This window comes from Cernens ardua (genome assembly GCF_051251085.1).
GTDB lineage: Bacteria > Pseudomonadota > Gammaproteobacteria > Pseudomonadales > Halomonadaceae > Cernens > Cernens ardua.
Genome location: NZ_JBPCZH010000006.1, coordinates 173014 through 228967, shown reverse-complemented (window position 1 = coordinate 228967; position 55954 = coordinate 173014). Strand labels below are relative to the sequence as shown.

The following is a 55954-nucleotide window of genomic DNA, read 5'->3' as shown; positions in this document are numbered from 1 at the left end:
TGTTAGTGGTTATTCCCGTCATCATCATGACCTTTGTTTTTGCCTGGAAATACCGGGAATCGAATACAAAGGCCAGGTACGAACCCAATTGGGCGCACTCCAATAAATTGGAGGCGGTTATATGGGGTATTCCCATCATCATTATTATCGCTTTGGCGGTGATCACCTGGCAGAGTTCACACTCTCTCAGTCCGCAAAAACCGATTGCTTCCAAACAGAAACCTATCGATGTCGAAGTAGTGGCGCTCGATTGGAAGTGGCTGTTTATCTATCCTCAGTACGGTATTGCGACCATCAACGAGCTGGCAGTGCCTGTTGATACACCCATTCGCTTTTCCATTACGTCCGACACGGTCATGAACTCCTTCTTTATTCCTCAGCTGGGGAGTCAGATCTATGCCATGGCCGGTATGACAAGCCACTTGAACTTGATTGCTAATGAACCGGGCACGTATACAGGTATTTCGGCCAACTTCAGTGGGAATGGCTTCTACGGTATGCATTTCCAAACGGTTGCTCAATCCGATCAGGATTTCCAATCCTGGGTGAACCGAGTGCGTCAGTCTGGCCGCTCGCTGGATCAGAATGCCTATCAGGGGTTGACCTATCCTTCGATGAAGAATCCTCCGGAATTCTTCTCTTCGGTTGAGCCAAATCTATTTCAGTCAATTGTTCGTTCATTCAACGGCAATCAAGATGGCCAGAAAGCGCCAGGTGTTGGAGAGTAATTATGTTTGGAAGACTTTCTCTCGACGCGATTCCGTACCACGAGCCCATTTTGGTTGGTACCTTTTCCGTCATTGTTGTGTTGGGAATAGCGCTTCTGGCGGCTATTACCTATTTCCGCAAATGGGGTGTGTTGTGGTCGGACTGGATTACCTCTGTGGATCACAAGCGGATTGGCGTCATGTACATTGTGGTTGCTATCGTGATGCTGATACGCGGTTTTGCCGATGCCATCATGATGCGGTTGCAGCAAGCGATGGCCTCTGCCGGTGGCCCCGGTTACTTGCCGCCTGAACACTTTGATCAGGTGTTTTCTGCTCATGGCACAATCATGATCTTCTTCATGGCGATGCCGTTCATGATCGGATTGTTCAACATTGTTGTGCCGCTGCAAATCGGTGCGCGGGATGTGGCCTTTCCGTTCCTGAACTCAATGAGCTTCTGGTTTACGGCGGTGTCTGCAATTCTGATCAATATTTCACTGTTTGTGGGTGATTTCTCTCAGACAGGATGGCTTGCCTATCCGCCACTTTCCGAGCTCCAGTATAGTCCGGGAACGGGTGTGGATTACTGGATATGGTCAGTACAGCTTTCCGGGATAGGAACACTGTTGACAGGTGTCAACTTCTTCGTGACGATTCTGAAGATGCGTGCGCCGGGCATGAAGTTGTTCCGTATGCCGGTATTCACGTGGACGACATTGTGTGCGAGCGTGCTGATTATTGCCTCGTTCCCTGTCCTGACAGTGACAATTACCTTGTTGGCGCTGGATCGTACAATTGGTACGCACTTCTTTACCAATACGATGGGCGGTAACCAGATGATGTATGTGAACCTCATCTGGGCGTGGGGGCATCCGGAGGTATATATCCTGATTCTGCCAGCCTTTGGTGTGTTCTCGGAAGTAACATCGACGTTCTCGAAAAAACGGCTGTTTGGTTACTCTACGATGGTGTGGGCAACCATTGCGATTACGTTCCTTTCGTTCATTGTGTGGCTGCACCACTTCTTTACGATGGGGTCTGGTGCCAACGTGAACGCGTTCTTTGGCATCGCAACGATGATTATTGCGATTCCGACAGGGGTCAAGATATTCAACTGGCTGTTTACCATGTATCGCGGGCGTATTGAGTTTACGACGCCCATGATTTACACCGTGGGCTTTTTGGTGACGTTCTCCGTCGGCGGGATGACAGGTGTAATGATGTCTATTCCAGCAGCGGACTATCTACTGCATAACAGCCTGTTCCTGATCGCACACTTCCATAACACCATCATTGGTGGTGTCGTGCTGGGCTATCTGGCGGGGCTGGCCTACTGGTTCCCGAAAGTCTATGGATTCCATTTGTCAGACAGGCTTGGCAAGATCTCGGCACTCTGCTGGATCATCGGCTTCTGGGTGGCCTTCATGCCTCTGTATGCACTAGGTTTCATGGGGATCACTCGTCGTCAGGATAACTTTGTTGATCCGACGCCCCAACTCCATTTGCTTTTTGTTATTGCAGCTATTGGGGCGGCCATCATACTGGTAGGTATTCTGACCTTTATCCTTCAGCTGGTGATTGGCTTTGTAACAAGTGCGAAACATCGTGATCTCACCGGAGACCCATGGGGTGGACGTACGCTCGAGTGGTCTATTTCCTCACCGCCGCCGGTATACAATTTTGCCTCTATCCCTCATGTACATGATCTGGATGCGTTCTGGGACGAGAAAGAAAAAGGCATTGCCTACCAACGTCCTGCTCATTACAGCGCAATTCATATGCCGAAAAATACCAGTGCCGGTTTCCTGATGGGGGTATTTGGATTCGTGATGAGCTTCGCAATTGTCTGGCATATCTGGTGGTTGGCTGCAGTAGGGCTAGCGGCTGTGGTGATTACCTTTATCGTTCGTTCATGCAATACCGACATCGACTATTACATTCCCAGTGAAGAAGTCGAAAGAACGGAAAACGAGCGTTTCAAGTATCTGGAAGGACGGGCCTGATTCATGACTACTACTCATGTTGCTCATACAGATCCTCATGCCGGAGAGCATGAACATCATGATTCAATCGCCTTGAGGTTGTTTGGTTTTTGGATCTATATCATGACGGACTGTGTGCTGTTCGGCACACTGTTCGCCACTTATGCGGTGCTTGGGCATAACTACGCCGGTGGGCCTGCTCAGCGGGACATTTTTGATCTGTCCTATGTGTTGATCGAGACCTTCGTGCTGCTGGTGAGCAGTTTCACGATCGGCCTGACGATGCTGGCAGTATCGAAGCGTGACAAGACGCATACCTTGATCTGGTTGGCAGTGACCCTGATTTTGGGTGCTGTCTTTGTAGGATTGGAAGTCAATGAGTTTGGACACCTTATTGCTGAAGGTGACGGTCCGCAGCGCAGCGGCTTCCTTTCTGCATACTTCACATTGGTGTGCACTCACGGTTTGCATGTGACGACCGGGGTTATCTGGGCGATCGTGCTGTTTTTCCAGTTGCGGCACTCGGGCTTCAATGACCACATGGTATCGCGCTTATCAAGTCTAAGCCTGTTCTGGCACTTCCTGCATATTGTATGGATTTGTGTGTTCTCAATTGTTTATCTGACAGGGGTCCTATAAATGAGCGCTAAGCATCAGGGCCATAAAGGCTCATTGACTACGTATGTGGTTGGTGTGGTGTTATCGATCATTCTAACCATTATTCCTTTTTACATGGTGATGAACCACTCATTGTCTGTCGGTTATCTGATGGCGGTTGTCTGGATTCTGGCCGTCATTCAGATTGCCATTCAGGCGCGCTTCTTTCTTCACCTTGATCGCTATAGTGAAGGTGGTTGGAACCTGTTGTCATTGTGGTTCACGATCATGGTGGTCGGGATCATTGTGGTAGGTTCTTTGTGGATCATGACGCACCTGAACATGAATACCATGTCCATGCCAATGAATCACAGTTGATGCCATGTTGAAAAAATACCTGCTTGTTACCAAGCCAGGCATTATTTTCGGTAATTTGATTTCGGTCGCGGGAGGCTTCTTTCTGGCCTCCCGTGGTCATATCGATTTCCTGTTACTGATAGCGACAATGCTTGGTGTTTCTCTGGTGATCGCTTCGGGTTGCGTATTCAACAACTATATAGACCGGGATATTGATCGTCTGATGGAACGCACGCGTGAAAGGGTGATGGTGCGCGGATTGATCTCTCCACGATTCTCTCTGGTATATGCGACATTTCTTGGGCTTTTGGGATTTGCGTGTTTGTATTGGTTTGCTAATCCTGTAGCGGCATTGTTTGGCCTGTTCGGCTTTCTGGTCTATGTAGGGCTGTATTCGTTATATCTGAAGCGGCATTCTGTCTATGGCACGCTGGTGGGGAGCTTGTCCGGAGCTGCGCCCCCGGTCATTGGTTATTGTGCGGTAAGTCATCAATTTGATATGGGTGCGCTGTTGTTGCTGATCATGTTCAGCCTGTGGCAAATGCCGCACTCCTACGCCATCGCGATTTTTCGCTTCAAGGATTATCAGGCAGCCAATATTCCAGTGTTACCCGTCATTCGAGGGATCAATGCTGCCAAAACGCATATTGTGTTGTATATCCTGGCCTTTGCGGTTGCAGCGTTGATGTTGACGATTAGCGGGTATGCGGGTTATGGGTATTTTGTCGTCACCGTAGGGATGAGTGTCTACTGGTTGTTCATGGCATTACGCGGTTATATGACGGCAGATGATACGGTGTGGGCCCGACACCTGTTCGGTTTTTCAATTCTGATCATTACCGCGATGAGTGTCATGATGTCGATCGATTTTCAATTGGTTGTGCCTCCAGCCGTCGCTGCAGTGCCATTGCATTGATTTGAGGCGTGCATATTTTAAACAAGGATTAATTTCTGTACGTCAATATTGACCGACGACTTATCGGCATTATTAGCTTTTCCTGCCTGCGTTATCACGAGTCTCATTCTCTGGAGACACGGAGATGAATTTATCGAGGCCCTATCATCCTTTACGGTGGTGGGGCCTTTTTTGTTTTTCCCTGATTTCCTGTGTTTATTCGCCATATGCGCTACATTAAAAAGGTGGGCATTTAGCGAGATAGATTGAAATTCGAAGAAGTTATGGAAATTGAATGATTTTTTTCGCGATATCATGTTCCACTCTTGTTTCTTTTTACTGGCTTAATAGCGTCCGAAAATAACGTTTCAATTGGGAAAATTTAGCCTTTGGTCTCGTGTCACTTGCATTGAGGCGCTAGAATATGACCCGCTAAGGGATTTTGAGGACAAGACCCACGTTATGTTGTCTTGGGGGAAGAGGTGCGTTGGTAGCGTCTGGCTCTCGAATGCATGCCTGTTTTCCCCTGAAATTACTCTTTGAATGAAGTGCCTTTTCTACCTGCGTGTTGGTTGTAGCAAGGGTATTTATCGGGTGAAGTCAGGGGAAAGAGATATGCGTCATATTGACGCAATAGCGTGAGCTTTCTGCTCAAAGTATTAAGATTAGCGTGTCTTTTATACATTAATAACGTGAACGCTGAGGAGACTGCTTATGTTTGGGCTCGACGCTGTCGACCTGGCAAGGTTTCAGTTTGCCTTTACCGTTTCGTATCACATTGTCTTCCCTGCGTTGTCAATTGGCTTGGCTAGCTTCTTGATGGCGTTGGAAGCCTTGTGGCTCAAAACAGGTAAAGAGGTGTACCACGGGTTGTATCGTTTCTGGGTGCGTGTATTCGCCGTAGGCTTTGGTCTTGGTGTCGTATCCGGTGTCGTTATGGCCTATGAGTTTGGTACTAACTGGAGTGTTTTCGCCCAGAAGGGTGGGAATATTACCGGGGTGTTGCTTACCTACGAAGTGCTGACTGCCTTCTTCCTTGAAGCAGGATTTTTGGGTGTCATGCTGTTCGGTGAAAACCGTGTCAGCAAAACCACACACTTCCTGGCAACCTCCATGGTGGCAATTGGTACGCTGATTTCAGCGACCTGGATTTTGATTTCCAATAGCTGGATGCAAACGCCTGCCGGTTACTACATCGCCAATGGCCACTTTATGCCGGGTGACTGGTTGGAGATTATCTTCAATCCATCCTTCCCGTATCGTTTCGTCCATATGGTTATGGCTGCCTTCATTTCCGTAAGCTTCCTGGTGGCAGGTACAGGTGCATATCACCTTCTGCGCAACAGCAAGGATGAAGCCGCTCGTACCATGGTCTCCATGGCCATGTGGATGGCACTTGTCGCGGTACCGATGCAGATCGTTGCCGGTGACATGCATGGTCTGAATACCCTTCGCTATCAGCCGGCCAAACTGGCGGCGATGGAAGGTGACTGGCAGAGCGTACCTGGTCAGGGACTTCCTTTGACGCTGGTGGGCTGGCCGAACATGCAACAGGAACGTAATGACTTTGCGATTGAAATTCCTCACGTTGCGAGCTTATATCTGACGCATACATGGTCTGGCGAAATCCGTGGTCTGAAGGATTTCCCCAAAGACGATCGTCCTGATGTGCCTCTGGTGTTCTGGACGTTCCGTATCATGGTCGGTATGGGTATGTTGATGCTGTTGACGGGGCTGGTCGGTAACTACCTGCGCTGGAGAGGCAAGCTTTATACGACGCCGCTTTTCCTTCGTTTGGCGACCATTATTTCTCCAGCAGGCTTTATTGCGCTGGTGGCAGGCTGGATTACCACTGAAGCGGGTCGTCAGCCCTGGGTGGTCTATGGCGTATTGAGAACGTCAGAAGCTCATGCGCATCACTCGTTCGGTGAAATGCTGACCAGTCTGATCTGCTTCCTCGTGGTATATGCGATCATCTTCTGCATTGGTATTTATTACATTCTGAAGCTGCTTCGTTCCAAACCGATGGATGCAATGCCTGCGGGTGGACCGGGTAAAACTGCGTCCGGTCAGCGTCCCATTACATCCACCATTGAAAGCCTAGATTAATCCGGGAGATAAGTTTTATGTTTGCGAACATGCCTATACTGCCGGTCATCTGGTTTGCTGTGATTGGCTTCGCTGTTGCAATGTACGTCATCCTCGATGGTTTCAGCCTCGGGATGGGTATCCTTTATCCCTTCTTCAAGGGAGACGATAGACGTGATCTGATGATGGGGACGGTACTTCCCGTATGGGATGGTAACCAGACCTGGTCAGTTCTGGCAGGTGCCGGGCTGTGGGGTGCATTCCCTGAAGTTTATGGCACGGTTCTGCCGGCCATGTATCTGCCCTTGGTTATTATGCTGCTTGCATTGATTTTCCGTGGGATTGCATTCGAGTTCCGCCACAAATCAACGCGTTATCGCCATATGTTTGACCTGGCATTTTCGTTGGGTGCAATCATCGGTACGTTCTGTCAGGGTGTGACCCTGGGCGGTATTATCGATGGTATCAATTTGGTGAATGGTCAGTTCGTTGGAGGTTCCTTTACCTGGTTCGCTCCGTTACCGATCTTCACCGGTATTGCGCTGGTCTTCGGTTATGCACTTCTTGGTGCAGGTTGGCTGGTGGTTAAAACGGAAGGTGATGTGCAGAATCAGGCATACAAGGCAGTGCGTCCGCTGACTGTAATTCTGCTGATTGCCATGGCCGTCGTTAGTATCTGGACACCGATGCATAATAGTGCAATTGCGGCGCGTTGGTTCTCTACGCCGAATATCTACTATCTCTGCATTGTGCCGATTCTGGTAGCGCTAACAGCCATTAGCATCTTCATGAATGCAACAGCGGCTAGCGCAGAAAAACGTATCTTCCTGAAGATCATTTTTCTGTTCATTCTTGGTTTTGTAGGGCTGATCATCAGTTTCTTCCCATACATCGTGCCACCTTCCGTCACGTTGTGGGAAGCCGCTTCCAGCCCGGCAAGCCAGCGCTTCCTGATTGTAGGGTATGCGATTATTCTGCCGATCGTTTTGATCTACACGGCTTACAGTTATTACGTATTCCGTGGCAAGGTGCGGTTGGAAAATATCCATCACTACTAGGCGCAAGTATCAGTATCAGCAATTTCATTGATACTGTGTCAAGAAGCATGAAAACCCCGTCATACACGTGACGGGGTTTTTTAATGTGATGCCGATGATAGCCAACCGTTTTTAAATAAATCTTGTTGAATGAATGGCATGGCATGCAGCATAGGGGTAGCTGCATGAAATATGGATAGCCAGGGGTGTGGCCCTGATGTCGGGTACTTTGGTGCTTGTAGCGTGTCTGTGGAGCGTCAGTGACAGGTATTGAAACATTGTACGTGAGGCTTGCCGGGCGTTGACCTGTAATGTGTTCCAAAACCTGGTATTTCAAACTCTGTCATTTGAAACTCTGCCATTTCAAAACAGGGCGGTGCCGGGCACAGCGGTACCGGGTACTGGCTGAGTCTATAAGACAGTGTGTCGTAGTCAGGATTATTAGGTACACTCTTTATATACAGTGACCGAAAGAGCACTGAGGTTCGGGAGTGCCTTTCATGAGGGAAGTCGAGAATGGAGTTGCGCGATTTAATCAGGGTATTGGGAGATGGCCATTATCATTCAGGCGAAGAGCTGGGTGAGCGTTTTCACGTATCTCGAACGGCCATTTGGAAACAACTGAAAAAGCTTGAAGGCATCGGACTGAAATTGGATGCAGTGCGCGGATTGGGGTATTGCCTGTCGGCGCCTGTAGAACTTCTTGATGGTAGTCGAATTGTTGGTGCATTGGGGCTTGAGGCGCGGCGCCGGCTTGCCAGATTGTTTATCGAAATGCAGATCGATTCCACTAATAGTTTTGTGCTGGAGCGCTTCAAGCAGGGGGCCGGCCACGGTGAAGTATGCTTCGCTGAATTGCAGGAGGCGGGGCGTGGGCGCAGGGGGCGCGCCTGGCAGGCCACCCTGGGCACTGGGTTAACGTTTAGTCTGGGCTGGCGTTTCCAGGTGCAGGCCGCTCAGCTTCAGGGGTTGAGTTTGGCGGTGGGGGTTGCCATTGCCCGTGCATTGCGTGAATTTGATATTGATATTGAACTCAAGTGGCCTAATGACCTGCTGATTCGAGATGCCGAAGGTCGGTTGAACAAGTTGGGTGGGGTATTGGTTGAGTTGCAAGGGGATGCCGAGGGACCCTGTGATGTTGTCGTTGGTATCGGCTTGAATGTAAGTGCTGCGCCCGAGGTGCCGGAAGGGCAAGGTCTACCGGGGGGGTATCTGGAGCAGGTATCTGCCTCGCAGGTATCTCGCAATACGCTGGCGGCCGCGCTGGTATCTCACGTAGGTAGTTTGCTTGATAGTTATGTCGAAGAGGGATTTTCGCCTCTACGGGAGGAGTGGGAGTGCTTGAACGCGATGTCAGGCCAGTCTGTCAATGTTCATCAGGCCGGGCAGGTATATATTGCGACCGTTGAAGGTGTGGACGAGCAGGGAAGTTTGATCGTCAATTACCGTGGAGAAAGAGAGCGTTTGACAGGCGGAGAAGTCACATTACGCCCGATAAACAGTGAGGGTGAAAACCATCCGGAAAATCGTTTGTAAAAAAAGTTCGTATTTTCACGTGCTTAGGGTTGCAGAGGCGGCCGTGTTTTGCCAGAATACGTGCCGTTCCCAAGGGAGGCGAACGGGTGTGTTGATTGACACGGTTTATTGATTAATAAACGCACATGGTGTTGCATCACATGGCTTTTTTAGGCTATCCGCTTCCTGTTAATCTGTAATTTCATTTTTATGATTTGGTCAAGTGAAAGTTCAGGTTGTTTAAGGGTTGACAAAGTGGCTGAATAGAGTATAATTCGCCGCCACAACTTGGAGAGGTTCCCGAGTGGCCAAAGGGAGCAGACTGTAAATCTGCCGCGAAAGCTTCGAAGGTTCGAATCCTTCCCTCTCCACCAGTTTTTTTAAAGGCTTGTCCTGTGTTGGATGAGCTTTGTAAGGTTAAGCGGGCGTAGTTTAGTGGTAGAACCTCAGCCTTCCAAGCTGATGATGCGGGTTCGATTCCCGCCGCCCGCTCCAAGTGGTAAGCTCATGTAGCTCAGGGGTAGAGCACTCCCTTGGTAAGGGAGAGGTCGACGGTTCAATTCCGTCCATGAGCTCCAGATTAAAGGATGGCTCCGTGTCATCCTTTTTCTTCTTCCGGCTAGGTATTGACTGCCGGTTTCCGAAGGTGGCGATATTCGGAGTTGTGCTATCGAAGGTTGATAGTCTTGGTTGTATCGGATAGGATGTTGTCCGCTCTATCTCGGTAGTCAAGGAAGAAGAGTCCTAGGTCAGTAGCTCAATTGGCAGAGCAGCGGTCTCCAAAACCGCAGGTTGGGGGTTCGATTCCCTCCTGACCTGCCAACTTTCCTCAAGTTGGTATAGCGCCGATGATAGTCTTGTCGGTGTTGATTTCCAGTTTAAGCTGTCGTCGCTCCAGGAGTTAATGCATGAAAAATAACGCCGAGGTGCAGGCGTCTTCGAATCACGATGCTATCAAGTGGGCGATTGCATTTGTACTCGTCGCCGTTGCGGTGGTGGGAAATATTTATTTTGACACTCAGCCTTTGTTCTATCGCCTTTTAGGTGTGGTGATAGTGGGAGGGCTTGGTGTTTTTATTGGTTTCAAGACTTCGAAAGGTCGAGAGCTCATTGATCTGGGTCGCAATGCCAAGAAAGAGATTCTTCGTGTTGTTTGGCCGACCAAGCAGGAAACCATTCAAACGACTGCAATCGTATTGGTCGCAGTGGCGATTGTGGGGCTGGTGCTGTGGTTGATTGATACTGCGCTCGCCTGGCTTGTGTCCAGTCTTATCGGTTAGGAGTAAAGCATGGCTAAGCGTTGGTATGTTGTTCACGCCTACTCCGGCTTCGAAAAGCAGGTGATGCGTTCCCTTATTGAACGTATCAAGCTTCATGAGGTGGAAGATCTCTTTGGTGAAGTGTTGGTACCTGTTGAAGAAGTCGTCGAGATGCGCGATGGCAAACGTCGCAAGAGTGAACGCAAATTTTATCCCGGCTATGTGTTGGTCGAGATGGAAATGAACGATACCACTTGGCACTTGGTAAACGAAACGCCACGAGTGATGGGCTTTATAGGTGGCACGCCTGAAAAGCCGGCACCTATTACCCAGGCTGAAGCGGATGCTATCTTGCGTCGCGTGAAAGACGGAAGTGACAAGCCTCGTCCCAAAACCGTATTTGAGGCAGGTGAGACCGTGCGTGTTATTGATGGTCCCTTTGCTGACTTTAACGGTGTGGTGGAAGAAGTTAATTATGAGAAAAACCGTTTGCAGGTAAGTGTTCTGATCTTTGGTCGTGCAACGCCTGTTGAGCTTGAGTTTTCTCAGGTGGTTAAAGAGTAAATCTTTACAGCCGCTGCTTTCCGGGCACGGTATGGCTTTTTGTCAAATCGTATCCATGGTCGGATGTCAGCGGTTCAAGTGTCAGAGTATGCGGTGCTGGTCAGAGTACGCAGTACGGCATGGTTTGACGCTTTTCAGGAGAGGCATTTTTAAACGTGTCTCTCATAAATTCGGGGAGCCGAAAGGCGCAATTACCCACTGGAGTCTAAAATGGCCAAGAAAGTACAGGCTTACATCAAGCTGCAGGTTGCAGCTGGTAAAGCGAATCCAAGTCCGCCCGTTGGTCCTGCGTTGGGTCAGCACGGCGTAAACATCATGGAATTCTGTAAGGCGTTTAATGCAGAAACCCAGAGTCTTGAGCCGGGTCTTCCGACGCCTGTCGTTATTACTGTTTACGCTGACCGCAGCTTCACGTTCATCACGAAAACTCCGCCCGCTGCTGTTCTTTTGAAGAAAGCGGCTGGTATTCAGTCCGGTTCTGGTGAGCCGAACAAGAAAAAAGTGGGTACAGTGACTCGCGAGCAGCTTGAAGAGATCGCTCGTACTAAAGAACCCGACATGACAGCTGCTGATCTTGATGCTGCTGTTCGTACCATCGCAGGCAGTGCGCGTAGCATGGGCCTTAACGTGGAGGGTTTGTAAGATGGCGAAGCTAACTAAACGAGCCAAGCAGATTCGTGAAAAAGTAGAAGCAGGCAAGGTCTACAATATCGATGAAGCTACCGCGCTTCTGGCAGAGCTTTCTACTGTCAAGTTCAAGGAATCCATCGACGTTGCCATCAACCTGGGTGTTGATGCACGTAAATCTGACCAGGTAGTACGTGGCGCGACTGTTATGCCTCACGGTACTGGTAACGATGTACGTGTTGCTGTATTCGCTCAGGGTGCTGCTGCCGATGCAGCACGTGAAGCGGGTGCTGAAATTGTTGGTATGGATGAACTGGCAGCCGAAGTTAAAGGCGGCCGTATGGACTTCGACGTTGTTATCGCTGCGCCTGATGCAATGCGCGTTGTTGGTCAGCTGGGTCAGATTCTGGGTCCGCGTGGCCTGATGCCTAACCCTAAAGTGGGCACGGTAACACCTGATGTTGCGACTGCTGTCAAGAATGCCAAGGCTGGTCAGGTACGTTTCCGTACTGACAAGAACGGCATTATCCACGTTACCCTGGGTAAAGTGGATTTCAGTCAGGAAGCAATCAAAGGTAACCTAACGGCGCTGGTTGCAGATATCAAACGTCTGAAACCCAGCACTTCCAAAGGTGTTTACCTGAAGAAAATCTCTCTTTCCAGTACAATGGGTCCCGGTCTCGTTATCGACCACTCATTCCTGGCGTAAGGAGAGTCAGGCTGCTCACTCTGTGAGTAGCCTGTCCGAATTTCGGAAGCGGGTTTTTAAAGCCTGCTTCCATACAGAAGCAATACTTTGCGGTGCCTTTACCTTTCATTCGCAAGAGTGGGGTGGGGGATCGTCAAAGACCGCAGGTGTGGCATTCAGTGCTGCTTAATGAGTTCAACTTGCCTGCGCAGATGGTATTGGCCCGTCGGTTTTCCGATGCCAGCCATCCCTCACTCCAGATGTCACGCCTTGGCTGGCTCTGGGTAATAGCAACTCTGGGAATCGGTCGTGGTACTGATTTTCGGATGGAAGGAGTGAAGACAGTGGCATTACGTCTTGATGGCAAGAAGGCGATCGTTGCAGAAGTCAACGAATCTGCCAAAGCTGCGCTCTCCGTCGTAGTTGCAGACTCTCGCGGTGTAACTGTTAGCGCAATGACTGATCTGCGTAAACAGGCACGTGAGAACGGTGTTGAGCTTCGTGTTGTTCGTAACACGCTGGCACGCCGTGCACTCGAAGGTACATCTTACGATGTGCTGAACGAGTCGTTTGTTGGTCCTACTCTGTTGGCGTTTTCTATGGAGCATCCGGGTGCTGGCGCTCGTTTGCTGAAAGAATTTGCCAAGGGGCAGGATAACTTCGAGGTTAAAGCGCTTGCTTACGAAGGTGAGCTGATCCCCGCAGAACAGATCGATCGTCTGGCAACTCTGCCGACCCTCGACGAAGCACTGGCAAAACTGTTGTCGGTCATGAAAGAAGCTTCTGCAGGCAAGCTGGCCCGTACTCTCGCTGCGCTGCGTGACAAAAAACAGGAAGAAGAAGCGGCTTGATCTGCTGAATTCTTTTCTGGTTACGCTGCCCACGGGCGCAACTGATCAATTTTATGTTTGAGCACCTGGTGCTCCGCAAAGTTTAGGAATCTAATCATGGCACTTAGCAAAGACGATATCATCAACGCCGTCGCTGAAATGTCCGTAATGGAAGTGGCCGAACTGGTCGAAGCGATGGAAGAAAAATTCGGCGTTTCTGCCGCTGCAGCGGTTGTTGCTGGTCCTGCTGGCGCAGGCGAAGCTGCTGCTGAAGAACAGACTGAATTTGACCTGGTTCTGACAGCTGCTGGTGACAAGAAAGTTAACGTCATCAAAGTAGTTCGTGAAATCACTGGTCTTGGCCTGAAAGAAGCCAAAGGTGCTGTTGACGGTGCTCCGGCTACTCTGAAAGAAGGCATGTCCAAAGAAGACGCTGAAGCTGCAAAAGCAAAACTTGAAGAAGCAGGCGCTTCCGCTGAACTCAAGTAATGTAAGCAGTTCTGTATCGCATAGGGTATAATATATTCTATGCATGGCTGGTGGCGGTTCTATCGTCGCCGGCCTTTTTCCGTTGCCACCGGAACAATAGTGGCATTCCTGTCATCATGTATTTATACTATAGAGTTGGTATAAGTGGATTGATGAAGTTATATCCTGTCAGTTTTGCACTCTCAATGGTTGGTATCTGGTAATCGAGCGGGTTTCGGCGTCTTCATTTGGCGTGCGTTTCAAGTGCTGGCTTATCGTACCCCATCGGTTCTTACTGATATCGATATGACAAAACTACATTCTGTGCAAACGAATTTTCAACGGCGAGTCTCCATTTTGGTGACTTGCCGTTGGCGCCTGACGGGAAATCCCGCCAGCGCGTGCCGACCATGCCGGTCACTTTCGGTGAACAAGCTGGGGAATACAGATGGCTTACTCATACACTGAGAAAAAACGCATCCGCAAGGATTTCGGCAAGTTGCCCCAAGTGATGGATGTGCCCTACCTGCTGGCCATTCAGCTTGATTCCTATCACGACTTCCTCCAACAAGACAAATCCGCTGATGGGCGTCTTGATACAGGCTTGCATGCAGCCTTTAACTCCGTCTTCCCGATCGAGAGTTTTTCAGGCAATGCTGCGCTTGAATATGTCAGTTATCGCTTTGGCATTCCAGCATTTGATGTCAAAGAGTGCCAGTTGCGTGGTGCTACCTACGCCGCACCCTTGCGAGTCAAGGTGCGCCTGATTATCTATGATCGTGAGTCTTCCAACAAAGCGGTCAAGGATATCAAGGAACAGGAAGTTTACATGGGGGAAATCCCCCTGATGACCGAAAACGGTACCTTTGTTATCAATGGTACTGAGCGAGTCATCGTTTCCCAGCTGCATCGTAGTCCTGGGGTTTTCTTTGATCACGATAAGGGTAAAGGGCACTCTTCAGGCAAGTTGCTGTACTCTGCCCGTATTATCCCCTACCGTGGATCATGGCTCGATTTCGAGTTTGACCCACGTGACAACGTGTTTGTGCGTATCGATCGTCGCCGCAAACTGCCTGCGACTGTTCTGCTGCGTGCGCTGGGAATGTCTGCAGAAGAAATTCTGGACACATTCTTCGAAACCAGTACTTTTCATATCGAAAAAACCGGTTTCAGTATTGATCTCGTTCCTTCACGCCTGCGCGGTGAAACAGCTTCCTTCGAAATTAAAGACAAGGACGGCAATGTCATCGTGGAAGAAGGACGTCGCATTACGCAGAAACATATTCGTCAGTTGGAAAAGGCAGGTATCGAACGCCTGGCTGTGCCGCTTGAATATGTGGTTGGCAAGACACTGGCCAAGGATCAGGTTGATCCCAAAACCGGCGAGCTGATCTGCGAATGCAATACCGAATTGACGCCTGAGCTGATCGAGACCATCGGCGCTGCAGGTATCACTTCTTTTGAAACGCTGTACACCAATGATCTGGATGCAGGTGCATTCATTTCCGACACGCTTCGTGTAGATCCGACCAACTCCCAATTGGAAGCGCTGGTTGAAATCTACCGCATGATGCGTCCTGGTGAGCCGCCGACCAAGGAAGCTGCGGAGTCGCTCTTCAATAACCTGTTCTTCTCGGCTGATCGCTACGATCTTTCCGCTGTGGGCCGCATGAAGTTCAACCGCCGCTTGCATCGTGATAGCGATACCGGCTCCGGCGTACTGGATAATCAGGACATCCTTGATGTACTGAAAGAGCTGATCAATATCCGTAACGGCTTCGGTGATGTTGACGATATCGACCACTTGGGTAACCGTCGTATCCGTAGTGTCGGTGAAATGGCCGAGAACCAGTTCCGTGTTGGTTTGGTACGTGTTGAACGTGCCGTTCGCGAACGCTTGTCCATGGCGGAAAGTGAAGGCCTCATGCCGCAGGATCTGATCAACGCCAAGCCTGTAGCGGCGGCTATCAAGGAATTCTTTGGTTCCAGCCAGCTGTCCCAGTTCATGGACCAGAACAACCCGCTTTCCGAGGTAACACACAAACGTCGTGTTTCTGCCTTGGGCCCGGGCGGTCTGACGCGTGAGCGTGCCGGCTTTGAGGTGCGCGACGTACACGCGACTCACTATGGCCGTTTGTGCCCGATCGAAACGCCTGAAGGTCCGAACATTGGTTTGATCAACTCGTTGGCAACCTATTCGCGTACCAACAGCTATGGTTTCCTCGAAACACCTTATCGCAAGGTTGTGGATCGTAAGGTGACTGATGAAGTCGTTCATCTTTCAGCGATCGAAGAGGGCGATTATGTTATCGCGCAGGCATCTGCTTCCATCGATCAGGGCAACAACCTGGTAGACGACCTGGTTCAGGTACGTCACCGTGGTGAGACGACTTTCATGTCACCCGATAAAGTGACCCTGATGGATGTGTCTCCCCGTCAGGTGGTGTCTGTTGCAGCTGCGTTGATTCCGTTCCTTGAACACGATGACGCCAACCGCGCATTGATGGGATCAAACATGCAGCGTCAGGCTGTGCCGACCCTGCGTGCAGAAAAACCGCTGGTAGGTACGGGCATGGAGAAATTCGTTGCTCGTGACTCTGGTGTCTGCGCAATCGCACGTCGTGGTGGTAAGGTGGATTCAGTCGATGCCAAACGCATTGTTATTCGCGTCAATGACGACGAACTGACAGGCGGTGAAGCGGGCGTTGATATCTACAACCTGACCAAATATGTCCGTTCCAACCAGAATACTTGCCAGAACCAGCGTCCTGTGGTTCGCCCCGGTGATCAGGTGGCGCGTGGTGATATTCTGGCTGATGGTACTTCTGTTGATACGGGTGATCTGGCACTGGGTCAGAACATGCGTATCGCGTTCATGCCATGGAATGGTTACAACTACGAAGACTCTATCCTAATCTCCGAGCGTGTGGTTGAGGATGACCGCTTCACCACCATTCACATTCAGGAACTGACCTGTGTTTCTCGTGACACCAAGTTGGGTGCCGAAGAGATCACATCGGATATTCCGAACGTGGGTGAAGCTGCGCTGAGCAAACTGGACGAGTCCGGTATTGTTTATATCGGTGCTGAAATCAACCCCGGCGATATCCTTGTTGGTAAGGTAACGCCCAAGGGTGAAACCCAGCTGACGCCTGAAGAGAAACTGCTGCGTGCCATCTTCGGTGAGAAAGCGTCTGACGTCAAAGATACTTCCCTGCGTGCCTCAACCGGTATGCGCGGGACGGTTATCGACGTTCAGGTCTTTACCCGTGATGGTGTCGAGAAAGACGAGCGTGCGCTTTCCATCGAGAAATCACAGCTCGACGAAGTCCGTAAGGATCTTCAGGAAACCTTCCGTATTGCTGAAAATGCGACGTTCGAACGTATGCATACCGCATTGGTAGGTCAGGCGGTCAACGGCGGCCCTCAGCTGAAGAAAGGCGATGTGCTGACAGACGACTACCTGAATGAGTTGCCGCGCGATCAGTGGTACAACCTGCGCATGCAGGATGAGGCGCTGAACGAACTGTTGGCCAGCTCCAATGAACAGCTGGAAAACCGTCGCAAAGAGATGGATGAGCGTTTTGAAGACAAAAAACGCAAACTGACTCAGGGTGATGACCTTGCGCCAGGCCAGCTCAAGATTGTGAAGGTCTATCTGGCAGTCAAACGTCGTATCCAGCCGGGTGACAAAATGGCTGGTCGTCACGGTAACAAGGGTGTTATCTCTGCCATCAAACCGGTGGAAGACATGCCTTTCGATGCCGAGGGTGTGCCCGTCGACTTCGTTCTGAACCCGCTGGGTGTACCTTCGCGCATGAACGTTGGTCAGATTCTTGAAACGCACCTGGGTATGGCCGCGTTTGGTCTGGGCGTGAAAATCGATCGTATGCTGAAGGACGCACGCGATCAGCAGATCAGTGAAATCCGCGACTTCCTGGAGCAGGTGTATAACCAGTCCGGTGGCCGCAAGGAAGAGCTCAATGAGCTTACTGATGAAGAGCTGATTGCTCTGGCGAAAAACCTGTCGAAAGGTGTACCGCTCGCAACGCCTGTCTTTGACGGCGCTGAGGAGTCTGAAATCAAAGGACTGTTGAAACTGGCAGATCTGCCGGAATCCGGTCAGGTACAGCTCTTCGATGGTTGCACAGGTGAAGCATTCGATCGTCCTGTTACTGTGGGTTATATGTACATGCTGAAGCTCAACCACCTGGTTGATGACAAGATGCACGCACGTTCCACAGGTTCCTACTCACTCGTTACTCAGCAGCCGCTGGGTGGTAAGGCGCAATTTGGTGGTCAGCGCTTTGGTGAGATGGAGGTATGGGCACTGGAAGCATACGGTGCGGCCTATACTCTGCAGGAAATGCTTACCGTCAAGTCTGATGATGTGGAAGGTCGTACGAAAATGTACAAGAGCATCGTGGACGGCGACCACACCATGCAAGCGGGTATGCCAGAGTCCTTCAACGTACTGGTTAAGGAAATCCGTTCGCTCGGTATCGACATCGAACTGGAATCCTAAGCCTGGCGCTGGGTTTATCCGACGACCTTTTATCTGTGGTACCGGGTCAGTGGGGAATAATGCCTCACTGGCCCGCCCATAAAACTCCGCGGTGGAGCCGACCTAATGAAAGATTTGGTGAAAGTACTCAAATCACAGGGGCAGTCTGAAGAGTTTGACTCGATCAAGATTTCTCTCGCCTCACCGGATATGATCCGTTCATGGTCATACGGCGAAGTCAAAAAGCCCGAAACCATCAACTACCGTACGTTCAAGCCTGAGCGTGACGGCTTGTTCTGTGCCAAGATCTTTGGTCCGGTCAAGGATTACGAGTGCTTGTGTGGCAAATACAAGCGCATGAAGCATCGCGGCATCATTTGTGAAAAATGTGGCGTTGAAGTGACCAAGGCCTCTGTACGTCGTGAGCGTATGGGGCACATTGAGCTGGCTTCTCCCGTAGCGCACATCTGGTTCCTGAAATCCTTGCCAAGCCGTATTGGCATGCTGCTGGATATGACTCTGCGTGATATCGAGCGTGTGCTCTATTTTGAATCCTTCGTTGTTATCGATCCGGGTATGACGACGTTGGAAAAAGGGCAGCTGCTGAATGACGAGCAGTATTTCGATGCGCTGGAAGAATTCGGCGATGATTTCGATGCCCGCATGGGAGCTGAAGCTGTTCAGGCATTGCTGTCTGAAATTGATTTGGGTGAAGAGATCGAGCGCCTGCGTGAGGAAATTCCGCAGACCAACTCTGAAACCAAGGTCAAGAAGCTCTCCAAACGTTTGAAATTGCTGGAGTCGTTCTACCAGTCCGGAAACAATCCCGAGTGGATGGTCATGGAAGTACTGCCGGTACTGCCGCCTGACCTTCGTCCGCTGGTGCCTCTGGATGGTGGCCGTTTCGCGACGTCTGATCTGAATGACCTTTATCGTCGTGTCATCAACCGTAACAACCGTCTGAAACGCCTGCTGGATCTTAACGCGCCCGATATCATCGTGCGTAACGAGAAACGCATGCTGCAGGAATCTGTCGATGCGCTGCTCGACAACGGTCGTCGCGGTCGTGCGATTACCGGTTCCAACAAGCGTCCTCTGAAATCCCTGGCTGACATGATCAAGGGTAAACAGGGCCGTTTCCGTCAGAACCTGTTGGGTAAACGTGTTGACTACTCCGGCCGTTCGGTTATTACCGTTGGACCTTACCTGCGTCTGCATCAGTGTGGTTTGCCGAAGAAAATGGCGCTTGAGCTGTTCAAGCCGTTCATCTATTCGAAACTGCAACTGAATGGGCTGGCCTCGACTATCAAGGCCGCCAAGAAAATGGTTGAGCGTGAAGTGCCTGAAGTATGGGATATCCTTGCGGACGTTATTCGTGAGCATCCGGTACTGCTGAACCGTGCACCGACCCTTCACCGTTTGGGTATTCAGGCGTTCGAGCCGCTACTGATCGAAGGTAAGGCCATCCGCCTGCACCCGCTGGTATGTGCGGCGTACAACGCTGACTTTGACGGTGACCAGATGGCGGTACACGTACCGCTGACACTGGAAGCGCAGCTTGAAGCGCGTGCGTTGATGATGTCCACCAACAACGTACTGTCTCCCGCCAGTGGTGAGCCTATCATCGTGCCTTCTCAGGACGTTGTATTGGGTCTTTACTACATGACACGCGAAAAGATCAATGCGAAGGGTGAAGGCATGGCTTTCTCCAATATCGCTGAGGTTGAGCGTGCATTCGGTACGCAGAGCGTTTCTGTTCATGCGCGTGTCAAAGTGCGTCTGACTGAATGGTTGCGTGACGACGAAAGTGGTGAACTGACGCCGCAAACCACGTTGCGTGATACGACTGTAGGTCGTGCGATGCTGTTCTCGATCCTGCCGAAAGGGTTGAGCTTCGACAACATCGACAAGCCGATGAAGAAAAAGGCGATCTCTCAGCTGATCAACGTTGCTTATCGTACCGTTGGCTTGAAAGATGCCGTTATTCTTGCTGACCAGCTGATGTACACCGGTTTCCGCATGGCGGCATGGTCGGGTGCGTCTGTTGGTGTGAATGACTTCGTTATTCCGAAGGAAAAAACGGCGATCATCGAAGGTGCCGAAAAAGAAGTCAAAGAGATCGAAGATCAGTTCTCTTCCGGTCTTGTAACGGCAGGCGAGAAGTACAACAAGGTGATCGATATCTGGTCCAAGGCCAACGATAAAGTCACCAAGGCGATGATGAAGGGTATCTCCACTGAGACTGTGGTTGACCGTGAAGGTAACGAAGTTGAGCAGGCCTCGTTCAACAGCGTTTACATCATGGCTGACTCCGGTGCCCGTGGTAACGAAACCCAGATCCGTCAGTTGGCCGGTATGCGTGGTCTGATGACCAAACCGGATGGCTCAATCATCGAGACGCCTATCGTCGCCAACTTCCGTGAGGGGTTGAACGTACTCCAGTACTTCATCTCTACACACGGTGCTCGTAAAGGTCTGGCCGATACCGCTCTGAAAACAGCGAACTCCGGTTACCTGACTCGTCGTCTGGTAGACGTCGCACAGGACGTTGTTGTTACTGAAAATGATTGTGGCAGCGAAGAAGGCCTGACGTTGACGCCGATCATCGAAGGTGGTGACGTCATGGTGTCACTGGCAGCGCGTGTGCTGGGTCGTGTTGTCGCCAAGGATGTAGTCGATTCTGACGATAACGTATTGATCCCGCGCGGTACGCTGCTGGATGAAGCATGGTGTGCACGTCTGGACAGCATGGGTATCGATGAGATCGTGGTACGCAGTACCATCACCTGTGGCAGCGAGCATGGTATTTGCTCCATGTGTTATGGCCGTGATCTGGCGCGTGGGCATCTGGTTAACGTGGGTGAGTCTGTCGGTGTTATCGCTGCGCAGTCCATCGGTGAGCCGGGTACACAGCTGACCATGCGTACGTTCCACATCGGGGGTGCGGCTTCCCGTTCCTCTGCGGCGGATAGCGTACAGGTCAAGCACGGCGGTACTATTCGCCTGCACAACATGAAGTCTGTTGAACGTGCGGATGGCAAGCTGGTCGTGGTATCACGTTCCAGTGCCCTGGCCGTGGCAGACGACACCGGCCGTGAGCGTGAGTACTACAAACTGCCATACGGGGCTGAGCTTTCCGTGCGTGACGGCGCCAAGGTAGATGCTGGTGAGGTTGTGGCCCGCTGGGATCCACATACGCACCCGATCGTTGCAGAAGTGGCAGGTCGTGTTCAGTTCTCCGAAATGGAAGAGGGCGTCACCATGCACCGTACGGTGGATGAAATGACAGGCCTGGGTTCCATCGAGATTATTGAACCGGGTAACCGCCCAAGCTCTGGTCGTGACAAGCGCCCGATGATCATGCTGCTGGACGAAAATGGCGAACACGTGACCCTGCCGGGTTCCAATACGCCGTTCCAGTACATGCTGCCGGGGAATGCGATCGTTTCTGTCGACAGCAACGATCAGATCGATGTGGGTGAAGTTATTGCCCGTATTCCGGTTGAATCGTCCGGTAACAAGGACATCACTGGTGGTCTGCCCCGTGTTGCCGATCTGTTCGAAGCACGTAAGCCGAAAGAGCCTTCCATCCTGGCTGAAATTTCAGGAACGGTCACCTTCGGTAAGGAAACCAAGGGCAAACGTCGTCTCACCATCACACCTGAAGAGGGTGACAGCTTTGAAATGCTGATTCCGAAATGGCGTCAGATCAGCGTCTTCGAAGGTGAGAACGTCGAGAAGGGTGAGACTATCTCCGATGGTCCGAGCAACCCTCACGATATCCTGCGTCTTCTGGGCGTAGCGGAACTGGCCAAGTACATTACGTCAGAAATTCAGGACGTTTACCGCTTGCAGGGTGTTCCGATCAACGATAAGCACATTGAAGTTATCGTTCGTCAGATGCTCCGCAAGGTAGAAGTGACCGATGCGGGTGATACAACACTGATCCCGGGTGATCAGGTTGAGCTGGTCCGTGTTCTGGCAGAAAACGAGCGTGCCATTGCGGCAGACCGTTTCCCGGCCAAGTATGAGCGCGTATTGCTAGGTATCACGAAAGCCTCGTTGGCGACAGAGTCCTTCATCTCAGCGGCGTCCTTCCAGGAAACGACGCGCGTACTGACGGAAGCCTCTGTTACCGGCAAGAGCGATCACCTGCGCGGCCTGAAAGAAAACGTGGTTGTAGGTCGCCTGATTCCGGCGGGTACGGGGCTGGCTTATCACTCAGAGCGCCGTCGCAAGCGTGAAGAGGATGATCGTTCAGAACGCCCCAGCGCGCTGGATATCGAACATCAATTGGGTGAGCAACTGACAGCACTGGATGCAGACGACGAGTAAAGGTGAATACCACTCGCCTATGGTGGCGGGTGGGCTATAACCTGTTGATCTGCATGGCAGTTAGTCGTCATGTTATTGATGTAAAGGTAGTCGTCGGCCCGATCGTGGATGAGGAAATCTACGGTCGGGCTTGACGTTTATAGGAAGAACACCGTAAAATTTGCAGCCTTTATTGCCGGGAGTAGTGTATCTGTATTCTCGGTGATAGTCGTTCAGGATAGTTACCGACTATTTAACGCGACATTTATGCATCGTCATTTTGGAGTGAGAAATTAATGGCAACCGTAAACCAGTTGGTGCGCAAGCCGCGTAAGCGCCCGGTCACTAAAAGTGACGTGCCTGCGCTTCAGGCTTGTCCACAAAAACGCGGCGTTTGTACTCGCGTTTATACGACTACCCCGAAAAAACCTAACTCGGCCCTTCGTAAGGTTTGCCGTGTTCGTTTGACTAACGGGTACGAAGTAACTTCATACATCGGTGGTGAAGGCCACAACCTGCAAGAGCACTCAGTCGTGTTGATTCGCGGCGGTCGTGTAAAAGACTTGCCAGGTGTGCGTTATCACACCGTACGTGGCGCACTGGATACCTCTGGTGTTCAGAATCGTAAGCAGGGCCGTTCCAAATACGGTACCAAGCGTCCTAAATCCTAATCATTCTGGTCTGATAAGAGTAAGGCTGGCGGCTTGGATGCCAGGTTTACCTGAAGGACCCTTCAATTGAGGGCTTATCATGCCTAGACGTCGTGTTGCAGCCAAGCGCGAGATTCTTCCAGATCCTAAGTTTGGAAGTGAGCGCTTGGCGAAGTTTATGAACCATCTGATGATCAGCGGCAAAAAATCCGTCGCCGAGCGCATCGTTTACGGTGCACTTGATCGGGTTGCCACTCGCTCCAACGATGCTGAGCCGCTGGATGTCTTCGATAAAGCGCTGGAAACTATCCAGCCGATGGTGGAAGTTAAGTCTCGCCGCGTCGGCGGTGCGACCTACCAAGTGCCAGTAGAAGTTCGTCCTTCTCGTCGCCAGGCGCTTGCAATGCGTTGGATGGTTGATGCCGCTCGTTCCCGCGGTGAGAAAACCATGGAACAACGCTTGGCGGGTGAAATTCTTGATGCCTCTGAAGGCAAGGGTGCGGCAGTCAAGAAACGCGAAGACGTTCATCGTATGGCAGAAGCCAACAAAGCGTTCTCGCACTATCGTTTCTAATGTTTTCAGGGGTGTAGCATTACTGTTATTCCCCTGTGCTAAAAACTGAAACGTGACTCCCAACCAACAGGATATTATATCGTGGCACGTAAGACTCCCCTTAAGCGTTACCGCAATATCGGGATTGTCGCGCACGTAGATGCGGGCAAAACCACGACAACGGAACGCATACTGTTTTACACTGGTCTTTCACACAAGATCGGTGAGGTGCATGACGGTGCTGCAACAACTGACTGGATGGCTCAGGAGCAGGAGCGTGGTATTACCATTACCTCTGCTGCTGTAACGACCTTCTGGAAAGGTATGAACCAGCAATTCGATGAACACCGTATCAACATCATCGATACTCCTGGACACGTTGACTTCACTATCGAAGTAGAACGTTCCTTGCGTGTACTTGATGGTGCTGTCGTTGTTCTGTGTGGTTCTTCCGGTGTTCAGCCCCAGACTGAAACCGTATGGCGCCAGGCCAACAAATATGAAGTTCCCCGCATGGTGTTCGTCAACAAGATGGACCGTGCCGGCGCTGACTTCTTCCGTGTTGTCGATCAGTTGAAGGATCGTTTGAACTGCAACACAGTTCCGATTCAGATCAACTGGGGTGCGGAAGACGAATTCAAGGGTGTTGTCGATCTCATCGAGATGAAGGCAATCCTTTGGAACGAAGATGATATGGGCCTGACCTATCAGCTGGTCGATATTCCTGAAGAGCTTCAGGAAACGGCTGAGACCTACCATGAGCAAATGGTAGAAGCAGCGGCGGAAGCTTCTGAAGAGCTGATGGAAAAATACCTTGAAGAAGGTGAGTTGACCAAGGAAGAGATCAAGGCTGGTTTGCGTCGTCGTACACTCGATAACGAAATCGTTTTGATTACTTGTGGTTCAGCTTTCAAAAACAAGGGTGTTCAGGCTGTATTGGATGCAGTTGTTGATTATCTGCCTTCTCCGCTTGAAGTTAAGCCTATTGAAGGTGAGCTGGAAGACAATGGCGAAATTGTTACCCGTGAAGCGGATGACAATGCACCGTTTGCATCTCTGGCATTCAAGATCGCGACCGATCCCTTTGTAGGTACTTTGACCTTCGTCCGTGTATACTCTGGTGTATTGAGCTCTGGTGATACCGTGTTCAACTCCGTCAAGGGTAAACGCGAGCGTGTGGGTCGTATCGTACAGATGCACTCAAATACTCGTGAAGAAATCAAAGAGATTCTGGCGGGTGACATTGCTGCATGTGTAGGTCTGAAAGACGTTACTACAGGTGATACACTTTGCGACCTGAATAGCAAGATCATTCTGGAACGCATGGAGTTCCCTGATCCCGTTATTTCCGTAGCGGTCGAGCCCAAATCCAAGGCTGACCAGGAAAAAATGGGTATCGCGCTTGGCAAGTTGGCACAGGAAGATCCCTCTTTCCGTGTGCAGACTGATGAAGAAACCGGCCAGACCATCATTTCTGGTATGGGTGAGCTTCACCTGGACATCATCGTTGACCGTATGCGTCGCGAATTCAATGTTGAAGCCAACATTGGTAAGCCTCAGGTAGCCTATCGCGAAACAATCCGCTCCGAAGTTGAGCAGGAAGGTAAGTTTGTACGCCAGTCTGGTGGTCGTGGTCAGTTCGGTCACGTTTGGTTGCGCATTGCGCCTCTCACCGCAGAAGACAAGGGCGACGACGAAGAGATGACCTTCAAGTTCGACTCTGAAATCGTGGGTGGTGTGGTACCCAAGGAATATGTGCCGGCTGTTGAAAAAGGTGCTTACGAGCAGCTTCAAAACGGTGTTATCGCTGGCTATCCGATGATCGACGTCAAGGTAACCCTCTACGACGGTTCCTATCATGATGTTGACTCTAACGAAAATGCCTTTAAGATCGCATCATCCATGGCGATCAAAGAAGGCGCGCGTAAAGCTGGTGCAGTCCTGCTTGAGCCGGTTATGCGTGTAGAGGTGGAAACACCTGAAGAGTTCATGGGCGACGTGATGGGCGATTTGAACCGCCGCCGTGGCCTGGTGCAGGGCATGGATGATTCTTCCGCCGGAAAAATTATTCGTGCATTGGTGCCGCTGGGTGAGATGTTCGGTTATGCGACCGATCTGCGCTCGCAAACCCAGGGCCGCGCAAGCTACTCCATGGAGTTTGCAAAATATGATGAGGCACCGTCCAGCGTCGTCGAAGCCGTCATCAATCAAAAATAACCCATAGCTAAAACGAGGTTATAGCAGTGGCTAAGGAAAAATACGAACGTTCCAAACCGCACGTTAACGTTGGCACAATCGGTCACGTTGACCACGGTAAAACTACCCTAACAGCGGCCCTGACTCGCGTATCCGCAGAAGTTTTCGGCGGTGAATGGCGTCAGTTCGATACTATCGATAACGCTCCTGAAGAGCGTGAACGTGGTATCACTATTGCGTCTGCACACGTTGAGTACCAGTCTGAAGAGCGTCACTACGCTCACGTAGACTGCCCCGGACACGCTGACTATGTTAAAAACATGATCACCGGTGCTGCTCAGATGGACGGTGCTATCCTGGTTGTATCTGCAGCCGATGGCCCCATGCCACAGACTCGTGAGCACATCCTGCTTTCTCGTCAGGTTGGTGTACCTTACATCGTTGTATTCCTGAACAAAGCAGACATGGTTGACGACGAAGAGCTCCTCGAGCTGGTCGAAATGGAAGTTCGCGAACTTCTGAGCGAATACGACTTCCCGGGTGATGATACTCCTATCATCATCGGTTCAGCTCTGATGGCTCTGGAAGGCAAGGACGACAACGGCATGGGTACTACCGCTGTTGCCAACCTGATCAAAGCTCTGGATGCCTACATCCCTGAGCCTGAGCGTGCAATCGACCTGCCCTTCCTGATGCCTATTGAGGACGTATTCTCAATCTCTGGTCGTGGTACCGTTGTAACTGGTCGTGTTGAGCGCGGTATTGTTCGCACTGGCGACGAAGTTGAAATCGTTGGTCTGCAGGACACTCAGAAAACTACCGTTACTGGTGTTGAGATGTTCCGTAAACTGCTCGACGAAGGTCGTGCGGGTGAGAACATCGGTGCACTTCTGCGTGGTACAAAACGTGATGAAGTTGAGCGTGGTCAGGTTTTGGCCAAGCCCGGTTCTATCACTCCTCACACCAAGTTCGAAAGTGAGGTTTACATCCTGTCCAAGGAAGAGGGTGGTCGTCACACTCCTTTCTTCAAAGGATATCGTCCTCAGTTCTACTTCCGTACCACTGACGTAACGGGTACTTGTGAACTGCCAGAAGGCGTAGAAATGGTAATGCCAGGTGATAACGTTAAAATGGTTATCACTCTGATCGCACCTATCGCAATGGAAGACGGTCTGCGTTTCGCTATTCGTGAAGGTGGCCGTACTGTTGGCGCAGGTGTTGTTGCCAAAATTATCGAGTGATCATTTTTCTCGATTCCCTCGCAAGAGGGTGAAAATAAGGGGCCTTCGGGCCCCTTTATCATGTGGAATGCATATTTCTTGATGGTCAGGATTTGACTATCCGATTTAGGCCATCTATAATGCGCATCCTTTCAAGCGTGAGTGGGTGGCTCGCGCCGTCCGTTCACAGGCGTCCCAAATAATTGGGTTGGCCCATTGGAGTCAAGGCAAATGCAGAACCAGAAAATTCGCATTCGGCTTAAGGCTTTCGATCATCGTTTGATCGATCAGTCTGCGCAAGAGATCGTCGATACAGCTAAACGTACCGGTGCTCAGGTTCGCGGACCAATTCCTTTGCCGACTAATCGGGAACGTTACACCGTTCTGATTTCTCCGCACGTCAACAAAGATGCGCGTGATCAGTACGAGATTCGTACCCATAAGCGTGTGCTCGACATCGTTGAGCCGACTGAAAAAACAGTTGATGCGCTGATGAAACTTGATCTTGCTGCCGGCGTAGACGTGCAGATTAAGGTTGATTAATAACCCACACTAGTCACGAGCGGCTTGTCTAGTGCCGCCGCGTCGAGAGACGCCACACAATGTGCTAGTGGAATGCTCTGAAAAGGGCAGCCATAGCGGGTGATAGCCCCGTACACTAAAGGAGACTGAACATGGCGATCGGTTTGGTCGGTAAAAAGAGCGGAATGACGCGTATTTTTACCGCAGAAGGTACATCTGTACCAGTAACCGTCATTGAAGTTGAGCCTAACCGCGTAACCAGCGTTAAAACACTTGAAACTGACGGCTACCGTGCAGTTCAGGTGACTACAGGTTCGCGCAAGGCCAAACATCTGTCTAAAGCAGCTGCAGGTCAGTTTGCGAAGGCGGGTGTTGAAGCTGGTCGTACGCTTGCGGAATTCCGTCTTGTTGAAGGCGAAGAAGATCCACAGGTAGGCGGCGAGTTCACTGTATCCCTCTTTGAAGCTGGTCAGAAAATTGATGTGACCGGCGTATCCAAGGGTAAGGGCTTCCAGGGTGGTGTTAAACGCTGGAACTTCCGTACTCAGGATGCTACTCACGGCAACTCCCTCTCGCATCGAGCTCCTGGTTCAATTGGTATGTGCCAAACACCAGGTCGCGTATTTAAAGGTAAAAAAATGGCTGGTCAGCTCGGTAACGTGCGCACCACCGTTCAAAGCCTTGAAGTGGTACGTGTTGATGCTGAACGCAACCTGCTGTTGGTCAAAGGCGCTATCCCGGGTTCTACCGGTAGCCAAGTGATCGTACGCAGCGCTGTTAAAGCCCGCTGAGAGGTAAGTACCAATGAATCTTAATCTCGTAGGTGCCAATGCAGAAGCAGTCGAACTGTCTGATGCTACATTTGGCAAGGATTTCAACGAGGCCCTCGTGCACCAGGTTGTTACTGCTTATTTGGCAGGTGCTCGCCAGGGAACTCGTGCGCAGAAAAATCGTTCTGATGTAAGCGGTGGTGGTAAAAAACCATGGCGTCAGAAAGGTTCTGGTCGTGCGCGCGCAGGAACCATCCGTTCGCCTTTGTGGCGTAGCGGTGGTGTTACGTTCGCAGCGCGTCCTCAGGACCATGCGCAGAAAGTTAACCGCAAGATGTATCGTGCGGCTATGCGTTCCATCCTGTCCGAGCTTGTTCGTCAAGAGCGTCTCGTTGCTGTTAATGAATTCGGTGTTGATTCCCCGAAAACCAAACAGCTCGCTTCCAAGCTGAAAGAACTTGGTCTCGAAAAAGTTCTTATCGTTTCTGAAGAAGTAGATGAGAACCTGTATCTGGCAGCTCGCAACATTCCTAACGTTGCTGTTGTGGATGTCGCTGCAGTAGATCCGGTTAGCCTTGTAGCTTTTGATAAAGTTCTGGTAACTGTGCCTGCTCTGCGCAAGTTTGAGGAGAAGCTGGGATGAACCAGGAACGCGTATTCAAAGTGTTGCTTGGCCCGCATATGACTGAGAAGGCTGCGATTGCTGCTGAGAATAATCAGTATGTATTCAAGGTCGCACCAGATGCTACCAAGCCGGAAATCAAGAAAGCGGTTGAAGCGCTCTTCGACAAGAAAGTATCAGCTGTCCAGGTGCTCAACATTAAGGGCAAGGTAAAACGTACCCAGCGTGGTGAAGGCCGTCGTGCCGGTTACCGCAAGGCGTATGTTACCCTGGCTGCAGGTGAGACCCTCGAAGACTTCACCGGTAACGAGTGAGGCAGGAGAACGGATCATGGCAGTAGTTAAGACTAAACCAACGTCCGCCGGTCGTCGCCATCTGGTGAAGGTCGTCAACAGCGATCTTTATAAAGGTCGTCCGGTTGACTCACTGGTCGAATCTCAGAAGCGCTCTGGTGGTCGTAACAATAATGGCCGCATTACCACTCGCCACGTTGGTGGTGGCCAGCGTCAGCATTATCGCTTGATCGATTTCAAGCGTAACAAGGATGGTGTACAGGCAGTTGTAGAACGCCTGGAATACGATCCTAACCGCAGTGCCCACCTGGCATTGTTGAAATATGTAGATGGTGAGCGTCGCTACATCATTGCACCGCGCAATGTTCAAGCAGGTGACCGTCTGGAATCCGGTGTTAATGCACCGATCCGCGCGGGTAACACCTTGCCGCTACGTAACATTCCAATGGGTTCTACAATCCATTGCATCGAGCTCAAGCCTGGTAAGGGCGCTCAGATGGTCCGCAGTGCTGGTGCAAGTGCCCAGTTGGTTGCCCGTGAAGGCAACTATGCGACTATCCGTCTTCGTTCTGGTGAAATGCGTCGCGTTCTTTCCGAATGCCGTGCAACCTTGGGTGAAGTGGGTAATTCCGAGCACAGCCTGCGCCAACTTGGTAAAGCAGGTGCCAAGCGCTGGAGAGGCGTACGTCCGACGGTTCGTGGTGTTGCGATGAACCCGGTTGATCACCCACATGGTGGTGGTGAAGGTCGTAGTAGTGGTGGCCGTCACCCAGTATCACCCTGGGGTATGCCGACCAAGGGTCATAAAACGCGTAAGAACAAGCGCACCAATAAACTTATAGTACGTCGCCGTAAGGCTAAGTAACTGAACTAAAGGGGTAACGGCTGTGCCACGTTCACTTAAGAAAGGTCCTTTTATTGACCTTCATCTTTTGAAGAAGGTTGAGGCGGCTGTGGAGAAGAGCGATCGTAAACCGATCAAGACCTGGTCTCGTCGCTCCATGATCCTGCCTAACATGGTAGGACTCACCATTGCTGTCCATAACGGTCGCCAACATGTTCCGGTCTATGTTTCTGAAGAAATGGTCGGACACAAGTTAGGCGAGTTTGCTGCCACCCGCACTTATCGCGGTCATGCGGCTGACAAGAAAGCCAAGCGGTAAGAGAGGACTCGAAAATGGAAGAAGTAGCTGCAAAATTGCGCGGCGCTCGCCTGTCCGCTCAGAAGGCTCGTCTCGTCGCTGATCAGGTTCGCGGCAAGCCGGTGGCCGAAGCGTTGGACATTCTGAGCTTCTCGCCAAAAAAAGCGGCAGTGCTGGTACGTAAAGTACTTCAGTCTGCGATCGCCAATGCGGAAGAAAACAATGGTATGGATATCGATGAGCTTCATGTGTCGACCATCCATGTTGATGAAGGCACTACGCTCAAGCGTATCCAGCCGCGTGCTAAAGGCCGTGCAGATCGTATTCTGAAGCGCACTTGCCATATCACCGTCAAGGTAGCCGAGAAGTAGGAGTCGACCGATGGGTCAGAAAGTAAATCCAGTTGGTATTCGCCTCGGTATCGTCAAAGACCACTCCTCGGTCTGGTACGCTGAGCGCGGCGCTTATGCCGACAAGTTGAACAACGACCTTCAAGTTCGCAAATTCATTGAAGATCGTTTGAAAAATGCATCTGTTAGCCAGGTTGTTATCGAACGTCCGGCCAACAATGCACGTATCACCATTCACACTGCCCGTCCGGGTATCGTGATTGGTAAAAAAGGTGAAGACGTTGATCGCCTGCGTCGTGATCTGACTGCAATGATGGGCGTGCCCGTTCACGTCAACATTGAGGAAGTTCGCAAGCCTGAGCTCGACGCTCAGCTGGTAGCGCAGAACATCGCTGGTCAGCTGGAACGCCGTGTAATGTATCGTCGTGCTATGAAGCGCGCGATTCAGAATGCCATGCGTCTTGGTGCCGAAGGTATCAAGGTTCAGCTGTCAGGTCGTCTTAACGGTGCTGAAATCGCTCGTACTGAACGGTATCATGAGGGTCGTGTACCTCTTCATACCCTGCGTGCCGATATCGATTACGCTACCTACGAGGCGCATACCACCTACGGCGTGATTGGCGTCAAAGTGTGGATCTTCAAAGGGGAAGTTCTTGGTGGGATTGAGGAAGTGCGGGCGAAAGCCAAGCAGTCTCAGGCTCAACCGGCTGCTCCCAAGAAGAAAGGCTCTAAGTAAGGGGAATAGTCGATGTTACAGCCAAAGCGTACAAAATTTCGCAAGCAGTTTAAGGGCCGCAACCGTGGTCTTGCAGAGCGCGGCAGTAGTGTAAGTTTCGGCGAATATGGCCTTAAAGCAATTGGTCGTGGTCGTCTAACGGCCCGTCAGATTGAAGCCGGTCGTCGTGCAATCACTCGTCACGTGAAGCGTGGTGGTAAAATTTGGATTCGCGTCTTCCCTGATAAGCCGATCTCAGAAAAACCTCTCGAGGTTCGTATGGGTAAAGGTAAAGGTTCTGTTGAATATTGGGTTGCCCAGATTCAGCCAGGCCGTGTCCTTTATGAAATCGAAGGCGTATCAGAAGAGCTGGCGCGTGAGGCTTTCTCCCTTGCAGCTCAGAAGATGCCCATTGCGACAACCTTCGTTAAACGGACGGTGATGTAATGAAAGCTCAAGAACTGCGTGAAAAGTCAACTGAAGCGCTCCAGGAGCAGTTGTTTGAACTTCTCCGTGAGCAATTCAACCTGCGCATGCAGAAGGCGACTGGGCAGCTGAATCAGACCCATCTGTTGAACCAGACACGTCGTGACATTGCTCGCGTCAAAACTGTTATCCAGCAGAAGGCAGGTGAATAAGATGGCCCAGGAATCTCAAGCACGCACGCTTACAGGTAAAGTTGTAAGCAACAAGATGGATAAATCCATCGTCGTGATGATCGAGCGCTCCGAGCGTCACCCGATCTACGGCAAGTATGTTAAGCGCTCCACCAAGCTGCATGCCCACGACGAAAACAACCAGGCCAATATTGGCGATCGCGTTTCCATTCGTGAAGGTCGTCCGATTTCCAAGACTAAGTCCTGGTCACTGGTTGAAGTAATCGAGCAGGCCAAGGGTTAATCCCTTCGCCTAGCAATCAGTTTAGGTTCGGAGAATACCGATGATTCAGACGCAAACTATGCTGGATGTCGCCGACAACAGCGGAGCGCGCCGGGTGCAGTGCATCAAGGTGCTTGGTGGTTCACACCGCCGCTACGCGCGCATCGGCGATATCATCAAGGTTACGGTCAAGGAAGCGATTCCTCGTGGCCGTGTTAAGAAGGGCCAAGTGCTCAAGGCAGTGGTCGTGCGTACCGCGAGTGGCGTTCGTCGCTCGGACGGCTCGTTGATCCGTTTCGATGGAAATGCGGCAGTTTTGTTGAATAACACCAACGAACAGCCAGTCGGTACCCGTATCTTTGGGCCGGTCACTCGTGAACTTCGTTCTGAGAAGTTCATGAAGATCATTTCCTTAGCACCTGAAGTGCTGTAAGGAGCGGAGCGGATTATGCGCAAGATCAAACGTGACGACGAAGTTATCGTCATCGCCGGCAAGGACAAGGGCAAGCGTGGAACCGTCAAACGTGTTTTGAAAGACGGTAAGTTTGTAATCGCTGGTGTGAATGTTATCAAACGTCATACCAAGCCCAACCCGATGCTTGGTCAGCAGGGGGGTATCGTTGAACGTGAAGCTCCAATTCACGAGTCAAACGTTGCTATCTTCAACACAGAAACCGGTAAGGCAGATCGTGTCGGTTTTGAGTTGAAAGATGACGGTACCAAGGTCCGTATCTTCAAGTCGACTCAGAAGCAGATCGACGCCTAACGTGAGTCGGGTGGGATAATGGCGAATTTAAAACAGCAGTACAAAGACGAGGTGGTGGCCAAGCTCACTGAGCAGTTTGGTTACGCCAATGTAATGCAGGTGCCGAGAGTCACCAAAATCACCCTGAACATGGGTGTGGGTGAAGCAACCAGCGATAAAAAGCTGATTGATTTCGCAACTGCGGATCTTGAAAAACTTTCCGGTCAAAAGCCGATCGTTACCAAAGCACGCAAATCTGTTGCAGGCTTCAAGGTACGTGAAGGTTGGCCGATCGGTGTCAAGGTCACATTGCGTAGCGATCGTATGTGGGATTTCCTGGATCGTCTGGTCAATATCGCGATTCCTCGCGTACGTGACTTCCGCGGTCTGAACCCGAAATCTTTCGACGGTCGTGGCAACTATTCGATGGGTGTACGTGAACAGATTATCTTTCCGGAGATCGAGTATGATAAGATTGACCGGATTCGTGGTCTCGACATCACGGTAACCACCACCGCCAACAGTGACGAAGAAGGTCGTGCACTCCTGAGTGCATTGAACTTTCCCTTTCGTAAATAAGGCTAAATAATGGCTAAAAAAAGTATGGTTGAGCGTGAGCTCAAACGCACGAAGCTGGTCGAAAAGTACGCCGCTCGTCGTGCGGAGCTCAAAGCAATCATCCAGAGCACGTCTGCCTCCGACGAGGAGAAGTTCGAAGCTCAGCTCAAGCTGCAAAGTCTGCCGCGTGACTCAAGCCCGGTACGTCAGCGTAATCGCTGCCGAATCACTGGTCGTCCACACGGCTATTACAACAAGTTCGGCCTTGGTCGTAACAAGCTGCGCGAAGCTGCCATGAGCGGCAGAGTTCCTGGCTTGACCAAGTCCAGCTGGTAAGCGAGGAGCGCTTCGAATGAGCATGCAAGACACTCTGGCGGATATGCTGACCCGTATCCGTAACGCGCAGCAGGCCACTAAGGCGACTGTTGATATTCCTTCATCCAAAGTAAAGGTTGAAGTTGCGCGTGTATTAAAAGAAGAGGGTTACATCACTGATTATGCAGTGAGTGAAGACACTCAGCCACAGCTGAATGTCACCCTTAAGTACTTCGAAGGCAAACCAGTCATCGAGCACCTGCAGCGTGTTTCCAAACCTTCGCTGCGAATCTACAAGGGCAAGAATGAACTGCCCAAGGTTGCAGACGGTCTTGGTGTTGCCATCATTTCCACCTCTAAAGGTGTGATGACGGATCGCGCAGCTCGCCAAGCGGGTGTGGGTGGCGAAGTTATCTGCACCGTATTCTAGGAGTGTGAAATGTCCAGAATAGCCAAGAATCCGGTAACACTACCGAGCGGCGTCGAAGCCAAGTTGAATGACCAGCACCTTACTATCAAAGGTAGCCAGGGTCAGCTTGAGCTGGCAATCAATGCTGGCGTCGTTGTTAGTCAGGAAGAAGGTCAATTGACTTTTGCTCCCAGTAAGGAGTCCAAAGATTGGGCTATGGCGGGTACAACTCGCGCGCTGGTTAGCAACATGGTAAAAGGTGTGAGCGAAGGCTTCACCCGCACGCTGGAAATTAACGGCGTTGGTTACCGTGCACAGGCCAGTGGCCAAACCATTAATCTTACATTGGGTTTCTCTCACCCGGTTGAGTACACACTGCCTGCTGGTGTTAGCGCGGAAACGCCTAAAAACACCACGATCGTACTGAAAAGTACTGATAAGCAGAAACTCGGCCAGGTTGCAGCGGATATTCGCGCATTCCGTCCGCCTGAGCCTTATAAAGGCAAGGGTATTCGTTATAGCGACGAGAATATTCGCCGTAAAGAAGCCAAGAAGAAATAAGGCAGGGTTATGAACGCGAAGAAAGAATCTCGCCTCCGTCGTGCCCGCCGCGCGCGCGCCAAAATCCGCGAGCTGGGTGCAGTACGTCTGTGCGTCAACCGTACTCCTCGTCACATCTATGCGCAGATCATTTCTGCGGATGGTGGCAAGGTGTTGGTCAGTGCTTCCACACTCGACAAATCGCTGCGTGAAGCGGCGACTGGTAACTCAGACGCAGCCGCAAAAGTCGGCGCTCTGATCGCCGAGCGTGCGAAAGACGCGGGTATCACTGAAGTGGCCTTCGATCGCTCAGGTTTCAAGTTCCATGGTCGTATCAAGGCCTTGGCTGATGCCGCGCGTGAAGCCGGCCTGCAATTCTAAAAGGTTTGACGATGGCTAATAACGAACAGAAAGGCAACGGTGATCTACAAGAGAAGCTTGTAGGCATCAACCGTGTCGCCAAAGTTGTTAAGGGTGGTCGAATCTTCGGCTTCACCGCTCTGACTGTCGTTGGTGATGGCAAAGGTCGTGTTGGCTTTGGTCGCGGTAAGGCACGTGAAGTGTCTATCGCGATTCAGAAAGCCATGGATCATGCTCATCGCAACATGATCAAGGTTGAGCTCCGTGGGCACACACTGCAGTATCCAGTGCGCGCCAACCACGGTGCTTCCAAAGTATTCATGCAGCCCGCCTCCGAGGGTACCGGTATTATCGCCGGTGGTGCCATGCGCGCCGTTCTCGAGCTGGCAGGTGTACAGGACGTACTTGCGAAGTGCTATGGCTCGACTAATCCGGTCAACGTTGTGCGTGCAACTGTTAAAGGTCTCGCTTCCATGCGTTCACCTGAAGACGTTGCAGCCAAACGTGGCCTCTCCGTCGCTGAAATCACGGGGTAAGTCTCATGTCTGGCAAGCTTAAAGTAACTCAGGTTCGCAGCGTTATCGGTACCGGTAAGAAACATCAGGCCACAGTTCGTGGTCTGGGTCTCCGCCGTATTGGACACACTGTTGAACTGGAAGACACTCCTGCCGTTCGTGGCATGATCAACAAGGTTAATTACCTTGTAAGAGTCGAAGGGGAGTAATCCATGAAACTCAATACTCTGCGTCCAGCTATTGGCGCTAAGCATGCCGAGAAACGCGTAGGTCGCGGTATCGGCTCTGGTTTGGGTAAAACTGGCGGACGTGGCCATAAAGGTCTTAAGTCTCGTTCCGGTGGTAGCGTTAAACCAGGTTTTGAAGGCGGTCAGATGCCTTTGCAGCGTCGTTTGCCGAAGTTTGGTTTTACTTCCGCAAAATCGCTGGTGTCTGAAGAAGTCCGTTTGTTCGAACTGGCCAAGGTTGAAGGTGAAGTAGTTGACCTCGCTTCCTTGAAACAGGCGAACGTACTGAAAGACGCAACTCGCTTCGCAAAAGTGGTACTGTCTGGCGAGTTGGATCGTGCAGTCACTGTACGTGGTCTTAAAGTCACCAAAGGCGCGCGTGCGGCGATTGAAAAAGCCGGCGGTAAGGTAGAGGACTAATGGCTAAATCAGGAAACGTATCAGGAAATACCGGTGGGCTGAGTGAGCTTTGGGCTCGTCTCCGCTTTGTATTCATTGCCATTGTGGTTTACCGCATTGGATCACACATTCCGGTTCCTGGTATCAATCCTGATCAGCTCGCTGCCCTCTTCAACCAAAATCAGGGCACCATTCTGAGCTTGTTCAACATGTTCTCAGGTGGTGCGCTGCAGCGCATGAGTATCTTTGCTCTCGGCATTATGCCGTATATTTCGGCATCGATTATCATGCAGCTGTTGACGGTCGTCTCTCCTCAGCTCGAGCAGTTGAAGAAGGAAGGGGAGGCAGGTCGACGCAAGATCACCCAGTACACCCGCTATGGGACCGTTGTATTGGCGTTGATTCAGGCGTTCGGCATGGCAGTGGGACTGGTCAGTGCGGGTGCAGCTTTGCATCCTGGTATTGGCTTCTATTTCACCGCCATCGTGACCTTCGTCGCTGGTGCGGTCTTCCTGATGTGGCTAGGTGAACAGATCACCGAGAAAGGAATCGGGAATGGTATTTCCCTGATCATTTTCTCTGGTATCGTCGCTGGAATGCCTCACGCCATTGCTCAGGCCTTTGAGCTTGCACGTAATGGTGGCAGCCTGAATGTGTTGCCGTTGCTTGCCCTGGGTGTATTGGGTATTGCAACTGTAGCATTGGTCGTCTTTGTTGAACGCGGTCAACGCCGTATCAAAGTCAACTATCCCAGGCGTCAGGTCGGTAACAAGATGTATGCCGGTCAAAGCAGCTATCTGCCGCTGAAAATTAACATGGCGGGTGTTATCCCACCTATTTTCGCGTCCAGTATTCTGCTCTTTCCTGCATCATTGGGACAGTGGTTTGGTCGTAGTCATGGGTTAGGTTGGCTTTCAACCATTTCTCAGGCTCTCGCACCCGGTCAGCCTCTCTATATCTTGATTTTTGCTGCAGCAGTAGTATTCTTCTGCTTCTTTTATACAGCGCTCGTTTTTAATCCCAAGGACGTTGCTGATAATCTGAAGAAATCCGGTGCATTTTTACCGGGTATTCGCCCAGGCGAACAGACTGCACGCTACATTGACAAGGTAATGACGCGCTTGACGCTGTTTGGGGCAATTTACATCACGTTTGTATCATTGATACCGCAATTCCTGATGGTGGCCTGGGATGTTCCGTTCTATTTTGGCGGTACTTCCATTCTAATCATCGTGGTTGTTGTGATGGACTTCATGGCGCAGGTTCAGTCTCACCTGATGTCCAGTCAGTATGAATCCGTGATGAAAAAAGCTAACCTTAAAGGGGTTGGCGGTAGCGGTTTCCTACACTAATACCGCTACAGTAAACTTAGTGGAGTGAACGATGAAAGTTCGAGCATCCGTTAAAAAGATTTGCCGTAACTGCAAGATCATTCGTCGTCGTGGCGCAGTGCGTGTTATCTGCACTGAGCCGCGTCATAAACAGCGTCAGGGTTAATTCCCAACGCTAGACGAGTAAGTGGTGCAAAAATGCCTCTTGCTTCTTGTTGAAGTGAGAGGTATTCTATTGCGCCTTTTGTAGATGTAATCAACCGAGCAAAGCCGCTCAAATTATTCGGAGAAAGCTGATGGCCCGTATTGCAGGCGTCAATATCCCGGACAACAAGCATGCGGCGATCTCGCTGACCTATATCTTCGGCATTGGCCGCACTCGTGCGCAAGACATCTGTGTTGCTGCTGGCATTAGTCCCAGCATTAAAATGGGAGAACTTTCTCCTGAGCAACTCGATGTTGTGCGTGCTGAAGTGGGTAAATATGTCGTAGAAGGTGACCTTCGTCGTGAAGTTACGCTTAACATCAAGCGTCTCATGGACCTGGGCACTTATCGTGGTCTGCGCCATCGCCGTGGTCTTCCGTTGCGTGGTCAACGCACCAAGACCAATGCTCGTACCCGTAAGGGACCGAAAAAACCTATTCGTAAATAACGCTTAGCGTTAATATCAGGATACTTCCAACATGGCTAACCCGCGCAGTAACCGCAAGAAGGTTAAAAAGCAGGTTGTGGATGCCGTTGCACATATCCATGCCTCTTTTAACAATACGATCGTAACGATCACTGACCGCCAGGGTAACGCTCTTTCATGGGCGACTGCCGGCGGTTCGGGTTTTCGTGGTTCTCGTAAGAGCACCCCGTTCGCCGCTCAAGTAGCAAGCGAACGTGCAGCGAACGCTGCAGCCGAGTATGGAGTGAAGAACGTAGACGTACTGGTCAAGGGTCCCGGACCCGGCCGTGAATCAGCCGTGCGTGCATTGAATGCAGCCGGCTTCCGCGTACAAAGCATTACCGACGCGACGCCTGTTCCTCACAATGGCTGCCGTCCGCCGAAAAAACGCCGCGTATAAGGAGACAGATTCATGGCACGTTATACCGGACCCAAATGTAAACTGTCTCGTCGCGAAGGTACGGACCTTTTCCTCAAGAGCGGTGTTACCGCTTACGAGAAAAAGGCCAAAACCGAAAGCGCACCTGGACAGCATGGTCAGCGCCGTCAGCGTCCCTCCGACTACGGCACCCAGTTACGTGAAAAGCAGAAAGTTCGTCGCATGTACGGCGTTCTGGAAAAGCAATTCCGTAACTACTATAAAAAAGCAGCATCCCAGAAGGGTGCAACCGGTGAGGTTCTTCTCCAGTTGCTCGAAGCCCGTCTGGACAACGTCGTCTATCGCATGGGCTTCGGCTCCACACGTGCAGAAGCACGTCAGCTGGTAAGCCACAAAGCAATCCAGGTTAATGGTCGCACCGTAAACGTTGCTTCCTATCGTGTGGTTGCTGGTGATGTGATCTCTGTTCGTGAAAAAGCGAAAAACCAGAGCCGCATCCAGTCCGCGATAGAAATTGCAGGCAACCGCGGTGATATCGCTTGGATTGATGTCGACACGAAAAAGATGGAAGGTACTTTCAAATCCATCCCTGAACGTGGAGACCTGTCTGCCGACATCAACGAAAACCTGATCGTCGAGCTTTACTCCAAGTAATCCATCGACTGATTAACTTCGTAAAAGACTTAGAGTACCCCGTTCGGCAGCTTAAAGGTGTTCATATGCAGCGTTCAGTGACAGAGTTTCTCCGTCCTCGTGACATCAAGGTCGAAGAAATCAATGTGAATCACGCGAAGATCGTGCTTGAACCGTTCGAGCGCGGCTTCGGTCATACCTTGGGGAATGCTTTACGCCGTATTCTCCTCTCTTCAATGCCTGGCTGTGCCATCGTTGAAGTAGAGATCAAAGGTGTAGAGCACGAGTACAGCGCCATTGAAGGTATTCAGGAAGATGTCATCGAGATCCTCCTGAACCTCAAGGACGTGTCCATCAAAATGCATGGTCGCGATGATGCTGAACTCGTGTTGGATAAAAAAGGCCCAGGTGTCGTGACTGCCGGTGATATTGCCGTTGGTCATGATGTCGAGATCGTCAACCCGGATCATGTTATCGCTCACCTGAATGATGGTAGCGAGCTCAACATGAAGCTTCGCGTTCTGCGTGGCCGTGGTTACGAACCAGCTGACGTACGTATTCAGGATGACGACGAAAGCCGTACTATCGGCCGTCTTCAGCTTGATGCTACTTATAGCCCGGTTCGTCGCGTCTCCTATGCTGTTGAATCAGCGCGTGTTGAACAACGCACTGACCTCGACAAGCTGGTGATCGATCTGGAAACCGATGGCACCCTGGATCCTGAAGAGGCTATCCGTCGTTCTGCGACCATCCTCCAGGAACAATTGGCTGCCTTCGTCGATCTGGAAGCCGACAAGGAGCAGGAAGTTGAGGAAGAAGAAGATCAGATCGATCCTATTCTTCTCCGTCCCGTAGACGATCTCGAGTTGACCGTACGCAGTGCTAACTGCCTGAAGGCCGAGAATATTTACTACATTGGCGACCTCATTCAACGTACTGAAGTTGAATTGTTGAAAACGCCTAACCTTGGCAAGAAATCCCTGAATGAAATCAAGGATGTTCTGGAAGGTCGTGGTCTTTCTCTCGGCATGCGTCTCGAAAACTGGCCGCCGGCTAGCTTGAAAGACGACAAGGCTTCCGCCTGAACTGGTGACTTGAGTCAAGATTGGTAAGGAATCACACCCATGCGTCATCGTAAAAGTGGTCGCCAACTCAACCGTAACTCTTCACATCGTTCCGCCATGTTCAAGAACATGTGTGTATCGTTGGTTGAGCACGAATTGATCAAAACCACTCTGCCAAAAGCCAAGGAATTGCGTCGTCATGTCGAGCCGCTGATTACCCTGGCCAAGAATGACAGCGTTGCTAACCGTCGTTTGGCGTTTAGCCGCACCAGTTCTAATGCAGCAGTTGGTAAATTGTTCAGCGAATTAGGTCCGCGTTATGCTACCCGTCCGGGTGGTTATGTACGCATTCTGAAGTGCGGTTTCCGTCCCGGAGACAACGCACCGATGGCTTACGTTGAACTGGTTGATCGTCCTCAGGTTGAAGAAGCCGCAGGCGACGAGTAATCAAGCACCCAATGACCGCTCTTTTCCTTATTGAGCGTGTTAAAGGGAAATGAAAGCTGGCCCGAGAAATCGGGCCAGCTTTTTGTTTTTTACGCGTTTTTTTACGCAATTGTTTTTCAAAGGATGGTTTTCCATACGATTTTTACAGGTTCTTTCGATAAATACTTTTCCAGCATACTTTTTGCCCTTCCTCCCTTATCATTTAATAATGACATTTGGACGTTGTGTCCTTTCGAATCATTATTGTTCCTGAACAAGTGGAGAACCATGAGCGAATCTACTCATCACGAGACCGAATGCTCTATCACCCGTGGCTATCATGCGCCAAGCGCAGATCTTCAAGCGCTGGTGGATGCACCTCGCCCCCCTCGCAGTTATCTTTCTCCCAAGCGTAACTGGCTGGTTCAACTGCAATACCCTGAATTGCCGGACATCGCACGCGTTTCTCAACCTGAAAAACGCTTGGCCGGGTTGCGCTTTCATGCCGAGACACACTCCCGCAGCAGCTTCTGGCAAGGTAAAGGGTTATGGCTTCTTAACGTAGAGAACGGGCAGCGCATTGATATCAATGGATTGCCGGACCCCCTCTTTGTTAGTGCACTCTCATGGTCTCCTGATCAGTCCTATATCGCCTTTAGCCAGCTGGACACTGCCAATGCTACCAATGAGCTTTGGTTAATTGATATTGCGGCCAGAAAAGCCACACGACTGATTGAAAAACTCAATACACTCATTTCCCAAGGCTTCACTTGGCTGCCTGATAGCCAACGTCTGCTGGTGACACTTCAAGCACCGCCGTCAGGTGAAAACAGCGTAGAGCTTCGCCAAACAATTATCAGTCCCACTATTCAGGATGCAGATAAATCTGATCAAGTCACTTCCGTACGTACGTTTCAGGACCTTCTGAAAAACGAAAGTGATGCACGTGAACTTGAATATTACCTTCGTAGTCAGCCTGTGCTGATTAATGTAGAGGGCGAACAGGCGCCCGTTGGGGAGCCGGATCTTTATCTTGACCTCGAGCCGTCTCCTGATGGTGAATATGTTCTGATTGAGCGTATTACACGCCCTTTCTCCTATCAGGTGCCACTGGTGTTCTTCCCTCGCATCACGGAAGTACGCTGCCTTAACGATGGCACGCTCTATGAAATTGATCGCCAGCCCTTGCAGGAAACCCTGCCACCCGGATTCGATTCTGTGCTTCCAGGGCGTCGTGCAATCGATTGGCGTCAGGATGTACCTGCGTCCCTCTGTTGGGTAGAAGCACTTGATGGGGGGAATCCTTCGGTCGAGACAGAAGAACGCGATGCCGTTTATCTGCAGGCGGCGCCTTTCGACCAGGCACCTCGCAAACTGGCCACACTGTCGATGCGCTTACGTTCGCTACAATGGGGCAATGGGTCCTTGGCATTGCTGGAAGAGAGCTGGTGGGAGGATCGCTCGGTCAAACAGTGGCGTCTATTTCCTGATCAGCCTGAAAAAGCGCCTGTATTGCTGAATGAACGTTCTTCCGAAGATCGCTATAACTCACCCGGCCAGCCCGTTATGGTGATGGATGAAAAGGGGAGTACCCGCTTGTGGATTGGCACAGATGGTCATACATTGCTGATGATTGGTGCCGGAGCCAGTCCCGAAGGTGATCGCCCGTTTCTGGATCGGTGGAATATTGTATCTGGGAAGAAAGAGCGCCTTTTCCACTCCAAAGCGCCTTATTTCGAAATGCCCGTAACGCCTCTGAACGACGAAGCGACGTCTTTCATATTGTCCCGTGAATCTGTTAGCGAGCCGCCCAATCTTTTTGTGATTGACGTGGCAGGAGACACCCCTGATCGCGCGCTCACGGATTATCAACACCCGATGCCCAAATGGAAGCAGGTCACGCGCGAAACTATCCACTATCAGCGTGAAGATGGCGTCGAACTTAACGGAGAGCTCTATCTTCCTCCCGATTATGATCAAGAGCGTGACGGCCCCTTGCCAGTACTGATGTGGGCGTATCCGCGTGAATTCAAATCAGCTGCGGCCGCTGGGCAAACCAAGGGCTCGCCTTACAAGTTCACCTCCATTGGCTATTGGGGGGCGCTACCGCATGTGCTCAACGGGTTTGCGGTACTTGAAGGTCCCAGTATGCCGATCATCGGGGCAGACGACGAAGAGCCCAACGACACCTATATCGAACAGCTGACTGCCAGTGCTAAAGCCGCGATTGATGAGCTGGCACGGCGTGGCGTAGGCGACCCTGAGCGCTGTGCTGTGGGCGGCCACTCCTATGGTGCCTTCATGACCGCCAACCTGCTGGCCCATACGTCTCTTTTCAAGGCCGGTATCGCACGGAGTGGTGCCTACAACCGCACACTAACGCCTTTTGGTTTTCAGGCTGAAGAGCGTAATTATTGGCAAGCGCCCAAGGTTTACCAGGCCATGTCGCCTTTTGATCATGCTGACAAGATCAAAACACCGCTGCTGCTGATCCATGGTGCAGATGACAACAACGCAGGCACCTTTCCCATGCAGAGCGAACGCATGTTCTCTGCCATCAAAGGTTTGGGGGGGGAGGCACGTCTGGTGATGTTGCCCTACGAATCCCATGCTTACCGAGCGCGGGAATCCATCCTTCACATGTTGTATGAACAGGAAGAGTGGCTAAAGAAATACGTTTAGACGTTCCAGGATCGCTTCAATGGATGAAGAAAGGGTGTTGAGAATGAAGAAAGTGAAGAAAGTGTGTCGAAGGCGCGCGAAGTCTGAGTGCTTGTAAGCGCGCTCGATGTCTCCACGTTCACCGAACTCGATTGAGGAAACATTGACGTCAACGCCATGTCGCCCCTCTGCCGCGCGGTCATCGGGCTGGCTTCACGGCGCTGCGGCTGGGCTGTCCAAACCACTGATCATGAGCGGGAAGGGCGGCGGTATCTTTCATCACCGGCAATGAATCCTTCCCTCTCTGAAGCGAAAAAAGGCGAAGCCCGCGGGCCTCGCCTTTTCATTACCAAGCGCTTTATATGAACAGCTGTGTCCTCACGCTTTGGCCGCAGTCTTTATGCCTTGGCAGATTCTCGCCACTTGGCAGCCGTCTCCAGTAACGGTTTGAGGAAACGCCCGGTATGAGACACAGGATTCTCTGCAATCTCTTCCGGTGTCCCCGTCGCGATAATCTGACCGCCTTTCGAACCGCCTTCCGGCCCCAGATCAATCAGCCAGTCAGCCGTTTTGATCACATCCAGATTGTGCTCGATGACGACAATCGAATTGCCCTGATCACGTAAACGATGCAACACCGTCAACAGCTGACGGATATCTTCAAAGTGCAGCCCTGTCGTCGGTTCATCCAGAATATACAGCGTTTTCCCCGTGTCACGTTTCGCCAGTTCGCGCGCCAGCTTGATACGCTGCGCCTCACCGCCCGAAAGCGTCGTGGCACTCTGTCCCAGGCGAACATAGGAGAGCCCAACATCAATCAGCGTCTGCAAACGACGCGCAATCGCCGGTACAGGGGAGAAAAATTCCAGCGCATCCTCGACCGTCATTTCCAGCACTTCATGAATATTCTTGCCCTTGTAGAGGACCTCCAGCGTTTCACGGTTATAACGCGCACCATGACACACATCACAAGGTACATAGATATCCGGCAGGAAGTGCATTTCGACCTTGATCAGGCCATCTCCCTGACACGCCTCACAGCGGCCACCCTTCACGTTAAAACTGAAGCGGCCGGGTTTATACCCTCGTGCGCGAGCCTCTTGCGTGCCTGAAAACAGTTCACGAATGGCAGTGAAAATACCCGTATAGGTGGCCGGGTTGGAACGCGGTGTACGCCCGATCGGGCTTTGGTCAATATCAATCATCTTGTCGAGCTGATCGAGCCCCTTGATCGACTTGAAGGGCGCGGGCGTCAACGTGCTCGCACGGTTCAGATCACGCGCGGCAATAGGCATTAACGTTCCGTTGATCAGCGTTGATTTCCCCGAGCCGGACACCCCCGTAATACAGACAAATCGCCCCAGCGGAAGATCCAGATTGACCTTCTGCAAATTGTTGCCAGACGCACCTTTCAAGTGAATCATCTTCTTGTCATTCACTGGAAAGCGCTGGTGCGGTACCTCAATGCGTTTCTTCCCACTCAGGTACTGACCTGTCAGCGAGGCCTTGTTTTTCTCGACTTCTTTGGGGGTTCCCTGTGCCACGACCTTACCGCCATGCACACCGGCGCCGGGCCCGATATCCACCACGTGATCAGCGGCTCGGATCGCATCTTCATCATGCTCGACCACGATCACCGTATTCCCCAGATCGCGCAGGTGCTCCAACGTCGCTAACAGGCGGTCATTATCGCGCTGGTGCAGGCCGATAGAGGGCTCATCGAGGATATACATGACGCCGACCAGCCCAGCCCCGATCTGGCTGGCGAGGCGAATACGCTGTGCCTCTCCGCCCGAGAGCGTATCAGCACTTCGCTCAAGGTTCAGGTAGTCCAGCCCCACGTTGACCAGAAATTCCAGCCGCGTGCTGATCTCATGCAGAATCTTGACGGCTATTTCACCTTTGCGTCCCGGTAGTGATAGCGTGCTGAAAAGTGATTGAGCATCACCAATCGGCATCTGCGTAATACTGGGTAGCGCACGGCCATCCACGAACACATTGCGCGCCTCAAGCCGCAAACGGGAACCGCCACAACTCGCGCAAGGGCGGATCGCCATATACTTCGACAGCTCTTCGCGGACATGGTTGGAATCGGTGTCATGATAGCGCCGCTCAATATTGGGGATGACTCCCTCAAATGGATAGTGGCGCTTGACGACCTTGCCGCGGTCATTCACATAACTGAATTCGATATCCTCTTTACCGCTGCCGTGCAGAACGACATTGCGTGCTTCTTCTGTCAGTGATTCCCACGGTGTTTCAAGCGAGAATCCATAGTGAGCAGCGACCGATTCCAGAAGCCCGAAATAGAACACACTGCGGCGGTCCCACCCTTTGATGACACCCTCCGCCAGTGATAACTCGTGCTGACGAATCAGCTTGTGAGGATCGAAATACTGATGCACCCCCAATCCATCGCAGCTGGGGCAGGCGCCCGCCGGATTGTTGAAGGAGAATAACCGTGGCTCCAGCTCAGGCAGCGAATAGCCACAGATTGGGCAGGCAAACCGTGATGAAAAGATCATCGGCTCGCGTTCCCCATCAATAAAGTGAATCAGTGCAGAACCATCGGCCAGCTCCAGTGCCGTTTCAAAGGACTCAGCCAATCGCTGCTCCAGCCCCTCACGTACCTTGACACGATCCACCACCACATTGATGTCATGCTTTTTGTTTTTCTCCAGCGATGGCACGTCATCCAGCTCGTAGACCTCACCATCGACCATGGCACGCACATAACCGGAGGTACGTAGCTCCTTGAAGAGCTGTAAATGTTCACCCTTGCGCCCTTTGATGACAGGCGCCAACAGCATGATCTTCGAGCCTTCCGGCAGCGCGAGCGTCTGATCTACCATCTGTGAAACGGTCTGCGCTTCCAGATCCAACCCGTGCTCAGGGCAGCGGGGCGTGCCGGCGCGTGCATACAGCAGGCGCAAATAGTCATAGATTTCAGTGATGGTGCCGACGGTTGAGCGTGGGTTATGCGAGGTGGATTTTTGCTCGATTGAAATGGCAGGGGACAACCCTTCGATGTGATCAACATCGGGTTTTTCCATCATGGACAGAAACTGCCGGGCATAAGTGGAAAGCGACTCTACATAACGGCGTTGCCCCTCGGCATACAACGTATCAAAGGCGAGGGACGATTTACCTGAGCCCGAGAGCCCTGTGATCACGATCAACTTGTCGCGAGGCAGCTCGATATCAATGTCTTTAAGGTTGTGCGTACGAGCGCCGCGTACCTGAATATGATCCATAGAGGCCTCTAATTAAACGGTGGATTCTTCAGCTTAAGCTTGAATTCATACATTTTTTGCTGCACGTGCCGTTAACTCATGGGGAAGGGCAGGCTATCTATCAGATTTACCCTCAATAATAGGCTATCCTGTTACATTCGTCCCCTACGTATAGCGTGCATTTTGAGTTAAAATGCACTTAGTATTTCGTATGCCATGGGTCATCAGCATGATGCACTCGGCGTTAGACCATTGACCTGGTGCAGCAGTCACAGGTCCCTTAACAGTATTCAAGGAGAGCCGATATGGCCCGCGGTGTGAACAAGGTGATTTTGATCGGCAATGTTGGTCAGGATCCGGAAGTGCGTTTTATGCCTTCGGGTGCGCCTGTCTGTAACTTGCGTTTGGCGACCACAGACAGCTGGAATGACCGTCAGTCAGGCCAGCGTCAGGAGCGCACGGAGTGGCACTCGGTTGTCATGTTCAACAAACTGGCAGAAATCGCCCAGCAGTACGTGCGTAAAGGATCTCGCCTTTATATTGAAGGGCGCCTGCAAACTCGCCAGTGGCAGGGGCAGGATGGCCAGAACCGCTATTCAACCGAAATCGTTGCCAACGACATGCAGATGCTGGATACCCGTGGTAACGGTGATACTCCTAATAATGGGGGCGGTCAGGGCGGTTATCAACCTCAGCAGGGCGGTGGTAATCAAAGCTACGGTAACCAGAATCAGGGTAACCAGAGCTACGGCAACCAGCCTTCCAATAATCAGGGGTATGGTCAGCAGGGTGGCAGCAGCTATGGTAACCAGAGCGGCGGCAATCAGGGCGGCCAGAGCGCGCCTCAATCGTCACCCAACAATGCGCCGCAGCAGAATACCGGTGCACCGAATCCGTCCAGCTTTGATGATTTTGATGACGAGATTCCGTTTTAACGGGCGATTTATCAAAGTAGCACTACCTTCAAAGCCCCTCTTTCAGGGGCTTTTCTTTTTGCCCACATTACTGCTCTCTCTTTTTATCCTTCTGGCATGGCCTTTCTGTGGCTTGCCCCCTCGCGTGTTTGCCTTCTCTCCATCTAACGTCTAATCCTCTCGTATTGCGTTCCTGTTGATATTTTAGACCGATAGGTTTATTAATACATTCATGGCTGAATTGAAAAGACGAACACGGGGGCGTCCCCCCAAAGTGCAGGCAGATAATCTGGAAACGCGTGAAACGATCATTCAGGTCGGTATGCGTTTGTTTTCATGTGACGGCTTTATGCTGACCAGCCTGGACCGCATCCTGACAGAAGGTCAGGTTACGAAAGGGTCTTTCTACCATTATTTTGCCAGTAAGGATGCACTCGGAAAAATCGTACTGGAGCGTTATGCACGAGCCTACAGTGAGCGCCTGAGCCGCTTTCTTATGCTCCCCGACACATCGCCTCTCATGCGCCTGAAGACATTCATCATGGATGATCTTGAGCACATGATTGCCTGTCATTATCAGTCGGGTTGCCTCGTCAACAAACTCTCTCAGGAGTACTACTTTCTTTCCGATGACATGAAAGAATTGGTCGAAAGTACGCTCACCTCATGGCAGCAGCAAACGGCCCTCTGTGTGCGCGAAGCGATCGATGTAGGGGAGGTCTCTCCAACGATTGATCCCGAGCGGTTATCAAGTTTGATCTGGACCAGTTATCACGGTGCCCTGCAACGCGCCAGAAATAACAAGGACGTTACCCCCGTTCACATCTTTGTAGAGGATTTTTTATCCATGGTGACGTCCTGATTTTTTTAGGCCAAATTTAGACTGATCAGTCTAATAAAAAGTCAGCTACCCGATAATCAAACCGAGAGAGCAAAAAACATAACGAGAGCAAATAAGAGAGAACCAACGAGAGAGAGCCAACATGAGCATTCTAAAAGCATCAGAACTGGAAGAGGTGGAGGAATATGACTACATCGTGGTGGGGGCTGGCAGTGCAGGCTGCGTGCTCGCCAATCGTTTGAGCGCGTCAGGAGAGCATCGCGTACTGTTACTCGAAGCCGGTGGCAAGGACAACTACCTGTGGATTCATATCCCGGTCGGTTACCTGTATTGCATGGGGAACCCCCGTACGGACTGGTGCTTCAAGACAGATATCGAAGAGAACCTGGGGGGAAGAGTCATGAACTATCCCCGAGGCAAAACATTGGGTGGCTGTTCCTCCATCAATGGCATGATTTACATGCGCGGGCAGGCTACTGACTACGACCATTGGGCTGAACTCGGCAATCAGGGGTGGGGATGGAAAGACGTTTTTCCCTATTTCCTAAAATCCGAACACCACTTCGGCGGTGTCTCCCCGTATCATAACGACAAAGGGGAGTTGTACGTCGAAAAGCAGCGCACCTCATGGAAAATTCTGGATGCCTTTAGAGACGCTTCGGAAGAGGCCGGTATCAAAAAAGTTGACGATTTCAATACTGGTGACAATACCGGTTCGTCCTACTTTCAGGTGACCCAACATAATGGATGGCGCTGCAGTGCCTCCAGAGCCTTCCTGCATGCTGCCTTGCATCGCTCCAATCTGGATATTGCGTTGCATGCCCGTACTGATAAAGTGCTGATTGAATCAGGAGAAGCCAAAGGCGTTGCCTACCACGTTGATGGACACAAACACGTCGCTTATGCACGTCGTGAGGTGGTGCTGTCCAGTGGTGCGATTGGAACACCAGCGATCCTCGAACGTTCAGGCATCGGGCAACAGGAACGTCTGGAGAAACTGGGCATCGAGACTGTCATGAATCTGCCCGGCGTTGGGGAGAACCTGCAGGATCACCTGCAAATCCGCTGCGTTTATAAGGTAGACAATGCGAAAACGCTGAATACCTGCTCCAGCTCAATGCTCGATAAAGCCAAAATAGGAACCGAATACCTGTTGCATCGCTCCGGGCCCATGGCAATGGCGCCAAGCCAATTGGGTATCTTTACGAAATCTTCCGAAGACCAGCCGACCAGTAATATTGAATTTCACGTCCAACCCCTGAGCCTCCTCGCCTTTGGCGGTGCACTGGACCCCTTCAATGCCATTACCGCAGCGGCTTGTAATGTCAACCCTGAAAGCCGTGGGTATGTGCATATCGATTCGAAAGATCCAGAACAGGCACCTCATATTCATCCGAACTATTTATCGACCGAACACGATCGCCGTGTTGCCATTGATTCGGTAAAACTGACACGCCGCATTGTTTCACAATCCGGGTTTGCCAAATTCAACCCAACCGAACTCAGACCGGGTCCGGATGCCCAAACGGATGAAGAGATACTGGCCGCGATTGGCAAAATAGCCACCACCATTTTCCACCCGGCAGGTACTGCCGCCATGGGCACCGGCCCCGATGCAGTGGTAGATGCACGATTACGCGTTCACGGCATTCGCCATCTACGCGTTGCCGATGCCTCAGTGATGCCCACCATCACATCGGGCAATACGAATGCACCCAGTATCATGATTGGTGAAAAAGGGGCGGCAATGATACTGGCGGATCTGGAAACGGAGCAAGTGCCTCAATCCACCACTATTCCTGAAACCTCAGTTGCCTCTATCCCGGCAGCAGTAGCGTAATAGCCACTACCCACTACCGTGCCATTTGACTGGCACTATGATGACGACAGTCAGTATTTATAAAAAGGAGAGAACCATGCCACTTATTCGTTTTGATATGCTCGAAGGTCGTACCGATGAACAAATCGGCAAACTGCTTGATGTCGCACATGAGACCATGCTGGAAGTCTTCAAGGCCCCTGAAGGCGATCGTTATCAACTGGTGTACCAGCACAAACCGGCGATGACGCGTATTGAGGATACAGGGCTTGGGATTCAAAGAACGAAAGACGTCATTATTATCTCGATCACCACACGGCCCCGTACACGTGAAGAGAAAGTGACCTTCAACAAGGTGCTGACCGAACGGCTGCATGAACACTGCGGTATTTCTCCGCAGGATATCATGATCAATTATGTGACCAACTCGGACGAAGACTGGTCCTTCGGTAATGGCGAAGCACAATTCCTCACGGGGAAACTGTAAACGTCCGTTGGGGAAACGTTATACACATGTCCATCAGTGGTGGTCAGTGCCTGATATTTGCGTTCTGTAAGCATCAGGTTTTTACCCGGACGAATCATCATATGCCCTATACGAAAACGTAAGGGAATGGCAGGAAAAAACGGCTTGCTTCCGTCATGAAGCAGGCCGTTCTTGTATCACAAGATTATCATTGCGGAGGGGGATCGTTCGCCGCTAATGCCCCTGACATGCCAATGTCATTGACCGCCCGTCACCCAATTCACTTGCTCATCCCTCTCGGCCTTCGACATTAGTCGGTGCTTGATCTATAGCCGTGTTCGGACCGTTATACTTCGATGTATTTGATAAACATCGCTACCACTTGAATAAGGCCGCCATGTTCAAAGGAATTGTGATTTCACAGGCTGATGGAAAGAGTCACGCCCGCTTACGTGATATCGGTGATCACGAATTGATGGAGGGGAATGTTTGCATTGATGTGGCCTACTCCACGCTGAACTATAAGGATGCTCTGGCCATTACGGGCAAAGGGCCAGTAGTCCGTCGCTTTCCCATGGTGCCGGGTATTGATTTGGCGGGAACGGTCACTGCCAGCCAACATCCACGTTACCAGGCAGGAGACAACGTCGTATTGAATGGATGGGGCATCGGTGAATCCCATTGGGGAGGCCTGTCACAGAAAGCCGTTGTGAATGGTGACTGGCTCATTCCACTGCCTAAAACGCTAAGCGAGTATCAGGCCATGGCGATCGGTACGGCGGGCTATACCGCAGCCCTTTCTGTCATGGCACTTGAGCGGCATGGCCTAACGCCGAGTAATGGCCCTGTGCTCGTGACAGGTGCCAACGGCGGGGTGGGGAGTTATGCGATTGCATTATTGGCAAAGCGTGGTTACTCCGTGATCGCTTCCACCGGGCGTCCTGAAGAGGAATCGTTTCTGAAAACACTGGGAGCGAGTGAGATTATTCCCCGACAGGCACTCTCTGAACCGGGGCGTCCACTGGGTAAAGTACGCTGGGCAGCGGCCATAGATTCTGTGGGAAGTCATACCCTCGTCAATGCCTGTGCAGCGACCCAGCCAGAGGGTGCTGTTGCAAGTTGCGGTTTGGCACAGGGGATGGATTTCCCTGCTACGGTTGCCCCCTTTATTCTCCGAGGCATTAGCCTGCTGGGTATTAATAGCGTGACCCAACCTTATGAGCGGCGCATTGAAGCATGGGGCCTGCTCGAAAACACATTGGATAACACACTGTTGGATAATATCAGTCGTACCATTCCGTTAGAGGATGCCATCTCCCATGCGCATTTGCTGTTAGAGGGCAACGTGAGGGGTAGGGTGGTCGTGGATGTGAATGGGTGAGCATCTGTAGGACTACAGCCCGCCGACATTTGGGCAATCACCCGTGAAGGGTGGTTTGAACATTATGGCAAGGAATAGGCATTATCCTTTCCTAATCATTCTCGATTACCCAATCCTCTTTCGCCAAGCGCTTTTCAGCGCGTGAAAATGAAAAAATGCCGATGGCCAACATAACGATGATGGGCACTGATGTTGCTGTTGGATCGCGCGTAAAAGGATTCAATAAAATCAGGGCGAGAAAGGGGCATAGCGCACCAACATGTAGTGACCATTTGGGAGGATGCCTGGTGAGCGCAAATGGAGCAGCAGTACACAGGGTACTACTGATATACAGGAGTACCATAAACACCGTAATAATAACGGCGAAATGTACTTGATTTTTCCTTTCTCCTTGAACGATTACCCCCTTTTCCATCCCTATAGTTATCTCGGGAATCAAAATAATGATTAAAATTCGGGGTATGGTATGCGCTACTCTTTATCATTCAGGGATCGTTTCAATATAGCCCGTATACAGCGTGTTATATGCACTCCTCAAGCACGATGGATTGTAATCTTTCTTATTGTTTTTTTTGCCTTTTCGATAATTATCCCTGCGCACGCCGCGATATTGATCAATAAGACTAAAAATGTCGATGATCCTGCTCTTTCAGACTTGCCTGCTTCCCAATATGTTCCTTTCCTGAGTGGAACCATCGGGTATACCCCGGGATTGGAGGATGCATTGAAGCAGACCTTCGATGCTTATCACCAAGCCGCCGTGAAGGGGAATAGCCAGGCTCAAAATGGGCTTAGTAGATTATATGCCTACGGTATTGGGGTCCCCCGAAATAGTGCTCAATCCCTTTATTGGGCGCGTAAGGCCGCAGATCAAGGCAATGTTCAGGCAGCGGATGCACTCGGTCAATATTTCGTATTGGGTGAGGGGGTACCCTACAACTACGCTGAAGGGGCATGTTGGTTCCATAAAGTCTTGCTGAATGGTCATTTGGGAAGTGGTGCTTATGAAAATGCACTCGCCAATCTGGCTATCCTTTCCGGTAGGACACTGTACTATCCGTCGAATTGTGACGATGCCGTGTCCTGGAATACGTTGCCTTCACGCCAAAAGGCATATGCAATAAAGGATTACACACTACAACGGTATGATCAGGGGATAGGGCTTTCAGCCGCCATGACGCAAGAACTGATATTGCTGCGTGCATCGGCTGAACATGAGTTGTCCAACCCTGAAACAACATTCGAAACCATGCAGCCTGCTACCGTGAATGGTGGTTTTGAGCGAGCCGCAACGTGGTATAGGCACACCGCTGCAGTGGGAGACCCCGCTGGTATGACGGAGCTTGGATTCCAGTATCTATACGGGTTGGGTGTGCCGCAAAATAATACGCTGGCCTATCGTTGGTTACGCAAAAGTGTGCAGTGGGGGGATGATGCTGCTGCCGAAGTTACACTGGGAAATATGTACATGCAAGGCGTGGGGGTACGCAAGAATGTGAAGCGTGCTGCCTGTTGGTATCGAAAGGCAGCAGCACAGAATAATGCAGCGGCGGAGTATGAGTTGGCCTTACTATTGTATGACGGCAAAGGTGTTCATCATGATTATCGGCAAGGTTTTACGTTAATGACCCAATCCGCGTGGCAGGGGGACGCACGCGCGCTCAATGCGCTTTCCATGCCCTACGCACCGGGTCGATATCCCCTTTCAAACACATTATGGACCTATGGATTAGCTTACTTTGGCAGTCAGGACGCTTCCTTGGTGGATCAGTCTGTAGATAATGAGGATTATGACGATAGCCTGATCCAGAATGAACACCAGCTTCAACAGGAATTAACGCCTCCCCAGCAGGCACAGGCTGTTCGTAACGTAGTCATGTGGGCGCTCCATCAGTGGCTTGTCAGCGATCTGCCATTCAGTAACCTTCAGCCCTTGTTGCCATAAGCTGTCTTTACCAGGGGCCCATCCCTGTAAGGCATGCTGCTATTGCTTCCTGATGTAGTTGTTTCCTGCTATTACAGTTTCCTGGCTCTCGCTATCCTTCCCCCGCGCTGCGGTGCTGCGACTCCCGTGGTGCCGGGGAAGCTCAAGGGCAAGTCATGCAGTGTGCGTTCTGCCAGAAAAGCAAAGCATTCTGCTTCTACAGCATCCCCTCTCAGGCCAACCTCTTCGGCAGGGATGACGTCCAGTTGGCAACGCTGGGCAATTTCCTTCATCAGGGTTGGATTGCGACGCCCGCCACCGCAGACGATCAACCCCTCGGGCCGTTCAGATAACAAAGCGATCCCTTTAGCGACCGCACCTGCTGTGAAGGCGGTTAATGTGGCGGCACCATCGGCTTCGTTCAGCCCATCTGCCATGGACGCCATAAAATCGAAGCGGTCAAGCGATTTGGGATAGGGCGCGGTAAAGTAGGGATGCCTCAGGAGGCGCTCTAGGCGGGGTTCATCTACCTGTCCATTTGCCGCAAGCACACCGTCTTTATCCATGATTTTACCTGAGTGTTGGTAGATCCAGTCATTGATCGGCGCATTGGCTGGCCCCGTATCAAATGCAATCAGGGTATCCCCTTCCACGGCGGAAATATTGCCCACTCCCCCCAAATTCAGTATCGCCCAGTGCGCTTTCCGGGGAAGTGAACGTAACAGAGCCTGATGATAGACCGCTGCCAAAGGCGCCCCCTGACCACCATTTTCCACATCGGCAGAACGAAAGTCATAGACAACATCAATCCCTAGATGGTCTGCCATTAACTGTCCATCGCCCAGCTGACGGGTTGCCCCCTTACGTTCGGGGGTCGGGGCGGCATGAAGTACCGTTTGACCATGAAAGCCGATGACCTCCACCTCGGAAGGGCTGATCCCCTGTTGCTCAAGAAAGTGAGCAACAGCCTCTGCCTGAGCCTTGCTCAAGCGTGTTTCAGCTTCGCGGAAGATGGCGGGCTCAGGCCCTTCGAAATTCCATGCCCGCGCTGCATCCATCGCCTCAACAAGAAGCGGGCGTATATCGTCGGGATACGCGACCAGCTCATAAGGACCAAATTCATCAATGGTTACGCCGTTACTACGAATCGCTGCAATATCGATGAAGCCATCCAGCACTGTGCCTGTCATCAAGCCGATGGACCACTTGTTCATTTCGGACTCATTCCTTGTTGTATCATCCTAGGGGAAAGCCTGTTGGTTGTCTGAGGAAGCGCAATCAGGGGTTAACCATAGTGCCAGTCAGCAGAAGTGTCTAAATGCGACATGGCAAGAATAATCACTAACGTTCAGCGCTGACTCACGCTATCTTAACAAAGAGCTGGCCTACTGGCAGAAGCGCTTATTTCAAACTGAATTACTGCTCTTCACGGTAAAGATTCACTTTACGCTCTAAAATATAACCAAAATTAATGATATAATTGCATGATTCATAAGAAGTATTTATGGTTCATGGTGTGTACTGCACAACGATGTCCCATTCTCTTTAAAGTATCTTCTCTAAGAGAACTTCTCTGAGGGAACTACTACCCTCACAAAATGATTATTTAAAAACGATATAAAGTATTCACATCTTTTTCTGGAGAAATATATGGCATCAAGCGGCAACGAGAACATCAATACGCCGGGTGGTCAGGCTTCACCAGCAGCAGATGGCGGCAATAACGACAGTCAGGTCGAGGTACACTCGGTCGACTGGATTCCCATCTCCGACCGTCATGGCAAACCCTGGCATGT

General features: G+C 51.3%; 61 protein-coding genes and 4 tRNA genes (2 of these 65 running past the window's edge). 62 read left to right on the top strand and 3 right to left on the bottom strand.

Features of this window, described 5'->3' with window-relative positions:
- The 55 genes from cyoA to LMG33818_RS11305 all read left to right on the top strand — a co-directional run.
- Positions 1-728 carry the 3' portion of a ubiquinol oxidase subunit II gene (gene cyoA / locus LMG33818_RS11575; RefSeq protein ID WP_442323545.1) on the top strand. 151 nt of this gene lie to the left of the window's left edge, so the window shows 728 of its 879 coding nt (coding positions 152-879); its start codon lies beyond the left edge, outside the window; the stop codon is at positions 726-728.
- A gap of 2 nt (positions 729-730) precedes the next feature.
- On the top strand, positions 731-2713 hold the full coding sequence (gene cyoB / locus LMG33818_RS11570) for a cytochrome o ubiquinol oxidase subunit I (RefSeq protein WP_442323544.1): 1983 nt from the start codon (positions 731-733) through the stop codon (positions 2711-2713).
- A 3-nt stretch (positions 2714-2716) separates the two neighbouring features.
- On the top strand, positions 2717-3331 hold the full coding sequence (gene cyoC, locus LMG33818_RS11565; protein WP_442323543.1) for a cytochrome o ubiquinol oxidase subunit III: 615 nt from the start codon (positions 2717-2719) through the stop codon (positions 3329-3331).
- Positions 3332-3667 (top strand): cytochrome o ubiquinol oxidase subunit IV, encoded by a 336-nt coding sequence (gene cyoD / locus LMG33818_RS11560; RefSeq protein ID WP_442323542.1) that lies wholly within the window; start codon positions 3332-3334, stop codon positions 3665-3667.
- 4 nt (positions 3668-3671) lie between these two features.
- Positions 3672-4562 (top strand): heme o synthase, encoded by an 891-nt coding sequence (cyoE, locus tag LMG33818_RS11555; protein ID WP_442323541.1) that lies wholly within the window; start codon positions 3672-3674, stop codon positions 4560-4562.
- Positions 4563-5255: 693 nt separating this feature from the next.
- Positions 5256-6650, top strand: a complete 1395-nt coding sequence (locus LMG33818_RS11550; protein ID WP_442323540.1) for a cytochrome ubiquinol oxidase subunit I — start codon at positions 5256-5258, stop codon at positions 6648-6650.
- Positions 6651-6667: 17 nt separating this feature from the next.
- Complete coding sequence (cydB, locus tag LMG33818_RS11545) at positions 6668-7687, top strand: cytochrome d ubiquinol oxidase subunit II (protein WP_442323539.1); 1020 nt, start codon at positions 6668-6670, stop codon at positions 7685-7687.
- Between the two features lie 495 nt (positions 7688-8182).
- Positions 8183-9202, top strand: a complete 1020-nt coding sequence (locus LMG33818_RS11540; protein WP_442323538.1) for a biotin--[acetyl-CoA-carboxylase] ligase — start codon at positions 8183-8185, stop codon at positions 9200-9202.
- A 269-nt stretch (positions 9203-9471) separates the two neighbouring features.
- Positions 9472-9555 (top strand) — tRNA-Tyr (locus LMG33818_RS11535).
- Positions 9556-9602: 47 nt separating this feature from the next.
- Positions 9603-9676, top strand: a tRNA-Gly gene (locus tag LMG33818_RS11530).
- An 8-nt stretch (positions 9677-9684) separates the two neighbouring features.
- Positions 9685-9759, top strand: a tRNA-Thr gene (locus LMG33818_RS11525).
- Positions 9760-9927: 168 nt separating this feature from the next.
- Positions 9928-10003, top strand: a tRNA-Trp gene (locus LMG33818_RS11520).
- A gap of 86 nt (positions 10004-10089) precedes the next feature.
- Positions 10090-10461, top strand: a complete 372-nt coding sequence (gene secE / locus LMG33818_RS11515; RefSeq protein WP_442323537.1) for a preprotein translocase subunit SecE — start codon at positions 10090-10092, stop codon at positions 10459-10461.
- A 9-nt stretch (positions 10462-10470) separates the two neighbouring features.
- Positions 10471-11004: a transcription termination/antitermination protein NusG gene (nusG, locus tag LMG33818_RS11510; RefSeq protein ID WP_442323536.1), complete on the top strand. Its 534-nt coding sequence runs from the start codon at positions 10471-10473 to the stop codon at positions 11002-11004.
- Between the two features lie 210 nt (positions 11005-11214).
- Positions 11215-11646: a 50S ribosomal protein L11 gene (rplK, locus tag LMG33818_RS11505; protein ID WP_442323535.1), complete on the top strand. Its 432-nt coding sequence runs from the start codon at positions 11215-11217 to the stop codon at positions 11644-11646.
- Position 11647: 1 nt separating this feature from the next.
- Complete coding sequence (gene rplA, locus LMG33818_RS11500; protein WP_442323534.1) at positions 11648-12340, top strand: 50S ribosomal protein L1; 693 nt, start codon at positions 11648-11650, stop codon at positions 12338-12340.
- 323 nt (positions 12341-12663) lie between these two features.
- Positions 12664-13170, top strand: a complete 507-nt coding sequence (rplJ, locus tag LMG33818_RS11495; protein ID WP_442323552.1) for a 50S ribosomal protein L10 — start codon at positions 12664-12666, stop codon at positions 13168-13170.
- Positions 13171-13266: 96 nt separating this feature from the next.
- Positions 13267-13638 carry a 50S ribosomal protein L7/L12 gene (gene rplL, locus LMG33818_RS11490; protein ID WP_442323533.1) on the top strand — a complete coding sequence of 124 codons (372 nt, stop codon included), beginning with the start codon at positions 13267-13269 and terminating at the stop codon, positions 13636-13638.
- Positions 13639-14065: 427 nt separating this feature from the next.
- Complete coding sequence (gene rpoB, locus LMG33818_RS11485) at positions 14066-18142, top strand: DNA-directed RNA polymerase subunit beta (RefSeq protein WP_442323532.1); 4077 nt, start codon at positions 14066-14068, stop codon at positions 18140-18142.
- A 105-nt stretch (positions 18143-18247) separates the two neighbouring features.
- The gene (gene rpoC, locus LMG33818_RS11480) at positions 18248-22456 is read left to right on the top strand and encodes a DNA-directed RNA polymerase subunit beta' (protein ID WP_442323531.1); all 4209 of its coding nucleotides are present in this window, start codon (positions 18248-18250) and stop codon (positions 22454-22456) included.
- A 2-nt stretch (positions 22457-22458) separates the two neighbouring features.
- The gene (locus tag LMG33818_RS11475) at positions 22459-22590 is read left to right on the top strand and encodes a hypothetical protein (protein WP_442323530.1); all 132 of its coding nucleotides are present in this window, start codon (positions 22459-22461) and stop codon (positions 22588-22590) included.
- A 141-nt stretch (positions 22591-22731) separates the two neighbouring features.
- The gene (gene rpsL / locus LMG33818_RS11470; RefSeq protein ID WP_442323529.1) at positions 22732-23106 is read left to right on the top strand and encodes a 30S ribosomal protein S12; all 375 of its coding nucleotides are present in this window, start codon (positions 22732-22734) and stop codon (positions 23104-23106) included.
- A gap of 79 nt (positions 23107-23185) precedes the next feature.
- The gene (gene rpsG / locus LMG33818_RS11465; RefSeq protein WP_442323528.1) at positions 23186-23659 is read left to right on the top strand and encodes a 30S ribosomal protein S7; all 474 of its coding nucleotides are present in this window, start codon (positions 23186-23188) and stop codon (positions 23657-23659) included.
- Positions 23660-23740: 81 nt separating this feature from the next.
- Entirely contained in the window at positions 23741-25855 is a 2115-nt protein-coding gene (gene fusA / locus LMG33818_RS11460; protein WP_442323527.1) for an elongation factor G, read from the top strand.
- A gap of 26 nt (positions 25856-25881) precedes the next feature.
- Positions 25882-27075, top strand: coding sequence for an elongation factor Tu (gene tuf / locus LMG33818_RS11455; RefSeq protein WP_442323526.1), 1194 nt, complete (start codon positions 25882-25884; stop codon positions 27073-27075).
- 210 nt (positions 27076-27285) lie between these two features.
- The gene (gene rpsJ, locus LMG33818_RS11450) at positions 27286-27597 is read left to right on the top strand and encodes a 30S ribosomal protein S10 (protein WP_025733376.1); all 312 of its coding nucleotides are present in this window, start codon (positions 27286-27288) and stop codon (positions 27595-27597) included.
- Positions 27598-27728: 131 nt separating this feature from the next.
- On the top strand, positions 27729-28367 hold the full coding sequence (rplC, locus tag LMG33818_RS11445) for a 50S ribosomal protein L3 (protein ID WP_442323525.1): 639 nt from the start codon (positions 27729-27731) through the stop codon (positions 28365-28367).
- A gap of 13 nt (positions 28368-28380) precedes the next feature.
- Positions 28381-28989: a 50S ribosomal protein L4 gene (gene rplD, locus LMG33818_RS11440; RefSeq protein WP_442323524.1), complete on the top strand. Its 609-nt coding sequence runs from the start codon at positions 28381-28383 to the stop codon at positions 28987-28989.
- Positions 28986-29282, top strand: a complete 297-nt coding sequence (gene rplW / locus LMG33818_RS11435; RefSeq protein WP_442323523.1) for a 50S ribosomal protein L23 — start codon at positions 28986-28988, stop codon at positions 29280-29282. The genes rplD and rplW overlap by 4 nt, the downstream gene beginning before the upstream one ends.
- A gap of 16 nt (positions 29283-29298) precedes the next feature.
- A complete protein-coding gene (gene rplB, locus LMG33818_RS11430) occupies positions 29299-30126 on the top strand; it encodes a 50S ribosomal protein L2 (protein ID WP_442323522.1) in 828 nt (275 codons plus the stop codon).
- A 22-nt stretch (positions 30127-30148) separates the two neighbouring features.
- Positions 30149-30424, top strand: coding sequence for a 30S ribosomal protein S19 (gene rpsS, locus LMG33818_RS11425; protein ID WP_442323521.1), 276 nt, complete (start codon positions 30149-30151; stop codon positions 30422-30424).
- Between the two features lie 14 nt (positions 30425-30438).
- A complete protein-coding gene (rplV, locus tag LMG33818_RS11420; RefSeq protein WP_442323520.1) occupies positions 30439-30774 on the top strand; it encodes a 50S ribosomal protein L22 in 336 nt (111 codons plus the stop codon).
- A gap of 10 nt (positions 30775-30784) precedes the next feature.
- Positions 30785-31489 (top strand): 30S ribosomal protein S3, encoded by a 705-nt coding sequence (gene rpsC, locus LMG33818_RS11415; RefSeq protein WP_442323519.1) that lies wholly within the window; start codon positions 30785-30787, stop codon positions 31487-31489.
- 12 nt (positions 31490-31501) lie between these two features.
- Positions 31502-31915, top strand: a complete 414-nt coding sequence (gene rplP / locus LMG33818_RS11410) for a 50S ribosomal protein L16 (RefSeq protein ID WP_442323518.1) — start codon at positions 31502-31504, stop codon at positions 31913-31915.
- Positions 31915-32106 carry a 50S ribosomal protein L29 gene (gene rpmC / locus LMG33818_RS11405; RefSeq protein ID WP_442323517.1) on the top strand — a complete coding sequence of 64 codons (192 nt, stop codon included), beginning with the start codon at positions 31915-31917 and terminating at the stop codon, positions 32104-32106. The genes rplP and rpmC overlap by 1 nt, the downstream gene beginning before the upstream one ends.
- Position 32107: 1 nt before the next feature.
- A complete protein-coding gene (gene rpsQ, locus LMG33818_RS11400; protein ID WP_442323516.1) occupies positions 32108-32368 on the top strand; it encodes a 30S ribosomal protein S17 in 261 nt (86 codons plus the stop codon).
- 40 nt (positions 32369-32408) lie between these two features.
- Positions 32409-32780 carry a 50S ribosomal protein L14 gene (gene rplN / locus LMG33818_RS11395; protein ID WP_442323515.1) on the top strand — a complete coding sequence of 124 codons (372 nt, stop codon included), beginning with the start codon at positions 32409-32411 and terminating at the stop codon, positions 32778-32780.
- Positions 32781-32795: 15 nt separating this feature from the next.
- A complete protein-coding gene (rplX, locus tag LMG33818_RS11390; protein WP_442323514.1) occupies positions 32796-33113 on the top strand; it encodes a 50S ribosomal protein L24 in 318 nt (105 codons plus the stop codon).
- An 18-nt stretch (positions 33114-33131) separates the two neighbouring features.
- Positions 33132-33671, top strand: a complete 540-nt coding sequence (rplE, locus tag LMG33818_RS11385) for a 50S ribosomal protein L5 (protein ID WP_442323513.1) — start codon at positions 33132-33134, stop codon at positions 33669-33671.
- Between the two features lie 9 nt (positions 33672-33680).
- The gene (rpsN, locus tag LMG33818_RS11380) at positions 33681-33986 is read left to right on the top strand and encodes a 30S ribosomal protein S14 (RefSeq protein ID WP_442323512.1); all 306 of its coding nucleotides are present in this window, start codon (positions 33681-33683) and stop codon (positions 33984-33986) included.
- Positions 33987-34002: 16 nt separating this feature from the next.
- Complete coding sequence (gene rpsH / locus LMG33818_RS11375) at positions 34003-34395, top strand: 30S ribosomal protein S8 (RefSeq protein ID WP_442323511.1); 393 nt, start codon at positions 34003-34005, stop codon at positions 34393-34395.
- 9 nt (positions 34396-34404) lie between these two features.
- Positions 34405-34935, top strand: coding sequence for a 50S ribosomal protein L6 (gene rplF / locus LMG33818_RS11370; protein ID WP_442323510.1), 531 nt, complete (start codon positions 34405-34407; stop codon positions 34933-34935).
- Between the two features lie 9 nt (positions 34936-34944).
- Positions 34945-35295 carry a 50S ribosomal protein L18 gene (gene rplR, locus LMG33818_RS11365; protein ID WP_442323509.1) on the top strand — a complete coding sequence of 117 codons (351 nt, stop codon included), beginning with the start codon at positions 34945-34947 and terminating at the stop codon, positions 35293-35295.
- A gap of 11 nt (positions 35296-35306) precedes the next feature.
- Positions 35307-35810: a 30S ribosomal protein S5 gene (rpsE, locus tag LMG33818_RS11360; protein ID WP_442323508.1), complete on the top strand. Its 504-nt coding sequence runs from the start codon at positions 35307-35309 to the stop codon at positions 35808-35810.
- A gap of 5 nt (positions 35811-35815) precedes the next feature.
- A complete protein-coding gene (gene rpmD / locus LMG33818_RS11355; protein WP_081803395.1) occupies positions 35816-35998 on the top strand; it encodes a 50S ribosomal protein L30 in 183 nt (60 codons plus the stop codon).
- A 3-nt stretch (positions 35999-36001) separates the two neighbouring features.
- Positions 36002-36436, top strand: coding sequence for a 50S ribosomal protein L15 (rplO, locus tag LMG33818_RS11350; protein WP_442323507.1), 435 nt, complete (start codon positions 36002-36004; stop codon positions 36434-36436).
- Positions 36436-37767, top strand: coding sequence for a preprotein translocase subunit SecY (gene secY, locus LMG33818_RS11345; protein ID WP_442323506.1), 1332 nt, complete (start codon positions 36436-36438; stop codon positions 37765-37767). Before rplO ends, secY begins: the two co-directional genes overlap by 1 nt.
- Positions 37768-37798: 31 nt before the next feature.
- A complete protein-coding gene (gene rpmJ / locus LMG33818_RS11340; RefSeq protein WP_077373351.1) occupies positions 37799-37912 on the top strand; it encodes a 50S ribosomal protein L36 in 114 nt (37 codons plus the stop codon).
- Positions 37913-38042: 130 nt separating this feature from the next.
- Entirely contained in the window at positions 38043-38399 is a 357-nt protein-coding gene (rpsM, locus tag LMG33818_RS11335) for a 30S ribosomal protein S13 (protein WP_442323505.1), read from the top strand.
- A gap of 31 nt (positions 38400-38430) precedes the next feature.
- The gene (gene rpsK, locus LMG33818_RS11330; protein WP_442323504.1) at positions 38431-38817 is read left to right on the top strand and encodes a 30S ribosomal protein S11; all 387 of its coding nucleotides are present in this window, start codon (positions 38431-38433) and stop codon (positions 38815-38817) included.
- 12 nt (positions 38818-38829) lie between these two features.
- Entirely contained in the window at positions 38830-39450 is a 621-nt protein-coding gene (gene rpsD / locus LMG33818_RS11325; protein WP_442323503.1) for a 30S ribosomal protein S4, read from the top strand.
- Between the two features lie 65 nt (positions 39451-39515).
- Positions 39516-40514 carry a DNA-directed RNA polymerase subunit alpha gene (locus tag LMG33818_RS11320; protein ID WP_442323502.1) on the top strand — a complete coding sequence of 333 codons (999 nt, stop codon included), beginning with the start codon at positions 39516-39518 and terminating at the stop codon, positions 40512-40514.
- Between the two features lie 39 nt (positions 40515-40553).
- Positions 40554-40940, top strand: coding sequence for a 50S ribosomal protein L17 (rplQ, locus tag LMG33818_RS11315; RefSeq protein ID WP_442323501.1), 387 nt, complete (start codon positions 40554-40556; stop codon positions 40938-40940).
- A gap of 267 nt (positions 40941-41207) precedes the next feature.
- On the top strand, positions 41208-43601 hold the full coding sequence (locus LMG33818_RS11310; protein WP_442323500.1) for an alpha/beta hydrolase family protein: 2394 nt from the start codon (positions 41208-41210) through the stop codon (positions 43599-43601).
- Between the two features lie 156 nt (positions 43602-43757).
- Positions 43758-43946, top strand: coding sequence for a hypothetical protein (locus LMG33818_RS11305; protein ID WP_442323499.1), 189 nt, complete (start codon positions 43758-43760; stop codon positions 43944-43946).
- Positions 43947-43978: 32 nt separating this feature from the next.
- Here the strand turns inward: LMG33818_RS11305 and uvrA are convergent, their stop codons facing one another.
- Positions 43979-46834 (bottom strand): excinuclease ABC subunit UvrA, encoded by a 2856-nt coding sequence (gene uvrA / locus LMG33818_RS11300; RefSeq protein WP_442323498.1) that lies wholly within the window; start codon positions 46832-46834, stop codon positions 43979-43981.
- A gap of 284 nt (positions 46835-47118) precedes the next feature.
- On the opposite strand from uvrA, the gene ssb reads away from it, so the two are divergent.
- The 5 genes from ssb (at position 47119) to acuI (ending at position 52234) form a co-directional block, all read left to right on the top strand.
- A complete protein-coding gene (gene ssb / locus LMG33818_RS11295; RefSeq protein WP_442323497.1) occupies positions 47119-47748 on the top strand; it encodes a single-stranded DNA-binding protein in 630 nt (209 codons plus the stop codon).
- A gap of 211 nt (positions 47749-47959) precedes the next feature.
- Positions 47960-48589 (top strand): TetR/AcrR family transcriptional regulator, encoded by a 630-nt coding sequence (locus LMG33818_RS11290; RefSeq protein ID WP_442323496.1) that lies wholly within the window; start codon positions 47960-47962, stop codon positions 48587-48589.
- A 121-nt stretch (positions 48590-48710) separates the two neighbouring features.
- A complete protein-coding gene (locus LMG33818_RS11285) occupies positions 48711-50408 on the top strand; it encodes a GMC family oxidoreductase (protein ID WP_442323495.1) in 1698 nt (565 codons plus the stop codon).
- Positions 50409-50484: 76 nt separating this feature from the next.
- A complete protein-coding gene (locus LMG33818_RS11280; protein ID WP_442323494.1) occupies positions 50485-50874 on the top strand; it encodes a tautomerase family protein in 390 nt (129 codons plus the stop codon).
- A gap of 313 nt (positions 50875-51187) precedes the next feature.
- Positions 51188-52234: an acrylyl-CoA reductase (NADPH) gene (gene acuI, locus LMG33818_RS11275; RefSeq protein WP_442323493.1), complete on the top strand. Its 1047-nt coding sequence runs from the start codon at positions 51188-51190 to the stop codon at positions 52232-52234.
- Between the two features lie 91 nt (positions 52235-52325).
- On the opposite strand, the gene LMG33818_RS11270 is transcribed toward acuI, so the two are convergent.
- On the bottom strand, positions 52326-52649 hold the full coding sequence (locus LMG33818_RS11270) for a hypothetical protein (RefSeq protein WP_442323492.1): 324 nt from the start codon (positions 52647-52649) through the stop codon (positions 52326-52328).
- Between the two features lie 195 nt (positions 52650-52844).
- On the opposite strand from LMG33818_RS11270, the gene LMG33818_RS11265 reads away from it, so the two are divergent.
- Positions 52845-54179 (top strand): tetratricopeptide repeat protein, encoded by a 1335-nt coding sequence (locus tag LMG33818_RS11265; protein WP_442323491.1) that lies wholly within the window; start codon positions 52845-52847, stop codon positions 54177-54179.
- A 71-nt stretch (positions 54180-54250) separates the two neighbouring features.
- Here LMG33818_RS11265 and LMG33818_RS11260 read toward each other — a convergent pair whose 3' ends face one another.
- The gene (locus tag LMG33818_RS11260; RefSeq protein ID WP_442323490.1) at positions 54251-55372 is read right to left on the bottom strand and encodes an anhydro-N-acetylmuramic acid kinase; all 1122 of its coding nucleotides are present in this window, start codon (positions 55370-55372) and stop codon (positions 54251-54253) included.
- 436 nt (positions 55373-55808) lie between these two features.
- Between LMG33818_RS11260 and LMG33818_RS11255 the strand changes: the two genes are divergently transcribed.
- On the top strand, positions 55809-55954 hold the start of the coding sequence (locus LMG33818_RS11255) for a purine-cytosine permease family protein (RefSeq protein WP_442323489.1). It continues 1345 nt past the right edge of the window; the window shows 146 of its 1491 coding nt (coding positions 1-146); it begins with the start codon at positions 55809-55811; the stop codon falls past the right edge of the window.

What these genes read in the sequence shown, in the direction of transcription:
- cyoB (WP_442323544.1), top strand. Translation starts at nt 731, where the DNA reads ATGTTTGGAAGACTTTCTCTCGACGCGATTCCGTACCACGAGCCCATT.
- cyoC (WP_442323543.1), top strand. Translation starts at nt 2,717, where the DNA reads ATGACTACTACTCATGTTGCTCATACAGATCCTCATGCCGGAGAGCAT.
- cyoD (WP_442323542.1), top strand. Translation starts at nt 3,332, where the DNA reads ATGAGCGCTAAGCATCAGGGCCATAAAGGCTCATTGACTACGTATGTG.
- cyoE (WP_442323541.1), top strand. Translation starts at nt 3,672, where the DNA reads ATGTTGAAAAAATACCTGCTTGTTACCAAGCCAGGCATTATTTTCGGT.
- LMG33818_RS11550 (WP_442323540.1), top strand. Translation starts at nt 5,256, where the DNA reads ATGTTTGGGCTCGACGCTGTCGACCTGGCAAGGTTTCAGTTTGCCTTT.
- cydB (WP_442323539.1), top strand. Translation starts at nt 6,668, where the DNA reads ATGTTTGCGAACATGCCTATACTGCCGGTCATCTGGTTTGCTGTGATT.
- LMG33818_RS11540 (WP_442323538.1), top strand. Translation starts at nt 8,183, where the DNA reads ATGGAGTTGCGCGATTTAATCAGGGTATTGGGAGATGGCCATTATCAT.
- secE (WP_442323537.1), top strand. Translation starts at nt 10,090, where the DNA reads ATGAAAAATAACGCCGAGGTGCAGGCGTCTTCGAATCACGATGCTATC.
- nusG (WP_442323536.1), top strand. Translation starts at nt 10,471, where the DNA reads ATGGCTAAGCGTTGGTATGTTGTTCACGCCTACTCCGGCTTCGAAAAG.
- rplK (WP_442323535.1), top strand. Translation starts at nt 11,215, where the DNA reads ATGGCCAAGAAAGTACAGGCTTACATCAAGCTGCAGGTTGCAGCTGGT.
- rplA (WP_442323534.1), top strand. Translation starts at nt 11,648, where the DNA reads ATGGCGAAGCTAACTAAACGAGCCAAGCAGATTCGTGAAAAAGTAGAA.
- rplL (WP_442323533.1), top strand. Translation starts at nt 13,267, where the DNA reads ATGGCACTTAGCAAAGACGATATCATCAACGCCGTCGCTGAAATGTCC.
- rpoB (WP_442323532.1), top strand. Translation starts at nt 14,066, where the DNA reads ATGGCTTACTCATACACTGAGAAAAAACGCATCCGCAAGGATTTCGGC.
- rpoC (WP_442323531.1), top strand. Translation starts at nt 18,248, where the DNA reads ATGAAAGATTTGGTGAAAGTACTCAAATCACAGGGGCAGTCTGAAGAG.
- rpsL (WP_442323529.1), top strand. Translation starts at nt 22,732, where the DNA reads ATGGCAACCGTAAACCAGTTGGTGCGCAAGCCGCGTAAGCGCCCGGTC.
- rpsG (WP_442323528.1), top strand. Translation starts at nt 23,186, where the DNA reads ATGCCTAGACGTCGTGTTGCAGCCAAGCGCGAGATTCTTCCAGATCCT.
- rpsJ (WP_025733376.1), top strand. Translation starts at nt 27,286, where the DNA reads ATGCAGAACCAGAAAATTCGCATTCGGCTTAAGGCTTTCGATCATCGT.
- rplC (WP_442323525.1), top strand. Translation starts at nt 27,729, where the DNA reads ATGGCGATCGGTTTGGTCGGTAAAAAGAGCGGAATGACGCGTATTTTT.
- rplD (WP_442323524.1), top strand. Translation starts at nt 28,381, where the DNA reads ATGAATCTTAATCTCGTAGGTGCCAATGCAGAAGCAGTCGAACTGTCT.
- rplW (WP_442323523.1), top strand. Translation starts at nt 28,986, where the DNA reads ATGAACCAGGAACGCGTATTCAAAGTGTTGCTTGGCCCGCATATGACT.
- rplB (WP_442323522.1), top strand. Translation starts at nt 29,299, where the DNA reads ATGGCAGTAGTTAAGACTAAACCAACGTCCGCCGGTCGTCGCCATCTG.
- rplV (WP_442323520.1), top strand. Translation starts at nt 30,439, where the DNA reads ATGGAAGAAGTAGCTGCAAAATTGCGCGGCGCTCGCCTGTCCGCTCAG.
- rpsC (WP_442323519.1), top strand. Translation starts at nt 30,785, where the DNA reads ATGGGTCAGAAAGTAAATCCAGTTGGTATTCGCCTCGGTATCGTCAAA.
- rplP (WP_442323518.1), top strand. Translation starts at nt 31,502, where the DNA reads ATGTTACAGCCAAAGCGTACAAAATTTCGCAAGCAGTTTAAGGGCCGC.
- rpmC (WP_442323517.1), top strand. Translation starts at nt 31,915, where the DNA reads ATGAAAGCTCAAGAACTGCGTGAAAAGTCAACTGAAGCGCTCCAGGAG.
- rpsQ (WP_442323516.1), top strand. Translation starts at nt 32,108, where the DNA reads ATGGCCCAGGAATCTCAAGCACGCACGCTTACAGGTAAAGTTGTAAGC.
- rplN (WP_442323515.1), top strand. Translation starts at nt 32,409, where the DNA reads ATGATTCAGACGCAAACTATGCTGGATGTCGCCGACAACAGCGGAGCG.
- rplX (WP_442323514.1), top strand. Translation starts at nt 32,796, where the DNA reads ATGCGCAAGATCAAACGTGACGACGAAGTTATCGTCATCGCCGGCAAG.
- rplE (WP_442323513.1), top strand. Translation starts at nt 33,132, where the DNA reads ATGGCGAATTTAAAACAGCAGTACAAAGACGAGGTGGTGGCCAAGCTC.
- rpsN (WP_442323512.1), top strand. Translation starts at nt 33,681, where the DNA reads ATGGCTAAAAAAAGTATGGTTGAGCGTGAGCTCAAACGCACGAAGCTG.
- rpsH (WP_442323511.1), top strand. Translation starts at nt 34,003, where the DNA reads ATGAGCATGCAAGACACTCTGGCGGATATGCTGACCCGTATCCGTAAC.
- rplF (WP_442323510.1), top strand. Translation starts at nt 34,405, where the DNA reads ATGTCCAGAATAGCCAAGAATCCGGTAACACTACCGAGCGGCGTCGAA.
- rplR (WP_442323509.1), top strand. Translation starts at nt 34,945, where the DNA reads ATGAACGCGAAGAAAGAATCTCGCCTCCGTCGTGCCCGCCGCGCGCGC.
- rpsE (WP_442323508.1), top strand. Translation starts at nt 35,307, where the DNA reads ATGGCTAATAACGAACAGAAAGGCAACGGTGATCTACAAGAGAAGCTT.
- rpmD (WP_081803395.1), top strand. Translation starts at nt 35,816, where the DNA reads ATGTCTGGCAAGCTTAAAGTAACTCAGGTTCGCAGCGTTATCGGTACC.
- rplO (WP_442323507.1), top strand. Translation starts at nt 36,002, where the DNA reads ATGAAACTCAATACTCTGCGTCCAGCTATTGGCGCTAAGCATGCCGAG.
- secY (WP_442323506.1), top strand. Translation starts at nt 36,436, where the DNA reads ATGGCTAAATCAGGAAACGTATCAGGAAATACCGGTGGGCTGAGTGAG.
- rpmJ (WP_077373351.1), top strand. Translation starts at nt 37,799, where the DNA reads ATGAAAGTTCGAGCATCCGTTAAAAAGATTTGCCGTAACTGCAAGATC.
- rpsM (WP_442323505.1), top strand. Translation starts at nt 38,043, where the DNA reads ATGGCCCGTATTGCAGGCGTCAATATCCCGGACAACAAGCATGCGGCG.
- rpsK (WP_442323504.1), top strand. Translation starts at nt 38,431, where the DNA reads ATGGCTAACCCGCGCAGTAACCGCAAGAAGGTTAAAAAGCAGGTTGTG.
- rpsD (WP_442323503.1), top strand. Translation starts at nt 38,830, where the DNA reads ATGGCACGTTATACCGGACCCAAATGTAAACTGTCTCGTCGCGAAGGT.
- LMG33818_RS11320 (WP_442323502.1), top strand. Translation starts at nt 39,516, where the DNA reads ATGCAGCGTTCAGTGACAGAGTTTCTCCGTCCTCGTGACATCAAGGTC.
- rplQ (WP_442323501.1), top strand. Translation starts at nt 40,554, where the DNA reads ATGCGTCATCGTAAAAGTGGTCGCCAACTCAACCGTAACTCTTCACAT.
- LMG33818_RS11310 (WP_442323500.1), top strand. Translation starts at nt 41,208, where the DNA reads ATGAGCGAATCTACTCATCACGAGACCGAATGCTCTATCACCCGTGGC.
- LMG33818_RS11305 (WP_442323499.1), top strand. Translation starts at nt 43,758, where the DNA reads ATGTCGCCCCTCTGCCGCGCGGTCATCGGGCTGGCTTCACGGCGCTGC.
- uvrA (WP_442323498.1), bottom strand. Translation starts at nt 46,834, where the DNA reads ATGGATCATATTCAGGTACGCGGCGCTCGTACGCACAACCTTAAAGAC.
- ssb (WP_442323497.1), top strand. Translation starts at nt 47,119, where the DNA reads ATGGCCCGCGGTGTGAACAAGGTGATTTTGATCGGCAATGTTGGTCAG.
- LMG33818_RS11290 (WP_442323496.1), top strand. Translation starts at nt 47,960, where the DNA reads ATGGCTGAATTGAAAAGACGAACACGGGGGCGTCCCCCCAAAGTGCAG.
- LMG33818_RS11285 (WP_442323495.1), top strand. Translation starts at nt 48,711, where the DNA reads ATGAGCATTCTAAAAGCATCAGAACTGGAAGAGGTGGAGGAATATGAC.
- LMG33818_RS11280 (WP_442323494.1), top strand. Translation starts at nt 50,485, where the DNA reads ATGCCACTTATTCGTTTTGATATGCTCGAAGGTCGTACCGATGAACAA.
- LMG33818_RS11270 (WP_442323492.1), bottom strand. Translation starts at nt 52,649, where the DNA reads ATGGAAAAGGGGGTAATCGTTCAAGGAGAAAGGAAAAATCAAGTACAT.
- LMG33818_RS11260 (WP_442323490.1), bottom strand. Translation starts at nt 55,372, where the DNA reads ATGAACAAGTGGTCCATCGGCTTGATGACAGGCACAGTGCTGGATGGC.